At 66.0% G+C, this 57123-nt stretch carries 50 protein-coding genes and 3 tRNA genes (2 of these 53 running past the window's edge); 34 read left to right on the top strand and 19 right to left on the bottom strand.

Annotated features, from left to right (window positions below; translation table 11 throughout):
- The 5 genes in view from mraY to WC585_RS01840 are tightly spaced (at most 56 nt apart) and all read left to right on the top strand, a layout consistent with a single transcriptional unit that may run on beyond the window.
- On the top strand, positions 1-165 hold the final stretch of the coding sequence (mraY, locus tag WC585_RS01860) for a phospho-N-acetylmuramoyl-pentapeptide-transferase (protein WP_373255817.1). The gene continues 945 nt to the left of window position 1, outside the view; the window shows 165 of its 1110 coding nt (coding positions 946-1110); its start codon lies off the left edge, out of view; its stop codon occupies positions 163-165.
- Between the two features lie 14 nt (positions 166-179).
- Positions 180-1688: a Mur ligase family protein gene (murD, locus tag WC585_RS01855; protein ID WP_373255816.1), complete on the top strand. Its 1509-nt coding sequence runs from the start codon at positions 180-182 to the stop codon at positions 1686-1688.
- Entirely contained in the window at positions 1685-2860 is a 1176-nt protein-coding gene (locus WC585_RS01850; protein WP_373255815.1) for an FtsW/RodA/SpoVE family cell cycle protein, read from the top strand. Before murD ends, WC585_RS01850 begins: the two co-directional genes overlap by 4 nt.
- Before the next feature lie 9 nt (positions 2861-2869).
- Positions 2870-3958, top strand: coding sequence for an undecaprenyldiphospho-muramoylpentapeptide beta-N-acetylglucosaminyltransferase (gene murG / locus WC585_RS01845; protein WP_373255814.1), 1089 nt, complete (start codon positions 2870-2872; stop codon positions 3956-3958).
- 56 nt (positions 3959-4014) lie between these two features.
- Positions 4015-5130 carry a mechanosensitive ion channel family protein gene (locus WC585_RS01840; protein WP_373255813.1) on the top strand — a complete coding sequence of 372 codons (1116 nt, stop codon included), beginning with the start codon at positions 4015-4017 and terminating at the stop codon, positions 5128-5130.
- On the opposite strand, the gene WC585_RS01835 is transcribed toward WC585_RS01840, so the two are convergent.
- Entirely contained in the window at positions 5127-5621 is a 495-nt protein-coding gene (locus tag WC585_RS01835; protein ID WP_373255812.1) for a hypothetical protein, read from the bottom strand. The two genes, WC585_RS01840 and WC585_RS01835, sit on opposite strands and share 4 nt — an antisense overlap.
- Between WC585_RS01835 and WC585_RS01830 the strand changes: the two genes are divergently transcribed.
- Complete coding sequence (locus WC585_RS01830) at positions 5620-6366, top strand: WecB/TagA/CpsF family glycosyltransferase (RefSeq protein ID WP_373255811.1); 747 nt, start codon at positions 5620-5622, stop codon at positions 6364-6366. The genes WC585_RS01835 and WC585_RS01830 overlap by 2 nt on opposite strands.
- Here the strand turns inward: WC585_RS01830 and WC585_RS01825 are convergent, their stop codons facing one another.
- The 5 genes from WC585_RS01825 to WC585_RS01805 all read right to left on the bottom strand — a co-directional run bounded on the left by WC585_RS01825 (position 6367) and on the right by WC585_RS01805 (position 12019).
- The gene (locus WC585_RS01825; RefSeq protein WP_373255810.1) at positions 6367-6636 is read right to left on the bottom strand and encodes a hypothetical protein; all 270 of its coding nucleotides are present in this window, start codon (positions 6634-6636) and stop codon (positions 6367-6369) included.
- Entirely contained in the window at positions 6633-10070 is a 3438-nt protein-coding gene (gene smc, locus WC585_RS01820) for a chromosome segregation protein SMC (RefSeq protein ID WP_373255809.1), read from the bottom strand. The genes WC585_RS01825 and smc overlap by 4 nt, the downstream gene beginning before the upstream one ends.
- Positions 10071-10081: 11 nt before the next feature.
- Complete coding sequence (locus WC585_RS01815; RefSeq protein WP_373255808.1) at positions 10082-10678, bottom strand: thioredoxin domain-containing protein; 597 nt, start codon at positions 10676-10678, stop codon at positions 10082-10084.
- Between the two features lie 27 nt (positions 10679-10705).
- Entirely contained in the window at positions 10706-11368 is a 663-nt protein-coding gene (locus tag WC585_RS01810) for a thioredoxin domain-containing protein (RefSeq protein WP_373255807.1), read from the bottom strand.
- Between the two features lie 96 nt (positions 11369-11464).
- Positions 11465-12019, bottom strand: a complete 555-nt coding sequence (locus tag WC585_RS01805; protein ID WP_373255806.1) for a DUF721 domain-containing protein — start codon at positions 12017-12019, stop codon at positions 11465-11467.
- A 21-nt stretch (positions 12020-12040) separates the two neighbouring features.
- Here WC585_RS01805 and WC585_RS01800 point away from each other — a divergent pair, with 21 nt between their 5' ends.
- Both WC585_RS01800 and WC585_RS01795 read left to right on the top strand, forming a co-directional pair.
- Entirely contained in the window at positions 12041-13141 is a 1101-nt protein-coding gene (locus WC585_RS01800) for an A/G-specific adenine glycosylase (RefSeq protein WP_373255805.1), read from the top strand.
- A gap of 19 nt (positions 13142-13160) precedes the next feature.
- The gene (locus WC585_RS01795) at positions 13161-14744 is read left to right on the top strand and encodes a phytoene desaturase family protein (protein WP_373255804.1); all 1584 of its coding nucleotides are present in this window, start codon (positions 13161-13163) and stop codon (positions 14742-14744) included.
- A gap of 1 nt (position 14745) precedes the next feature.
- Here WC585_RS01795 and WC585_RS01790 read toward each other — a convergent pair whose 3' ends face one another.
- Positions 14746-15123, bottom strand: coding sequence for a response regulator (locus WC585_RS01790; RefSeq protein ID WP_373255803.1), 378 nt, complete (start codon positions 15121-15123; stop codon positions 14746-14748).
- The gene (locus WC585_RS01785) at positions 15120-16643 is read right to left on the bottom strand and encodes a sensor histidine kinase (RefSeq protein ID WP_373255802.1); all 1524 of its coding nucleotides are present in this window, start codon (positions 16641-16643) and stop codon (positions 15120-15122) included. Before WC585_RS01785 ends, WC585_RS01790 begins: the two co-directional genes overlap by 4 nt.
- 118 nt (positions 16644-16761) lie before the next feature.
- Between WC585_RS01785 and WC585_RS01780 the strand changes: the two genes are divergently transcribed.
- The 8 genes from WC585_RS01780 to WC585_RS01745 all read left to right on the top strand — a co-directional run bounded on the left by WC585_RS01780 (position 16762) and on the right by WC585_RS01745 (position 30540).
- A complete protein-coding gene (locus WC585_RS01780; protein ID WP_373255801.1) occupies positions 16762-18294 on the top strand; it encodes a carboxylesterase/lipase family protein in 1533 nt (510 codons plus the stop codon).
- 220 nt (positions 18295-18514) lie between these two features.
- Complete coding sequence (locus WC585_RS01775; protein ID WP_373255800.1) at positions 18515-19594, top strand: LacI family DNA-binding transcriptional regulator; 1080 nt, start codon at positions 18515-18517, stop codon at positions 19592-19594.
- On the top strand, positions 19591-22641 hold the full coding sequence (locus WC585_RS01770) for a carboxypeptidase regulatory-like domain-containing protein (RefSeq protein ID WP_373255799.1): 3051 nt from the start codon (positions 19591-19593) through the stop codon (positions 22639-22641). The genes WC585_RS01775 and WC585_RS01770 overlap by 4 nt, the downstream gene beginning before the upstream one ends.
- 85 nt (positions 22642-22726) lie before the next feature.
- Entirely contained in the window at positions 22727-24172 is a 1446-nt protein-coding gene (locus tag WC585_RS01765; protein WP_373255798.1) for a glucoamylase family protein, read from the top strand.
- A complete protein-coding gene (locus tag WC585_RS01760; RefSeq protein WP_373255797.1) occupies positions 24169-25443 on the top strand; it encodes an extracellular solute-binding protein in 1275 nt (424 codons plus the stop codon). Before WC585_RS01765 ends, WC585_RS01760 begins: the two co-directional genes overlap by 4 nt.
- The gene (locus WC585_RS01755) at positions 25440-26381 is read left to right on the top strand and encodes a carbohydrate ABC transporter permease (RefSeq protein ID WP_373255796.1); all 942 of its coding nucleotides are present in this window, start codon (positions 25440-25442) and stop codon (positions 26379-26381) included. Before WC585_RS01760 ends, WC585_RS01755 begins: the two co-directional genes overlap by 4 nt.
- Positions 26378-27202: a carbohydrate ABC transporter permease gene (locus WC585_RS01750; RefSeq protein ID WP_373255795.1), complete on the top strand. Its 825-nt coding sequence runs from the start codon at positions 26378-26380 to the stop codon at positions 27200-27202. The genes WC585_RS01755 and WC585_RS01750 overlap by 4 nt, the downstream gene beginning before the upstream one ends.
- Positions 27203-27339: 137 nt before the next feature.
- Positions 27340-30540 (top strand): discoidin domain-containing protein, encoded by a 3201-nt coding sequence (locus tag WC585_RS01745; protein ID WP_373255794.1) that lies wholly within the window; start codon positions 27340-27342, stop codon positions 30538-30540.
- On the opposite strand, the gene WC585_RS01740 is transcribed toward WC585_RS01745, so the two are convergent.
- The 4 genes from WC585_RS01740 to WC585_RS01725 form a co-directional block, all read right to left on the bottom strand.
- Positions 30541-30912: a hypothetical protein gene (locus WC585_RS01740; protein WP_373255793.1), complete on the bottom strand. Its 372-nt coding sequence runs from the start codon at positions 30910-30912 to the stop codon at positions 30541-30543.
- Between the two features lie 7 nt (positions 30913-30919).
- Positions 30920-32047: a hypothetical protein gene (locus WC585_RS01735; protein ID WP_373255792.1), complete on the bottom strand. Its 1128-nt coding sequence runs from the start codon at positions 32045-32047 to the stop codon at positions 30920-30922.
- Positions 32048-32138: 91 nt separating this feature from the next.
- The gene (locus tag WC585_RS01730; protein WP_373255791.1) at positions 32139-33629 is read right to left on the bottom strand and encodes a replicative DNA helicase; all 1491 of its coding nucleotides are present in this window, start codon (positions 33627-33629) and stop codon (positions 32139-32141) included.
- A 522-nt stretch (positions 33630-34151) separates the two neighbouring features.
- Positions 34152-34724, bottom strand: coding sequence for an OmpA family protein (locus WC585_RS01725; protein WP_373255790.1), 573 nt, complete (start codon positions 34722-34724; stop codon positions 34152-34154).
- Positions 34725-35051: 327 nt separating this feature from the next.
- Here WC585_RS01725 and WC585_RS01720 point away from each other — a divergent pair, with 327 nt between their 5' ends.
- Positions 35052-35810, top strand: coding sequence for a hypothetical protein (locus WC585_RS01720; RefSeq protein ID WP_373255789.1), 759 nt, complete (start codon positions 35052-35054; stop codon positions 35808-35810).
- A gap of 3 nt (positions 35811-35813) precedes the next feature.
- Here the strand turns inward: WC585_RS01720 and WC585_RS01715 are convergent, their stop codons facing one another.
- Positions 35814-37808: a biotin carboxylase N-terminal domain-containing protein gene (locus WC585_RS01715; protein ID WP_373255788.1), complete on the bottom strand. Its 1995-nt coding sequence runs from the start codon at positions 37806-37808 to the stop codon at positions 35814-35816.
- A gap of 186 nt (positions 37809-37994) precedes the next feature.
- Here WC585_RS01715 and WC585_RS01710 point away from each other — a divergent pair, with 186 nt between their 5' ends.
- From WC585_RS01710 to WC585_RS01695, 4 genes are all read left to right on the top strand, one after another.
- Positions 37995-39491, top strand: a complete 1497-nt coding sequence (locus WC585_RS01710) for a hypothetical protein (RefSeq protein WP_373255787.1) — start codon at positions 37995-37997, stop codon at positions 39489-39491.
- A 105-nt stretch (positions 39492-39596) separates the two neighbouring features.
- A complete protein-coding gene (msrB, locus tag WC585_RS01705; protein WP_373255786.1) occupies positions 39597-40088 on the top strand; it encodes a peptide-methionine (R)-S-oxide reductase MsrB in 492 nt (163 codons plus the stop codon).
- 49 nt (positions 40089-40137) lie between these two features.
- The gene (locus tag WC585_RS01700; RefSeq protein WP_373255785.1) at positions 40138-40743 is read left to right on the top strand and encodes a hypothetical protein; all 606 of its coding nucleotides are present in this window, start codon (positions 40138-40140) and stop codon (positions 40741-40743) included.
- Between the two features lie 137 nt (positions 40744-40880).
- Complete coding sequence (locus WC585_RS01695) at positions 40881-41372, top strand: ferritin-like domain-containing protein (protein ID WP_373255784.1); 492 nt, start codon at positions 40881-40883, stop codon at positions 41370-41372.
- 69 nt (positions 41373-41441) lie between these two features.
- Here the strand turns inward: WC585_RS01695 and WC585_RS01690 are convergent.
- Positions 41442-41516, bottom strand: a tRNA-Thr gene (locus tag WC585_RS01690).
- 402 nt (positions 41517-41918) lie between these two features.
- On the opposite strand from WC585_RS01690, the gene murA reads away from it, so the two are divergent.
- The 12 genes from murA to WC585_RS01630 all read left to right on the top strand — a co-directional run bounded on the left by murA (position 41919) and on the right by WC585_RS01630 (position 49162).
- Positions 41919-43208 (top strand): UDP-N-acetylglucosamine 1-carboxyvinyltransferase, encoded by a 1290-nt coding sequence (gene murA, locus WC585_RS01685; protein ID WP_373255783.1) that lies wholly within the window; start codon positions 41919-41921, stop codon positions 43206-43208.
- On the top strand, positions 43198-43725 hold the full coding sequence (locus WC585_RS01680; protein ID WP_373256771.1) for a DUF2948 family protein: 528 nt from the start codon (positions 43198-43200) through the stop codon (positions 43723-43725). Before murA ends, WC585_RS01680 begins: the two co-directional genes overlap by 11 nt.
- The gene (locus WC585_RS01675; protein ID WP_373255782.1) at positions 43722-44186 is read left to right on the top strand and encodes a UPF0262 family protein; all 465 of its coding nucleotides are present in this window, start codon (positions 43722-43724) and stop codon (positions 44184-44186) included. Before WC585_RS01680 ends, WC585_RS01675 begins: the two co-directional genes overlap by 4 nt.
- A 203-nt stretch (positions 44187-44389) precedes the next feature.
- Entirely contained in the window at positions 44390-44611 is a 222-nt protein-coding gene (gene infA, locus WC585_RS01670) for a translation initiation factor IF-1 (protein WP_013269122.1), read from the top strand.
- A gap of 13 nt (positions 44612-44624) precedes the next feature.
- Positions 44625-45203 carry a nucleoside triphosphate pyrophosphatase gene (locus WC585_RS01665; RefSeq protein ID WP_373255781.1) on the top strand — a complete coding sequence of 193 codons (579 nt, stop codon included), beginning with the start codon at positions 44625-44627 and terminating at the stop codon, positions 45201-45203.
- Entirely contained in the window at positions 45200-46228 is a 1029-nt protein-coding gene (locus WC585_RS01660; RefSeq protein WP_373255780.1) for an RNA-binding protein, read from the top strand. Before WC585_RS01665 ends, WC585_RS01660 begins: the two co-directional genes overlap by 4 nt.
- Positions 46225-46395, top strand: coding sequence for a DNA gyrase inhibitor YacG (locus tag WC585_RS01655; protein WP_292175465.1), 171 nt, complete (start codon positions 46225-46227; stop codon positions 46393-46395). The genes WC585_RS01660 and WC585_RS01655 overlap by 4 nt, the downstream gene beginning before the upstream one ends.
- 63 nt (positions 46396-46458) lie before the next feature.
- Positions 46459-46534: transfer RNA gene (locus tag WC585_RS01650), tRNA-Phe, on the top strand.
- 365 nt (positions 46535-46899) lie between these two features.
- Positions 46900-47790 (top strand): MotA/TolQ/ExbB proton channel family protein, encoded by an 891-nt coding sequence (locus WC585_RS01645; protein ID WP_373255779.1) that lies wholly within the window; start codon positions 46900-46902, stop codon positions 47788-47790.
- Between the two features lie 5 nt (positions 47791-47795).
- Entirely contained in the window at positions 47796-48230 is a 435-nt protein-coding gene (locus WC585_RS01640; RefSeq protein WP_373255778.1) for an ExbD/TolR family protein, read from the top strand.
- Positions 48231-48232: 2 nt separating this feature from the next.
- Positions 48233-48958 (top strand): energy transducer TonB, encoded by a 726-nt coding sequence (locus WC585_RS01635; RefSeq protein ID WP_373255777.1) that lies wholly within the window; start codon positions 48233-48235, stop codon positions 48956-48958.
- 127 nt (positions 48959-49085) lie between these two features.
- Positions 49086-49162: transfer RNA gene (locus tag WC585_RS01630), tRNA-His, on the top strand.
- Between the two features lie 63 nt (positions 49163-49225).
- On the opposite strand, the gene WC585_RS01625 is transcribed toward WC585_RS01630, so the two are convergent.
- From WC585_RS01625 to WC585_RS01605, 5 genes are all read right to left on the bottom strand, one after another.
- On the bottom strand, positions 49226-50965 hold the full coding sequence (locus tag WC585_RS01625; protein WP_373255776.1) for a patatin-like phospholipase family protein: 1740 nt from the start codon (positions 50963-50965) through the stop codon (positions 49226-49228).
- 117 nt (positions 50966-51082) lie between these two features.
- Positions 51083-51469, bottom strand: coding sequence for a DUF1489 family protein (locus WC585_RS01620; RefSeq protein WP_373256770.1), 387 nt, complete (start codon positions 51467-51469; stop codon positions 51083-51085).
- 17 nt (positions 51470-51486) lie between these two features.
- Positions 51487-53475, bottom strand: coding sequence for a biotin carboxylase N-terminal domain-containing protein (locus tag WC585_RS01615; protein WP_373255775.1), 1989 nt, complete (start codon positions 53473-53475; stop codon positions 51487-51489).
- 53 nt (positions 53476-53528) lie between these two features.
- Positions 53529-54434 carry an enoyl-CoA hydratase-related protein gene (locus WC585_RS01610; RefSeq protein ID WP_373255774.1) on the bottom strand — a complete coding sequence of 302 codons (906 nt, stop codon included), beginning with the start codon at positions 54432-54434 and terminating at the stop codon, positions 53529-53531.
- Between the two features lie 62 nt (positions 54435-54496).
- Positions 54497-56104 (bottom strand): carboxyl transferase domain-containing protein, encoded by a 1608-nt coding sequence (locus WC585_RS01605; RefSeq protein WP_373255773.1) that lies wholly within the window; start codon positions 56102-56104, stop codon positions 54497-54499.
- 266 nt (positions 56105-56370) lie between these two features.
- On the opposite strand from WC585_RS01605, the gene WC585_RS01600 reads away from it, so the two are divergent.
- Positions 56371-57123 carry the 5' portion of an MATE family efflux transporter gene (locus tag WC585_RS01600; RefSeq protein ID WP_373255772.1) on the top strand. It continues 594 nt past the right edge of the window, so 753 of the gene's 1347 nt are visible here — the first part of the coding sequence; its start codon is at positions 56371-56373; its stop codon lies off the right edge, out of view.

Below are 57123 nucleotides of genomic sequence, written 5' to 3'. Positions count from 1 at the left end.
CAGGTGGCCTATTTCAAGATGACCGGCCGCCGCATCTTCCTGATGGCCCCGATCCACCACCATTTCGAAAAGATGGGCTGGCCGGAATCGACGGTCGTCATCCGTTTCTGGATCGTCGCCGCCATGCTGGCCCTGGCCGGTCTGGCGACGTTGAAGCTGCGCTAGATGATCGTCCTCTCATGATTTTGGCCCCAGGCTTCGAGGGGCGGCGTATCGCGGTCTTCGGCCTGGGACGGTCGGGGCTGACGGCGGCGCGGGCGCTGAAGGCGGGCGGGGCCTTGCCGGTGCTGTGGGACGACAGTGTCTCCAGTCGCATGCAGGCCGAGGCTGAAGGGTTCGTGGTCGAGGACCTGACGGTCGCCGACTGGTCGGGTTTCGCGGCCCTGGTCCTGTCGCCTGGTGCCCCCCTGACGCATCCCAAGCCGCATTGGACGGTGGATAAGGCGCATGAGGCCGGGATCGAGATCATAGGCGACATCGAACTGTTCGCGCGGGCCTTGGCGGCCTTGCCGGAGGGACAGCGCCCCCGCGTCGTCGCCATCACCGGCACCAACGGCAAGTCCACGACCACGGCCCTGATCGGCTGGGTGCTGAAACAGGCCGGGCTGACGGTCCATGTCGGCGGCAATATCGGCATTGGCGTGCTGGCCCTGCCCGAGCCGACGCCCGAGGCCGTCTATGTGATCGAGGTGTCGAGCTATCAGCTGGACCTGACGACCACCTTTGCGCCGGACGTGGCGATCCTGACGAACATCAGCCCGGATCATCTGGATCGGCATGGCGGGATGGAGGGGTATGTCGCGGCAAAGGCGCGGCTGTTTGCGACGCAACGTGCGGATGGCGTGGCGCTGGTCGGGGTGGATGAGACCAGGGGGTGTGGTGTTGCTGGACATCTCGCGAGCCTGGGTCGTCTCGGCACCGTGATCTCCACCTCCGCTCATCCCGGCGAAAGCCGGGACCCAGCGCTGTCCAGCTTGACGCCGGCGCGCCAGGACAAGCGATCCGAGCCGAATTCATCGACCGATCACCCAAAGAACTGGGTCCCGGCTTTCGCCGGGATGAGCGGAAGAATTGAAGCACACGGGGGCTGGCTCAGCGTCGATGGTGAGCGTTTGGCCGACCTGAGCCCCGCCCGCTCGCTCCCCGGCCGCCACAACGCCCAGAACGCTGCCTTTGCCTACGCCTGCGCCCGCGCCCTTGGCGTCAGCCATGACACCACCGTCGAGGGCCTCCTGTCCTTCCCCGGCCTGGCCCACCGCATGGAAACCGTCGGCACGCTCGGCCGCGTCCGCTTCGTCAACGACTCAAAGGCCACCAACGCCGACGCCGCCCGTCAGGCCCTGACCAGCTATGACCGCAGTTTCTGGATCGCGGGCGGGCGGGCCAAACAGGGCGGTATCGACGATCTGGAGGAGCTGTTCCCGCGCGTGGTCGAGGCGTTTCTGATCGGCGAGGCGGCGGGGCCGTTCGCGGCCCGGCTGGGCGACACCCCGCACCGGATCAGCGGCGACATGGCCACGGCGGTGCAGCAGGCCTATGCCGCCGCCGCCGCCACAGGACGCGACGAGGTCGTGCTGCTCAGCCCCGCGGCGGCCAGTTTCGACCAGTATCCCGACTTCGAGGTGCGGGGCGAGGCGTTTCGCGCCGCCGTCCTGGCCCTCGGTGCAACCCCCATGGCCCCGTCATGACCGAAGCCTACAGCCCCGCGTTTTCGCGCAATGACAAGGGACCGGTGGCCAACTGGTTCTGGACCGTGGATCGGGGCCTGCTGGCCGCGGCCCTGACGCTGATGGGGATGGGCGTGGCGCTGAGTTTCGCCTCCAGCCCCGCCGCTATCCTGGCCGACCAGTCGATCACGGACCCCTTCCACTACAGCTGGCGGATGATGGTGTTCAGCTGTGCCGGTCTGGTCATGCTGCTGGGTACTTCGTTCTTCTCTCCCAAGGGTGTGCGCCGCATCGCCCTGGCGGCGCTGCTGTGCGCCATCATCACCATGATGCTGCTGCCCTTCATCGGCGACGAGGTGAAGGGCGCGGCCCGCTGGATCAACCTGGGCCCGTTCAGCCTGCAACCCTCGGAGTTTGCCAAGCCCGGCCTGATCGTCTTTTCCGCCTGGATGTTCGCCGAGGGCCAGAAGGGCGAGGGCGTGCCCGGCGTCAGCATCGCGTTCGGTGTCTGGGGCCTGACGGTCGCGCTTCTGCTGATCCAGCCCGACATCGGCCAGACCCTGCTGATCACCACCACCTTCATGGCCGTCTTCTTCATGGCCGGCGTGCCGCTGAAGTGGGTGGCGGCCCTGGCGGCGGCGGGAGCGGCGGGTGTCGTCGGCCTGTATTTCAGCTTCAGCCACATGCGCGATCGCCTCAGCCGTTTCGGCTCGGACGACGCCGGCGCGACCTATCAGATCGACCGCGCGTCCGAGGCCATCCGGGCCGGGGGCCTGGTCGGACGCGGGGTGGGCGAGGGGGTGATGAAGCGCTCGGTGCCCGACCTGCATACCGACTTCATCTATTCCGTCGGGGCCGAGGAGTTCGGCCTGGTGCTGAGCCTGATCATGATCGGCCTGTTCGGCTTCATCGTCCTGCGCGGCATGCAGAAGGCGATGCGACTGCGCGACCCGTTCGAGCAGACGGCGGCGGCGGGGCTGTTCATCCTGATCGGGCTGCAGGCCAGTATCAACATTGCTGTCAATCTGAGCCTGGTCCCGACCAAGGGGATGACACTGCCGTTCATCAGCTATGGCGGCTCGTCCATGGTGGCCATGGGGCTGACCATGGGGCTGGCCCTGGCCCTGACCCGCAAGCGACCGGGGGCCTATGAGCCGGGGGCCAGTCTGCCGCGTCGGCGGATGTTGGGCTAGAAGGCATCCATGACCTCCAGACTCTGCGTCGTCGCCGCCGGTGGGACCGGTGGGCATATGTTCCCGGCCGAGGCCCTGTCGCGCGAGTTGGCCGGGCGCGGCTGGCGGATCGTGCTGGCCACGGACCGGCGGGGCGAGGCCTATGCCCAGAACTTCCCGGCCGAGGAGCGGATCGCGCTGGACGCCGCCACCGGGCGCGGGCCGATCGGCATGGCCAAGGCGGGCGTGGCCATCACGCGAGGTGTGCTGCAAGCGCGGTCGGCGCTGAAGCGGCTGGATGCGGCGGTGGTCGTGGGCTTCGGCGGCTACCCTTCCGCCCCGGCCCTTCTGGCCGCGCTCAGCCAGGGTCGGCCGACCCTGTTGCACGAACAGAACGCCGTGCTGGGCCGCACCAATCGCTGGCTCAGTCCCTATGTCGGGGCCGTGGCTTCATCCTTTCCGAACCTGCAGAAGGTGCCGCACGGCGTCGGGGCGCGCGTCACCCTGATCGGCAATCCAGTGAGGGCCGACATCCGGGCGCTGGGCGAACGGGCCTTTGTGGCTCCGACCGGCGACGGCGCGATCCAGTTGCTCGTCACCGGCGGCAGCCAGGGCTCGCGCATCCTGTCCGAGACCGTGCCACAGGCACTGGCGGCCCTGCCCGAGGCGTTGCGTACACGCCTGCGGGTGCAGCAGCAGTCGCGACCCGAGACGCTGGAGGCGGCGCTCGCCGTCTATGCCCGGGCAGGCATGGAGGCCGAGATCGCGCCCTTCTTTTCCGATATGGCCCGGCGTCTGTCGCAGGCGCATCTGGTCATCGGCCGGGCCGGGGCCTCGACCTGTTCGGAGCTGGCGGTGGCGGGCCTGCCGTCCCTGCTGATCCCGCTCAAGATCGCCATGGACGACCATCAGCGGTTCAATGCCCTCAGCCTGGTCCGGGCGGGTGGAGCCGAAATGGTGCTGGAGGACGAGGTGACGGTCGACCGACTGGCGGCGTCGCTAGCGGCGATGCTGTCGGACCCCGCGCGCCTGTCAGCCATGAGCGAAGGCGCACGCTCAGCGGCCCTGCCAGACGCGACCTCGGCCTTGGCCGACATGGTCGAGGCGGCGGCGATCTGAGCGTCGCAGCCGCAGGCGGCCTTCGCCTCGCCACCGTGACGCGCTAAACGTCAGCCATGCCGATCTTCATTCAGGACATGACCCGCGAGGTCTTCCGCCTCTGGCGCGAATTCTACTGGCTGCCCGAATGGGTGGTCATCTCCGTCATCGTCGGCGTCTTCGTCTTCGTCGGCTGGGCCGCCAATCAGGTGGTGTTCAGCCTGCTGAAATGGGTGGTGCGCAATAAGGACGTCTTCTGGCGCGGAGTCGTCGGTCGCGCGCGGCTGAAGGTGCGGATCGCGGTGATGATCGTCGCGGTGGCCCTGGGCGTCACCATCTCGCCCATGGACCCGGAGCCGTCGCTGCTGATCCGGCAGGCCCTGCTGTTCGGCTTCATCCTGGTGTGCGGTTGGATGCTGGCCGGGGCCGTGGACATGGGGGCCGTCGTCCATCTGCGGAAGTTCAACATGGACGCCGAGGACAACCTCAGTGCCCGCAAACACGTGACCCAGACACGCATCCTGCAAAGGGTCTCGGCCCTGCTGATCGCCCTGATTACCCTGGGACTGGCGCTGCTGACCATCCCGGGCGTGCGGCAATGGGGGCTGTCGCTGCTGGCCTCGGCAGGGGTCGTCGGCATTGTGGCCGGTCTGGCGCTGCAGCCCTTCCTGACCAATCTGATCGCGGGCATCCAGATCGCCACGGCCCAGCCGATCCGTCTGGACGACGCCGTCATCGTCGAGGGCGAATGGGGCCGGGTGGAGGAGATCACCTCGACCTATGTGGTGGTCAAGCTGTGGGACTGGCGGCGGATGATCCTGCCGCTGACCTATTTCATCCAGAAGCCGTTCCAGAACTGGACCCGCGACAATGCCAGCCTGATCGGCACGGCCTTCCTCTACGTCGACTACGAAGCCCCCATCGACCGGCTGCGCATGAAGCTGGAAGAGATCGCCCATGCCTCGCCGCTGTGGGACGGCGATGTGGTCTCGTTGCAGGTCACCGAGGTGACCGAGCGCACGGTCCAGGTCCGCTGCCTGACCAGCGCCCGCAACGCCTCCATCGCCTTCGACCTGCGCTGCGAGGTTCGCGAGAAGATGCTCGCCTACATGCGCGACGAACTGCCCGAGGCGCTGCCGAGGGATCGGCTGGGGTGGGATCGCAATGCGGCCCCCGTCTCGCCGCAGGGTTAGTCGACGGCTTCCAGATTGGCCCGGCCCTGTCTCACGGCCTCCTCCAGAGTGGTGGCATCGGTGTCGTAGTCCTCCGGATTGCAGGCCGCGACGACCATTTCGAAAGCATCGCCCCCCTGAACCGCTTCGTAGGACGGGGCGTCGTCAGGCGTGGATGGCCCCTCTTCACCGCCTTCGCGCACGCTGGCGAAATCCAGCCGGTCGACATGGCCCCGGGGCCCGCAGTCAAACCGCCACCAGGACCAGCCGCCCCAGTAGGTCGTGCCGCCGGCGCGGAAATCCGGCTCCACCACCTGAAACACGCGGATGCGCCCACCGTCGCCTTCGGGCTGAAGGCTGGCCAGGTCGGCATACTGAGCAAACCGCCCGGCGCCCAGAAAGACAAACCGATGCGGCCCCTCAGGCTCGGCGAAGGTCAGCAGCGACAGCAGGGTCAGGATCATGCGCGATCGTAACCGCCCATTGACCCGCGCGCGATAGGGTCGGTCCATGACGCGCTTCATGACGCTGGATTTTGCCGACGGCGACCGTTCCGTCCTGCTGGGGCGGGTCACCGAGATGGCGCGTGGGCCCTATGTCTATGTCGTCACGCCCAATGTGGATCACGTCATCAAGCTGATGGACGGCCGGGTCGGGGCCGACGTCTATCAGGGCGCGGACCTGAAGATCTGCGACAGTCGCATCCTCAGCCATCTGGCCCGGCTGAAGGGCAGACGGCTGTCGGTCTATCCGGGCTCGGACATGACGGCGGACCTGCTTGGGTCAGCGGCCGCCCGTGAGCTGACCATCGCGGTCTTCGGCCCGGATCGGGTGGCGTTCGACGATCTGGTCGCGCGATATCCGCAGGCCCGACTGGTGTTTCTGGATGCCCCCATGCTGGTGCCCGACACGCCCGCATGGGACGCCGCCGTGCGCGCCGCCGCCGAGGCCGAATGGGACGTGCTCCTGGCCTGCGTCTCCTTCCCCAAACAGGAACGGTTCGCCCATGCCCTGCGTCTGGCGGGGCGAGTGCAGGGCGTCACCCTGTGCGTCGGGGCATCTGTCGACTTCCTGACCGGTCGTCAGCAGCGGGCCCCGCAGGTATTCCAGCGTCTGTCGCTGGAATGGCTGCACCGGTTGGTGAGCCAGCCCCGTCGCATGTTCCGCCGCTACGTCATCGAGGGTCCGGCGATTTTGGTGTGGTTCGTGAGGACGGAGCTGATGGGACAATATTCGTCCGCCGGAGCGTCGCGATAACTAAGCTGAGAAGAGCCTGAGTAATCCATTCACGACGCCGAGGATCGCAAGAGTCGCCAAAGGCGTAAGGACTACGAGGCTGAGTACCTTCTGCGTGATGATCCACCAGAAACGGCCGTGTTCGGAGCGACGGTCAGCGGCGCGTCCAACCCACATTTGAACGTGGCCAGTCACAAAGCCTCTGAACAAGCCTCGTATCGTCTGAGCAATCAACAGGCTGATGACGACAGCCATCATCGCCGCACATATCCAGATGATTGTATCGGTCACGCCACCATCCCCTCGGCCTGCTTCAAATCCACACTGACCAACTGGCTGACCCCCCGCTCCGGCATGGTGACGCCGTACAGTCGATCCATCCGGCTCATGGTCACCGGATTGTGGGTGATGACGATGAAACGGGTGTCGGTGCGGTTGCGCATTTCGTTCAGCATGCGGCAGAAGCGGTCCACATTGGCGTCGTCCAGGGGCGCATCGACCTCGTCCAGCACACAGACGGGGGCCGGGTTCGCCAGGAAGACGGCGAAGATGAGCGCTGCCGCCGTCAGGGCCTGTTCGCCGCCGCTCATCAGGCTCATGACCGACAGACGCTTGCCGGGCGGGCAGGCGTAGATTTCCAGACCGGCCTCCAGCGGATCGTCGCTCTCGACCAGCTTCAGCTCGGCCTGACCCCCGTCGAAGAGGGCCTCGAACAGGGCCTTGAAGTTGTCGTTGATGACGTCGAAGGCGGCGACCAGCCGTTCGCGTCCCTCGGCGTTCAGCTCGTCAATGCCGTCGCGCAGCCTGGCGATGGCGCTGGTCAGGTCGGAGCGTTCGACCTTCATGGTCTGAAGTCGGTCGCCGTATTCCGTCGCTTCGTCCTCGGCGCGCAGATTGACGGCCCCCAGCGCCTCGCGCTCGCGCTCCAACCCATAGAGCAGGCTTTCGGCCCCGGCGGCATCGGGCGGGCGGGCGATGGCGTCGTCGGTCAGCTTCTGGCCCAGCTCTTCAGGCGACATCTGGGCGGTTTCGCGCAGGTTCGCTTCAGCCTCGGCCAGCTTTTCCGCAGCGGCCTCGGCGCGGGCGGAGAGGCCGGCGCGCGCCTCCCGGGCGGCGGAGGCGGCGGCATCGGCGGCGCGACTGGCGCGGTCGGCCTCGCCGGCTTCGGCCTCCCCCACAGCCAGGGCGTCGGCGGCGGCGCGGCGGCGGGTCTCGGCCGTGGTCAGGGCGTCCAGCAGGGCTGACCGCTGGGCGGCCAAATGTTCGGGGGCATCGGCCGCGGCCTTCAGTCGGGCCGCGACCTTTTCCGCGTCCTTTTCCAGCGCGATGACGCGGGCCCTGGAGTCCGAGGCGCGGCTGGTCCAGCCCTCGCACTCGCGGGTCAGGCCGTCGCGGCGGGTGGTGCGCCCGGCGATCTCTCTGGCTTCGCTGTCGCGTTCGACACGCGCATTGGCGGCGGTGGTGCGGGCGGCGTCGGCGGCGCTGCGGGCCATCGCCAGTTCGGCCCGCAGACCCTCCAGCGTCTCGGAGGGCGCATCTCCGCCTTGCGCTTCGGCCAGGGCGGCGACGGCAGCCTCGTGTTCGGTGTTCAAGCGCGCGAGGGTGTCGTCCAGAGCCTGGGCTCGCGCCTCCTTGCGGGCCTGCTCCCGGCCGAGGGCCTCGAAGCGGTCGCGGGCGGCGGTGACGGCCTTGTCCAGGGCGAAGGGCGCGGCGCGGGCGGCCTTCACCGCCTCCTCGGCGGCGCGGAAGGCTTCGGTCGCGGCCTTCATGGCAGTTTGCGCAGCGTCCAGCGCAGGCTTGCCGGTATCGATCTCGGCTTCCAGTTCGGCCAGGCGCGTGCGCTGGGCCAGGCGGACGGCGGCGGGGCGCGGGGCCTCGGCCCGCTGGACGAAGCCGTCCCAGCGATAGAGGTCCCCCTCGCGCGTCACCAGCCGGGCACCGGGGGGCAGGTCGCGGGCCAGGGCGGGGGCAGCGGCGCGCTCCGCGACGCCGCAGAAGGCCAGCCGGGCGGCCAGGGCGGGCGGCGCGTTCACATGATCGGCCAGAGGCACCACGCCCGACGGCCATGTCACAGGCGAGACCTCAGCCCCGGCCCAGTGGGTCGCCGCGCGGGCATCCAGTGCGGCATCCAGATCGTCGCCCAGAGCTGCGGCCAGCGCCGCCTCATAGCCCTTGTCGGCGCGGACCTGATCCAGGGCGGGCGGGTGGTCGCGGCGCCCTTGCGTCAGCAGTTGGGCCAGTCCCCGGGCCTCGGTCTGCAGCCGTCCCAACCGGTCCTCGGCGGCGCGCACGGCGGTGCGCGCCTCGGCTTCGGCGCGCGCGCGGTCGCCACGCTCGGCTTCTGCGGCTTCGACGGCGGCCCGGGCGGATGCCAAATCGGCCTGGGCCTTGGCCAGTTCGGCCGAGGCAGCTTCGATCTCCGGCGTCTTAAGCGGGCCCAAGGCCTCGCGGTCGGCCCTGGCCGAGGTCAGCTGGGCCTCGGCGCGCGCGACGCGGGCCTCGGCATCGCGCTTGCGGGCGTTTTCGGCGTTCAGGCGGGCCTCGACGGAGGCGACTGCTCCGGCGACACGCTCGACCTCGGCATCGGCGGCGCGGCGGGCGTCCTCGGTGGCGGCCAGGGTGACCTCCAGTTCGGGGCCACGTGCCGGGGCGGCGGCGATCTCGGCCTCGACGGCCGCGAGGGCTTCGGCAATGCGGCTCAGTTCGGCGGCGGCGTCGTCGGCCATGTTGCCTTCGCGTTCGATATCGGCGGCGATGCGCATGTTCTCGGCCTGAAGGCGTTCGACCTCGGCCCGCGCCGCCTGTTCGGCCATGTCCAGCCGGTCGCGTTCCAGGCTGGCGCGGTGCAGCAGGGCGGCGGCCACGGCGTCCTCCTCCCGCGCTGGCTTCAGCGCTTCCTGGGCTTTCAGGGCGGCGCTCTGGCTGGCGGCGGCGGCGCTGGTGGCCGAGGCGACGGCGCGGTCCGCCTCGGCCAGTTCGGCGGCGGCTCCCTCGGCAGCGACCCGGGCGTCGTTCCAGCGCACAAACAGGAGGGCGGCCTGCAGGGCACGGATCTCTGCGCTGATCTTCTTGTAGCGTTCGGCCTGCCGCGCCTCGCGCTTCAGCCGGTTCAGGGCGGTTTCCAGCTCGCGCCCGATATCGTCCAGCCGCTCCAGATTGGCCTCGGCCGCCTTGAGCCGCAGCTCGGCCTCATGGCGGCGGGTGTGCAGGCCGGCGACGCCGCCGGCTTCTTCCAGGATGCGCCTGCGGTTCTGCGGCTTGGCGGCGATCAGTTCGCTGATCTGGCCCTGACGCACCAGGGCCGGGCTGTTGGCGCCGGTCGAGGCATCGGCGAACAGCAACTGCACATCGCGGGCGCGAACTTCCTTGCCGTTGATGCGGTAGGTCGAGCCCTGGCCGCGGTCGATGCGGCGCGAGACCTCCAGCATGGGGGCATCGGTAAAGGGCTGGGGGGCCCGACGCTGGGCGTTGTCGATGGTCAGTTGGACTTCGGCATGGTTGCGCGGCGGGCGGTCGGCGGCCCCGGCGAAGATGACATCGTCCATCCCCTGGCCGCGCATGGCCTTGGCCGAGTTGGCACCCATGACCCAGCGCATGGACTCAAGGACGTTGGACTTGCCACAGCCATTGGGCCCGACGATGCCGGTCAGGCCGGGTTCGATATGCACTTCCGCCGGGTCCACGAAGGACTTGAAGCCCACCAGGCGGAGACGCTGGAACTGCATCGGCTAGGGCGTCAGCCCCCCGCCCGGGCGGCGCGGATGGCGGCCTCGAGGCCCGTCAGGCTGCGGTCGGTCACGGGCTTGCCGTTGACGAAGAAGCTAGGGGTCGAATTCACGCCTGCCGCGACAGCGCTTTCGATGTCGGCGTTGATGGCGGCTTGGGTTTCAGTGCTGCCCACACAGGCTTCTATCTGGGCCTGTGTCCGCCCACTGGCTGCTATTGCCGGGCGATACCAGTCCTGCAGTGGACCTCCATCAAGCGCGGCCTCCTGATTGCGCATCAGCAGGCTGGCGACGTCAAAGAACTTCTCCGTCACTGCACAGCGGGCCAGGGCGGCACCGGACAGGGACATCTGCTGCGGCTGGGTGGGTAGGTTGCGAAAGACGTATCGAACCTGGCCGGTATCTACGAAGCGGGACTTGAAGGCCGGATAGACGTCGTTGTGCCAAGCCGCACAGTGGTTGCAGGAGAAGGAGGCGTATTCGATCACCGTCACCGGCGCATCCGCCCGGCCAAGGACGCGATCCTGGGCCGTGACGGCGGCCACCTGGGCCCGGGCCGGGGTCGCAGCCACTGCTGACAATGCCAGCGTAGCGGCGAAGGCGGCCATCAATGTGCGCCGAATAAGGCTCATAACCTATTTGGCCAATTCGGCTTCGATGGCTTTCGACAGGTCGGCCATGGTAGCGCCGCTCTGAGACCCGGGCGTGATTACAGTATTGCCGTTGACGAGGAAGGTCGGCGTGCCGTTCACGCCTGCCCGAACAGCGGCCTGGGCGCGCTCATCCACCGCCGTTTGTGCCTCCGGGTCCTTGATGCAGGTATCGATCTCGGCGTTGCTGAGGCCAGCGCCATTGCCGATACGGAACAGGACAGCACGTGCACCGCTCAGGTCGCCAGACGCGAACATCTCTTCCTGGCTGTTCAGTATCTCGTGCACGACGTCAAAATACTTGTCGGGGCCGGCGCAGCGCGCGATCATGAATCCTGCCGCAGCAACGTTGGTTGGGGCCGTGGGCATTTCGCGGAACACAAACCGCACCTTGTTGGTATCGACATAGGTGGACTTGAACTCCGGCCAGGTTTCCTTGTGCCATGCGGCGCAGTGGCTGCACGTGACCGAGGCGTACTCGACGACCGTGACCTTGGCCCCTTCGGGCGCACCCATGGCCATGTCGCCCTCGGCCGCGCCGGTCGCACCGCCGCCGCCACAACCGGCCAGGGCGGCCATACCGGCCAGGGCCGCAGCGGTCATAGCCGCGCGGCGGCTCATCTGGGCATACTTCGATTTGAAGATCATGGCGTCGTCCTCACAGGTAGGGATCGGTCTGCATCGCGCGATTCTGTTCGGCCACGCGCGTTGTGCACCTTCGAGAACAGAAGCGGCGAAGTTTTGTCAACCGCTGGCACCGTCACGGTCGCTCAGTACCGCACGGCCCAGGCGTTCAAGCGAGCCCTTCAGACCGTCGGGAGCGGTGGCAAGAGAGGCCTTAAGCTCGGCCTCCTGATGCGCGGGCAGAGGCGGCGGGGCGGTCCGGCGCTTCGGCTGGCTCGGGGTGTCGTCCAATGGCTTTACCGGCCCTTGGGCGATGCGCAGCTTGTCCACCGACCCCGCCCCCAGGAACAGGTTTACCCGTTGCAGGATGTCCTCGGACTGGTGCTGGACCAGAAGGGCGGCGGCCCCGACGACGCGTAGTTCCAGCGTGCCCGCCGCGCCGCCGCGCCCCTTGGTCAGTTTCTGTGGACGACTGACGCGGGCCAGACGCTCGCCGACGATCTCGCGCCAGCGGGCCTCCAGGGCACCGGGGCCGCGCCCGAATTTGTCGTCCAGGTCCCTGATCAGCTTTTGCAGGGCACGCCCGGCCCGGGGCGCAGGCCGGGGCAGGGGCCGCGTGCGACGGCGCGACAGGATTTCGCGGACCTCTTCATCGGTGGGCAGCGTGCGGCGCATTTCCGGTCTATAGCGCAGGGAATGGTCGCCGTCCCTATCGCAGACATCTCCCAGCAGACGGTGGCTCGCATCCGCTCCGCCCTGCTGGACTGGTATGGGCAGAATGCCAGGACACTGGTCTGGCGAACGCCGCCCGGGTCGAAGGCACGGCCCGATCCCTATCGTGTGTGGCTGTCCGAAGTGATGCTGCAACAGACGACCACGCCCCACGCCACGCCCTATTTCCAAGCCTTCACGACACGATGGCCGACCGTGAACGACCTGGCGGCGGCGCCGGACAGTGACGTCATGGCGGCCTGGGCGGGGCTGGGTTACTACGCCCGCGCCCGCAACCTGCTGGCCTGCGCCCGGGCGGTAGCCCGCGACCATGGCGGTGCCTTTCCGGGCACCGAGGCCGACCTGCTGAAACTGCCCGGCGTGGGGGCCTATACCGCCGCCGCCGTCGCCGCCATTGCCTTTGGCCGCCCCGCCAATGTCGTGGACGGCAATGTCGAGCGGGTCATGGCGCGTCTGTTTGCTGTCGAGACGCCGCTGCCCGCCGCCCGGCCACGGCTGAAGGCGCTGGCCACCCGCTTTGTCATCGGCGATCAGCCGGGGGCCGAGCATGCCGACTGGCCACAGGCCCTGATGGACCTCGGCGCGACGGTCTGCCGCCCTAAATCGCCGCTCTGTGATCGCTGCCCCGTTGCCTTCGGCTGTGCCGCCCTGACCACCGGTGATTCGGGCCGCTATCCATTGAAGGTGAAAAAGGGCGAACGTCCGCACCGTCACGGCATCGCCTGGGTGCTGCGCGACGGTGAAGGGCGGGTCGGCCTTGTACGTCGCCCTGACAAGGGCTTGCTGGGGGGAATGCTCGGGTTGCCAACCTCGGACTGGAACGCGGTGCCCGACGTTACGCCTCCGGTCAGCCTTGACTGGCATGACGCCGGAACGGTGGAGCACGTGTTCACCCATTTCAGCCTGACGCTAGTCGTGCATGTGGCGACGGGCGAGGGTGACTTTCTCTGGACGCCGGAGGCGGATGCAATGGCCGGTCTGCCAACCGTCTTCAGGAAGGCGCTGGAGCGCGGCCTGGGCGGCTGGATCAGTCCTTCTCGAACAACGGCAGCCGAGGCAATGTGAGCCAAGTTAGCGGGGCCATATGACCACAACCACTACCGACGTCGTCATCCTGGGCGCGGGCCACAACGGTCTCGTCTGCGCTTTCTATCTGGCGAAGGCCGGGCTGAAGGTGATGGTTCTCGAGCGGCGGCATGTCGTCGGCGGGGCGGCGGTAACGGAGGAATTCCATCCGGGGTTCCGCAACTCGACTGCCAGCTACACGGTCAGCCTGCTCAATCCGAAGGTTATTGTCGACATGGATCTGGCCCGCCACGGTTTGCGGGTGGTGGAGCGTAAGGTGTCGAACTTCCTGCCGTTCGACGACGGGCGCTATTTCCTCGCGGGCGAAGGCCGGACACAGGGCGAGCTGGCCAAATTCTCGCCGAGGGACGCTGAACGCCTGCCGGAGTACGAGCGGCGGCTGGAAGTCGTGGCAGGGGTGCTGCGCGACTGGGTCCTGAGGGCACCGCCCAATGTTGTCGCAGGCGGCTGGATGGCGATGCTCCCGGAACTGCTGAAAGGGGCGTCACTGGGCCGGCAGGCGATGGGACTGGATATCCAGGGGCGGCGCGACCTGCTGGACCTTTTCGCCAAGTCGGCGGGAGACTGGCTGAATGGCTGGTTCGAGAGCGATCCGATCAAGGCGTTGTTCGGGTTCGACAGTGTGGTGGGTAACTACGCCAGCCCATACACTCCTGGCTCGGCCTATGTGTTGCTGCACCATGTATTCGGCGAGGTGAATGGCAAGAAGGGCGTCTGGGGCCACGCCATCGGAGGCATGGGCGCGATCACCCAGGCCATGGCGGCGGCCTGCGCCGAGGCCGGGGTCGAGGTGAGGCTGGAGGCACCGGTCGCTGAAGTTCTGACCGAGAAGGGCCGTGCAGGCGGGGCAGTGACCGAAGCCGGGGACGTGGTGCGGGCGCGTGCCGTGGTGTCGAACCTGCATCCGCGACTGCTGTTCGAGCGGTTGGTGGACGACGCGGTCGTGCCTGATGACTTCCGCGAGCGGATCGGCAACTACAGTTCAGGCTCTGGCACGTTCCGGATGAATGTGGCGCTGTCGGAACTGCCGAATTTCACCGCCCTGCCGGGGCAGGGGGATCACCTGACGGCGGGGATCATCATTGCGCCGTCGCTCGACTACATGGACCGGGCGCATGCGAGCGCGCGGCTGAACGGCTGGTCGTCGAAGCCGATTGTCGAGATGCTGATCCCGTCGACGCTGGACGACGGCCTCGCTCCACCCGGCCAGCATGTGGCCAGCCTGTTCTGTCAGCACGTCTCGCCCGATCTGGCGGATGAGCACCGGGAAACGGTGGCCGACCTGATGATCGAGACGGTCGATCAGCATGCACCAGGTTTCAAGGCGTCGGTGCTGGGGAGGCTGGCGCTGGGTCCGCGCGATCTGGAGCGGCGGTTCGGCTTGGTCGGCGGCGACATCTTCCATGGACGGCTGACGCTGGACCAGCTGTTCAGCGCGCGTCCCGTGCTGGGCCACGCTGATCACCGGATGCCGGTGCCCGGGCTTTATCTATGTGGGTCGGGCGCGCACCCCGGCGGTGGCGTCACCGGAGCACCAGGGCACAATGCGGCGCGGACAGTGATGAAAGACTTGAAGCGGTAGATCAGACGCTTGCGACGCCGAGCGCCGTCATAAGAGCGTCCTGCACGGCGGCCTCGCTGAACGGTTTCTGGAGCGTGGGGCGACCCTTCCATTCGTCTGGCAGACCGCCTTCGCCATATCCGGTGGAAAAGACGAAGGGGATGTCGCGCGCAGCCAGCGCTTCGGCGATCGGGAAGATCTTCACCCCGGCGACGTTGACGTCCAGCAGAGCACCATCAAGGGTCATGCCGCTTTCGATCAGGGCAAGACCTTCATCCACGCTGGAGGCTGGGCCAACCGGAGTGCAGCCCATGTCTTCCAGAATGGTCTCCAGCAGCATGGCGACCAGGGATTCATCCTCGACGATCAGGATGTTTCGTCCGGACAGGGGCTGGTTCATGCAGTGTCTTCCCGGTCAAGCGGAATGGTGAAGGCGGCGATAAGGCCACCGGGCGCATAGTTCAGTGTGACCGTGCCGCCAAGGTCGTGTCGCACATTGCGTTCGATCAGTCTGCTGCCGAAACCCCGATGGGTAGGTTGGACGGCCCCGCAGCCCCCTTCCTCGCGCCATGTCAGGTGCAGGGTGCGAGCGGTCTGGTTGCTAACAGACCAGTCGACCAGCACGCGGCCTTCGCCGGAAGTCAGGGCTCCATATTTGGCGGCATTGGTCGCCAGTTCGTGGAACACCATGCCCAGTGACAGGGCGGACGCAGAATCCAGGGCCAGTGACGGCCCATTCAGCAGGATGCGGTGCTGGTCGTGTGCCTGGGTTTCGTGTTCCAGTATGGAGCGCAGGTCGGCACCCTCCCAGTGACTGCGCGTCAGCAGGTCATGGGTGTGGGACAGGGCAAGAAGTCGCGCCTGGAAATTTTCGGCAAACCGTTTGGGGTCGGAGTTGGAACGCGCCGTCTGCATGGCAATGGACTGGACCGTGGCCAAGGTGTTTTTCACCCGATGGTTCAGTTCGTCGATCATAAGCTTCTGGCGCTCGGCGGCGACGACGGCGTCGGTCACATCGTGACCCTGTACCAGAACGCCGACGATACGACCGTCGGCCTCGCGGATGGGGTGGTAGCTGAAATCGACATAGGTATCGACGGGCGGTGCCCCGGACCGGCGCGGGAAGCTGAACAGGCTCGCATTGCCGTGGACGGGTTCGCCGGTCTGAAAGACGCTGTCCAGCATGTCGACGTAACCCTGAGCGATCACTTCGGGCATGGCCTGGGCGATGGGCAGTCCCTGGATGTCGCGCTCTCCGATCAGGCGGCGGTAGGCCTCGTTATGGAACTGAAAGACGTGTTCCGGGCCTGAGAGGACGGCGACAAAGCCGGGGGCCTGCATGAACATGTCGACGAGACGATTGCGCTCGACTGAAAGTCGCCGGTTGTCCTCCTGCACCTGTTTCGCGCGTTCCAGGATATTGCCGCCGACGATGGCATCCAGCGCCTTGAGTGGAGCCATGCCTGCTGCGGCCTGGGTTTGTTGGCGAAGCAATTCCAGTTCTGTGATGTCCGTGGTGTGCTGAAGGATCATCACCACCTCGCCCGCTTCGTTCAGAAGGGGGGTGTGGGTAGCGCTCCAGTAGCGGTCCTCGAAGACGTCGCCCTCGTCTGTCGGGCGGGCCATGGAGTAGCGGACGACGGCCAGGTGATCACGCTGGCGCGTGTCACGGGCCTTCTCGAGTGAAGCCCTGACCTGGCGCACATTTTCTGGCGCTTCGTCGCCCGGTCCCGAGTTGAAGGCGGCGAAAAGCGACCGGCCCACGATGGCGTCGCGCACGCTGTTTGTGACGTCCAGATAGGCCTGGTTGGCCCCCATGATCACGAACTCTGGTGTCATCAGAACATATGGGTTGGGCGAGGCGTCAAAGGCCTGGCCCAGGTCGACGTTCGGATCTCCTGATCTGGAAAGTATTTTCAAGCCGGTCCCCGCTGCTGGCCCCGTCAACGTCCTCCGGGATGGTTGGTTTCATCCCGAAACCGCTGTTGTTGCAAATCTCGATTTGAGGCCAGTGCGTCATCCCGTTTAAGGAAGAGTGATGAGCCTTGTGTCCTTTCTGTCTGCGGTGGCCCTGATGCTGTCTCCGGTTTCATCGAGCGATCCCGTGGTGGAGGTGTTGACGACTGACGGCGCGCTGGTCGGGCGGGCGAATGATCAGGTCGAAGCCTTCAAGGGAATCCCGTATGCGGCCCCCCCGGTGGGGGCATTCCGCTGGCGGCCGCCTCAGCCGGTAGAGGCATGGGATGGGCCACGCGACGCCGGAAACGTCGGGGCCTTGTGTCCGCAACCCCCGGCCAATGGCGACCCGGGCGTCGGGCCGATGCCGATGAGCGAAGACTGCCTGACTCTGAACGTCTGGTCGCCAAAGGATCGGGCAGGTCCCGCGCCGGTGATGGTGTGGATCCATGGCGGCGGATTCAACAACGGTTCAGGCACGGCGGCGTTGTATGACGGTACGGCCCTGGCGCGGCGGGGCGTGGTGGTCGTCACGATCAACTATCGGCTGGGCCGACTGGGCTTCTTCGATCACCCGGCGCTGGCGGCCGAGCGCGAGCATGACGAGCCCGGCGGCAACTATGCCCTGATGGACATGATTGCGGCCCTGAAATGGGTGCAGGCCAATGCCGAGGCTTTCGGCGGCGATCCCGGTCGGGTGACGATCTTCGGCGAATCCGCCGGGGGGGCTGCTGTCACCCGCCTCATGATTTCGCCGGAGGCGCGTCCGCTGTTCCACCGCGCTGTCATCCAGTCCGGGCTGGGGCGTGACACCGGCACACCTCTGGACAGGGTTTCCGCGCTAGGCAAGCCGTCGTTGCAGGCGCGCGGGCAGGCCTACGCCCAGCGGCTCGGGCTTGCGGCGGCAACCTCTGCGGATCTGCGCGCCATTCCCGCCGAGGCGCTCCTGACCCCCGCCCCGAACTTCTATGGCGGCGACAATCTGGTGATCGACGGATCGGTGGTTCAGGAGGATGTCGAGGCGGCGTTCGCGGCCGGCAAACAGGCCCCGGTGCCCCTGATCATCGGCACCAACAGCGCCGAGTTCTGGTGGATGAAGCCGTCAGACCTCAGCCCCTATGGCGAAATCGACGACGCCATGACGCCGGAAGAGCGCGCCACGATCGTGGCGGCCTATGGTGGTGAAGATGGCTACAACGCCCATGTGGTCAGCGATCTGGCCTTCAATGAACCGGCGCGGCACCTGGCGCGGCTGCATGCGCGGGCGGGCAACCCGACCTTTCTCTATCGCTTCGACGTCGTGCCGGACCCCAATCCAGAGCCACACGAAGGCGCGACCCATGCGTCGGAGCGGCCCTATGTCTTCGACAATCTGGCCACGACCAACTGGCCGATGGGCGAGCGGGACTATCGGGCGGCTGCAGCCATGGCGGATTACTGGAGCCGATTCGCCGCGACGGGTGATCCCAACGAAACAGGCCGTCCTGCCTGGCCGCAGTTCGGGGTGGAGCCGGATCGATTGCTTGAGTTCACCAACGACGGGCCGGCGGCCAAGCCGATACCGTTCAAGGACAGGCTGGACCTGATCGAAGCCTACTACACCCGTCCACGCTGAGCCTTCTCATCTGCCCGGCCCTGATGCCCACGCCACAGGCCGCGGGTGCCTTGCGTATGGCCGAAATGCGGCCTTGCGTGACGCAATCTTCATGTGCCATGTAATCGGTTACACGGATTGATGGACGGACCCGCGAAAAGCGGGCCGGTGCCGCGCCGGTCAGGGAAGGACGTCTGTTGGTCGCAAGGATCATCCAGCAAAGCTGCGCGGTGGTGACGGCATGAAGCCGGCCAATATCCGTGACGTGGCGCGCCGGGCGGAGGTCTCCGTGGCTTCCGTTTCGCGTGTGCTGAACGGGGCTGGCCCTGTGACGGCGGCCACCCGTGAAAAGGTGCTTCAGGCGGTCGAGGCCTTGCAGTACGTACCCCATTCCGGCGCACGCAGCCTTTCGACCAGCAAGACCCAGACGATCGGCGTCGTCCTTCCCGACCTGTACGGCGAGTTCTTTTCCGAGTTGATCCGCGGCATGGACGTGGCGGCGCGGGCGCTGGGCTATCACCTGATCGTCTCCAGCTCGCATGACGATGCAGAAGAGGCCTCGGCGGCCATCCGCTCGATGCGTGGGCGGGTCGACGGGCTGATCGTGCTGTCGCCGCACCTGGATGCCGCGAATCTGGCGTCCAGCCTTGCCGGTCGCTTGCCTGTCCTGCTGATGAACGGTGGGGCGACCGATGCCGGACGACCCTCGATCGTCGTCGACAACCACGGCGGCGCGGTCCGGGCGGTCGAACATCTGCTGGGAACCGGTTGTCGGCGGATCGTTCATATCTCGGGTCCTGCGGGAAACCTGGAGTCCGAAGCGCGTCTGGCGGGCTATCTGCAAGCCATGGCCAGGGCGGGCCTTCCCACCATGGTGCTCGATGGTGCGTTTACCCAGGCCTCGGGCCAGGCGGCGGGCGTCCGGATCAGCGAGTTGGCTCTGAAGCCCGACGCCATCTTTGCGGCCAATGACATCATGGCCGTCGGCGCGATGCTGGCGCTTCAGGACGCAGGTCTGCGGGTGCCCGAGGATGTGGCTCTTGTCGGCTTCGACGACGTGCCGATCGCCGACATGGTCCGCCCCGGACTGACCACCCTGGGCATCAATATTGCCGAGACGGGCCGGCGCGCTCTGGAGCGTCTGGTCCGGATCATCAACACCGCAGACGACGGCCTGACCGACACGTCCTGCGAAACCGTGCGACCCGAACTGGTCGTGCGGGCGTCCACCGGGCCTGCCTTGCAGCCCCGCCCCAATCACCAACCCGGCGCGCGCGCCATCCATCCTGTTTCAGCCCTGGAGGGGGAGAGCCCACAATGACACGCAACAAGGCTTATCTGGGTGCCGCATCGGCACTGGCGCTGGCGATCTCTCTGGCGGGTGCCGGCGTGGCATCGGCGCAGGTCACGACCTCGACCGTCCGTGGCGCGGTGACCGATGACGGTGTCGCCGAAGCCGGCGCGACCGTCGTCGCTCGGAACACGGCCAGCGGCTTCACCAGCCGCACCACGACAAGTGCCAACGGCACCTATGTCCTATCGGGACTGCGTCCGGGCAACTACGAGATCACGGTTACCAGCGCCGATGGAGAGACCGGCTCGGATGTGGTCTCGATAGGCGTTGGTCAGGTCGGTGATCTGGACCTGTCGGTATCTGGTGCCGCTGTAACCGGTTCCGTCGATCCGAACGCCACAGAGTTGGGCGAAGTTGTCGTTACCGGTCGCCGGCTGGCCGAGGTGCGCACCCCCGAGAACGCGACCAACGTCACGACGCAGCAGATCAACACCCTGCCGCAAATCAACCGCAACTTCCTGAACTTCGCAGCGCTTGCCCCCGGTGTTCGTCTGTCATTGGACGAGAACGAGCAGACCATCACTGCTGGTGGGCAGCGCGCTGAGTCCGTCAACGCCTTCATCGACGGTGCCAGCCTGAAGTCCAACATCATCGCCGGTGGCATCATTGGTCAGGATGACAGCCGCGGTAACCCCTTCCCACAGGCCGGTATTCAGGAATTCCGCGTCGTAAGCCAAAACTTCAAGGCAGAGTACGAACAAGCGTCGTCAGCGATCATCACGGCCGTCACACGCTCCGGCACCAATGAGTTCCGGGGCGAAATCTTCGGCACCTATCGCGATCAGAGCTTCATCTCCAAGGACTTCTTCGCTGAGCGTGACAACATCGAAGTGCCAGATCTGGAAGTGCGCCAATACGGGTTTGCTCTGGGTGGGCCGATCATCAGGGACCAGCTGCACTTCTTCGGCACATATGAGCGCAAGGAGGAGGGCCGGGCCCGCGTCGTCGATCTGGGTGATCGCGCAACGCTGGCCGACGAGGCGCAGTTTGCCGAATACCTCGGCACCTTCGCTGCTCCGTTCGAGGAAGACCTGTATTTCGGCAAGCTGAGCTGGCAGCCAGCGGAAGGTCACCTGATCGACTGGAGCGTCACCTATCGCGACGAGTCGGACCTGCGGGATTTCGGCGGCGCTGATGCCTTCGAGCGGGCCAACAACCTGCAACAAACCACCCTGACCAGCAACGTCCGTTATCAGTGGCAGACGGACTCGTTCCTGAACGAGTTCGCCATCGACTACCGCGATTATAACTACAACCCGGGTGCCGCCAATTTCTCAGATGCTGGTCAGAGCTTCCGCAGAGCAGTGGATTCGCCTTTCGGTGGGTCTACAATCCTGAACATCGGTGGCCGCGACAGCACTCAGGATATTCATGATAACGCCGTGACCGTCCGCAACGACCTGACGTTCAACGACTGGGAGATGAATGGCTTCCACACCATCAAGGTTGGCGGCAAGGTGTCGTTCCAGAACTATCAGGTCGAAAAGCAATTCGGTCGCAACCCTTTCTTCTACTACGATCTTGAAGCGCGACCGGAGTTGAGCGGCAGCAGCACTGTGCCCTACCGTGTCGAACTGGGTCGGTCGTTCCCGGAAGTCGATCTCGATAACACTGTCATTGGCCTCTACATTCAGGACGACTGGCGCATTACCGAGCAGCTTGAGCTGAACCTGGGCATTCGCTGGGACTATGAAACCAATGCCAACAACAAGGAATATGTGACCCCGGCCAACGTCGTCACGGGTCTGAACCAGTATTTTGCCTCGACGGCCGGTGGGCGTCCGGCAGGCTATGTGCCCAGCTTCTTCAACCAGTCGGACTACATTTCGACGGGCAACAACCGCGAGGCCTATGCCAAGGCGTTCCAGCCACGCCTCGGCTTCTCCTACGATGTCTTCGGCGATCGTTCGACGGTGATTTTCGGCGGTGCGGGTCGCTATTATGACCGCGTCAACTTCAACTTCTCTTATGACGAACTGGTCAAGCCGTTCGACATTCGCCAGAACGCCTTCTTCAGTACGACGGGCCGTCCCGCTGGCGAAGATCGCGATCCTGGCCCGGGCGTCGACCTGCCGGGCGACGCGGGCGACCCCATCCTGTGGCAGTCGTCTTATGGCACGGCCGCTGGTCTTGACCCGGTCTTTGCGACCATCCCGGGCAAGGGCGAAGTCTTCCTGCTGAAGAACGACTTCGAGCCGCCGCGCACCGATCAGTTCAACCTGGGTCTTCGTCAGCGTTTCGGCGACTGGCAGAGCGAGTTCACGCTCGCCTACGGCAAGACCGAGAACGAGTTCACCTGGCTGTATCTGGGTCGCTGCCGCGAGCCCAACCGGCCGTCACAGGGTGGTGGTTTTGGCGATAATGGAGGCTTCTGCGGCCCCGATGGCGCTAACGAGTTCCGCAACTATTTCGCTTCTGACCACAACAAGAGCCGCGAGTTCCGGGCCCTCTATGTCAAGCTCGACAAGAACTACACGCGTGATTCTGGCTGGGGTCTGAACATCGCCTACACCTGGTCCGAGGCGGAGCAGAATGGCGGTCGTGACGCCTTCTGCTTCGACTGCTTCGACATCGAAAACTCGCCGGTCCGTCCGACCGACAACGACGAGCGTCACCGCATCGTGGCCAACGGCATCGTCGATCTGCCCTTCGACTTCCAGCTGTCGGGCATTCTGACACTCGGTTCGGGCGTGCCGTTCGATGTCTTCGACGGCACGGGTGCAAACTTCGTCTATCGTCCGAATGGTGGCCGTCCGCAGCAGTTCAACTTCATCATTCCGAACTCCTTCGCCTACCGAAATCTGGACCTGCGCCTGACCAAGAATTTCCAGGTCTGGGGCGGTCAGGAACTGTCGCTCTATGTTGACGCGATCAACGTGTTCAACTTCGACAACTTCGCTGGGTTCGATGGCGGGACGGGATCGGCAACGGCTCCCAACCCGAACTTCGAGCGGCCTTCTCGCGTGCTGTTCCCGACCCGGCAGTTCCAGATCGGAATGCGATACAGCTTCTAATCTCCTGACCCTGACGGCCGCCCCTCGCATTCCGAGGGGCGGCCGATTTTTGACTGTTTCCTGTTTGCGTAAGAAGGTGTGGCCCATGGATCGTCGCGGATTTCTGATGGGCACGGCCGTGGCGTCAGCCGCGATGCTGGGGCTGGGCGTCAACCAAGCCAAGGCGCAGGTGCAAAGGTCACCGTTGGTGAGCAATCCCGTCGATCCGGCAATGGACGAGCTTCAGCGGCGCACCTTCGACTGGTTCACCCATGTCACCAATCGCGCGAACGGTCTGACGCCGGATCGCTGGCCGACACCGTCCTTTTCATCCGTCGCGGCGGTCGGCTTCGCCCTGACCTGCTGGCCTATCGGGGTCGAGCGCGGCTGGATGAGCCGGGAGGAGGCGCGCGAGCGGACCCTGACCACCATCCGCTTCTTCCACGACCTGCCGCAGGGGCCGGAGGCGACGGGCGTTGGCGGCTACAAGGGCTTCTTCTACCACTTCCTGGACATGAACACCGGCCACCGTTTCGGGCGGACCGAGCTGTCGACGGTGGACACGACGTTGCTGATCGCCGGCATGCTGTTCGCCGCGCGCTGGTTCGACGGCTCGCACCGAGACGAGCGCGAGATCCGGCGGCTGGCGCAGCGCGTCTATGAGCGGGTGGAGTGGGACTGGGTCGTGGTCCGGCCTGATAGGATCAGCATGGGCTGGCACCCCGAGAGCGGCTTCATCGAGGCCGACTGGAATGTCTATAACGAGGGCATGCTGGTCCTGCTGCTGGCGATCGGCAGCCCGACGCACCCGGTTCCGGCCAGCGTCTGGGACGAATGGTGCAGCGTCTATGACCGCAGCTGGTCGGACCGCTGGGGCCGCCCGCACCTGCATTTCCCGCCGCTGTTCGGGCACCAGTTCAGCCATCTGTTCGTCGATTTCCGCGGCATCCAGGACGCCTGGCTGCGCGACAAGGCGGCGGAAATCCCCGGCTTCGACTATTTCGAGAACAGCCGCCGCGCGGTCGAGGCCCAACGCGCCTATGCGGTCGAGAACAGCCTGCGCTGGAAGGGCTATTCTGCGGACGTCTGGGGCCTGACGGCCTGCGACGGTCCGGGCGATTTCAGACAGGTCGTCTTTGACGGCACGGAGCGGGAGTTCTTCAGCTACTCCGCACGCGGCCCCGGCGACCGTGACGACGGCACGATTGCCCCCACGGCCGCCATGTCGTCCCTGCCGTTCGCGCCCGCCGAAGTCACGGCCTGCCTGAAGGCGATGAAGGCGCAGTATCCAGATGTCTATACGCAGTACGGCTTCCTCGATGCCTTTAACCCGACCCTGACGGAGCGGGCCGGGCCGTTGCTCCACGGAAACATCGTGCCGAACGTCGGCTGGATCGCTGACGACCATTTGGGCATCGACCAAGGCCCGATCGTCATCCAGATCGAGAACCATCGCAGCGACATCGTCTGGAGCCGTATGCGCGGCGAGCCGAACCTGACGCGGGGGCTGAAGCGTGCCGGCTTCACCGGGGCCTGGCTGGGTCGCGGATGAGCCTGTTCCGCCCGGATCGCAGGACGGCGCTGGGCCTTCTGGCCGGTGCGGGCGCGGCCGGGCTGACGGGGTGCGGGCCGCGCGATGACGGCACCACCCGCCTGCGCTTCTGGGCCATGGGGTCGGAGGCGACCAATGTCGGTCAGTTGCTGCCGGAGTTCGAGCGGCTGAACCCAGGCATCACGGTGGAGGTGCAGGCCCTGCCGTGGACGGCGGCGCACTCCAAGCTGCTGACCTCCTATGCCGGTTCGTCGCTGCCGGACCTCAGCCAGGTCGGCAACACCTGGGTGTCGGAGATGACGGCCATCGGCGCGATCAGCCCCCTGCCGAGCTTTGCCGACGACCTGCTGACCGATCAGTTCCCGGCGGTGCTGGAGACCAACGAGATCAACGACCGCGCCATGGCCACGCCTTGGTATGTCGACACCCGGCTGATCTTCTATCGCAGCGATCTGCTGGAGCGGGCCGGCTATGACGCCGTGCCCCAGACCTGGGGGGGCTGGAAACAGGCCATGCATGCGGTCAAGCGCGTGGCGGGGCCCGGGAACTATGCGGTGCTGCTGCCGGTCAATGAGTTCGAACAACTGCTGACGTTCGGGCTGCAGGGCACCGAGCCGCTGCTGCGCGACCGCGACACGCGCGGCAACTTTTCCAGTCCATCGTTCGTGGCGGCCTTGGCCTTCTACAAGAGCGTGTTCGACGAGGGGCTGGCCCCGTTGGCGTCGTCGACCCAGATTTCCAATACCTGGACCGAGTTCGAGCGCGGGTTTTTCAGCTTCTACTTCTCCGGCCCGTGGAGCATTGGCGATTTCCGGACGCGTCTGGCGCCGACCACGCGTTGGATGACCTCCGGCGTGCCAGGACCGACCGGGCCGGGGGCTTCTGCTCCGGGTGGGTCGTCGCTGGTGGTCTATCGGTCGTCGCGGCATCAGGAGGCGGCCTGGAAGCTGGTGCGCTATCTGTCCGATCCGGCGGTGCAGGCGCGGTTCAACGGCATCACCGGCAATCTGCCCGCGCGCGAGAGCGCCTGGGCCACCCCGACGGTGGCGGGCGACCCTTATATCGCGGCCTTCAAGGGCCAGTTGTCGCGCGCCAAAGCCGTGCCCAAGGTGCCGGAGTGGGAGCGGATCGTCACCGAAATGCAGATCGTCGCCGAGCGCATGGTGCGCGGCGAATACACGCCCGCTACCGCCGGGGCCGAGATCGACCGCCGGGCCGATCGTCTGCTGGAAAAGCGTCGCTGGATGATCGAACAGGGGAGGGCGAAGTGACGGCACAGCCCATCCCGCCGCTGAACGCCAAGGCGGCCCGCAGGCCGGGCACGCCGCGCTCGCGCGAACGCGCCGCATGGGGCTTCGTGGCTCCGGCCCTGATCGCCATTGCCGTCTTCTTCGCCGTCCCGGTCTTCGCGGCCCTGCTGCTCAGCCTGACCGACTTCGACATCTATGCCCTGGCCGACATCGGCAACATGCGGTTCGTGGGCCTTCAGAACTATGAGCGGCTGTTTACCAATCCGCTGTTCTGGACGGCGATGAAGAACACCGGCGTCTTCACGGTCATCGGTGTGCCCTTGTCGATCATCACGTCGCTGGCGGCGGCGGTGATCCTGAACGCCCGCGTGATCAAGTGGCGGCCGATCTGGCGGGTGGCCTTCTTCGCGCCCTTCGTGACCACTCTGGTGGCCACGGCGGTCCTGTGGAACTACCTTCTTCACACCAAATACGGCGTCATCAACTGGGCCATCGGAGCGGTCGGCATTCCGCCCGTCGACTGGCTGGGCCAGCCTTCGACTTCGATCCCGGCCATCCTGATGTTCGTGGTGTGGAAGATCTTCGGCTACAACATGCTGATCTTCCTGGCCGTGCTGCAGACCGTGCCGGACGACCTGTACGAGGCCGCGCGCATCGACGGGGCCGGGCTGTGGAAACAGTTCCGCCACGTGACGCTCCCGGCCATCGCGCCGACCCTGCTGCTGGTGTCGATCATCTCGGTCGCGGGCTTCTTCCAGCTGTTCGCCGAGCCCTATGTGATGACGCAAGGGGGCCCCGCGCAATCGACCGTGACGGTGCTGTACTTCATGTACGAAGAGGGCTTCAAATGGTGGAATCTGGGCTCGGCCAGCGCCGTCGCCTTCGTGCTGTTCCTCTGCATCCTGGCCGTCACCCTCGTCCAGTTGGCCGTGGCAAAGCGTCTGGGGGCCTACGAATGAGCGCCCGTCGCCTGAGGGCCGTCATCCTGAATATCGGCGTGGCGCTGATCGCGTTGCTGGTGCTGTTCCCGCTGGTCTGGATGCTGTCGGTCAGCTTCATGTCGACGGGAGAGGCCGCGACCTTCCCGCCGCCGCTGCTGCCCAAGGTCTGGACGTTGGAGCACTACCGCGACCTGTTCGTGACCCAGGGCATGGGGCGGTATCTGTGGAACAGCTTTGCCTTGGCGTCGCTGGCCACGGCCCTGGCTTTGGCCTTCACGGTGCCCGCCGGTTACGCCTTCGCCAAGCTGGCCTTCAAGGGACGAGACCGGGTGTTCCAGATCCTGGTCGGAGCCCTGGTCGTGCCGGCCCAGATCGGTACCCTGCCGCTGTTCCTGATGCTGAAGTCGGTCGGGCTGGTGAACACCTATGCCGGGGCACTGGTGCCGTGGCTGGCGTCGATCTTCGGCCTGTTCCTGGTGCGGCAGTATGCGCTCAGCATCCCCGACGAGATGCTGGAGGCGGCCCGCATCGACGGCGCGTCCGAGGGGCAGATCTTCCGCCGCGTGGTCCTGCCGACCCTTCAGCCCATCATCGTGACCCTGGCCCTGTTCGTCTTCCTGGGCAGCTGGAACGACTTCCTGTGGCCACTGATCATTCTGACGGACCAGTCCAACTATACGCTGCCTGTGGCGCTGGCCGCCCTGTCGCGCGAGCATGTGCAGGATATCGAGCTGATGATGGCGGGAGCCGTGATTACGGTCGCGCCGGTTCTGATCCTCTTCCTGGCGCTGCAACGCTACTACATCCGCGGCATGCTGGCGGGGAGTGTGAAGGGGTGATCGGTTTTGTTGCATTCCTCCCCCATCGGGGGAGGGGGACCATGCGCAGCATGGTGGAGGCGGTTCGCTGCATGCGCCTGAGTTTGAAGTTTGCCCCCTCCACCGCTTCGCGGTCCCCCTCCCCCAAGGGGGGAGGAATGCTGGGGGTGCTTCTGGCGCTGGCCATAGCTCTGCCCGCCCACGCCCAGTCCGCCCGCACCCTCGACGCCTTCGAGACCCTGACGCCGTGGAGCGCCGACGCCTCGACCGACGTGTTCTCGCGGATCAGTGCCGTGCCCGGTCATGACGGTCAGGCCATGCGGCTGGACTATGATTTCAATGGCCGGTCCGGCTATGCCTTCGCAGCCCGGTCCATCGATCTGGCCGTGCCTGAGAACTACGAGATCAGCTTCTGGCTGCGCGGCGAGATGCGGCCCAATACGCTGGAGATCAAGTTCACCGATGCCTCGGGCGAGAACGTCCACTGGCGTCAGGTGCGGGCGTTCCAGGCGACCGGCGACTGGACCCGCTATGTCATCAAGAAGCGCCAGGTCATCTGGGCCTGGGGCCCGAACCCGGACCGGACCTTCCGGGGTGCCGAGCGGATCGAGTTCGTCATCACCGCAGGTGAGGGTGGCCAGGGCTGGATCGAGGTCGATCAGCTGGAGCTGCGCGAACTGCCGCCCGAGCCCTCGGTGCCGCCACGCCCCCTGGCCGAGGCGTCGAGCGAAGCGGGGCGCAGCCTAGCCGGTCTGGCCGTCGACGGCGACCCGACCACCGTCTGGCGGACCGAGGCGGCGGGCGCGCAGAGCCTGACGCTGGACCTGGGGTATGAGCGCGAGTTCGGCGGCCTGACCCTGCGCTGGGCCGAACGCGGCGCGGCGTCGGACTATACCGTCATGGCCTCGTCCGATGGGCGTGACTGGCGTCCGCTGGCGCAAGTGACCGGCGGCGACGCCGGCACCGACTGGCTGCGGACGCCGGAAGCCTCGGCCCGCTGGTTGCGGCTGAACCTCAAGGCTCCGCAATCGACCTCCAGCGTGGTGGGGCAGGCCGGTGCGGGCCAGCGGCTCGGCGTCAGCGAAATCGCCGTCTACGGCCTGTCAGAGATCGAGATCGAACCCCTGTCTTTCGGCGAGACGGCGACCACCTTCATCACCGCCGTGGCCGGCGAGAGCCGCCGTGGCCTCTACCCGCGCGGCTTTCATGGCGAACAACCCTACTGGACCCTGGTCGGGGTCGACGGTGGTGGCGAGAGCGGGCTGATCGGCGAGGACGGGGCCATCGAACTGCGTCGCGGCGGTCCGTCCATCGAGCCGTTCGTGCTGGACAACGGGCGGCTGGTCACCTGGGCGGATGTGAACGTCACCCAGAGCCTTCGCGATGACGACCTGCCGATCCCGTCCGTCACCTGGACCTCGGACGGATGGACCCTCACAACCACGGCCTTCGCCGACGGCACCCCGGAAGCGGCACAGCTTTATGGCCGCTACGCCCTGACCAATTCGTCCAGCCGGACACAGACCCTGACGCTGGCGCTGATGGCACGGCCCTATCAGGTCAATGGGCCGCGCCAGTTCCTGACGACGCCGGGCGGTGTTGGGCCGATCAACAAGATTGAAATGACCGGGTCCCGAATGACCCTCAACGATCACATCCCCGTCCAATCGCTTGTCGCCCCTGACCTCTTTCTCGCATCCAGATTCGATGCTGGCTCCGACGCGCAGAGCCTGCTGGCCGATGCGACCCATCATGAGTTTATGGGTGAAGGCGGGGCGGAATACGACGATGGCCTGATGGCCGGAGCCCAACTCTACAAGGTCACTCTCCAGCCCGGCGAGACCCGCACCTTCGGCTGGATGTCGGCGCTGTCAGGCGACCTTCCGGCGCTGCCGGTGATAGGTTCGGTCGAGGCCACGTTCGCCACCGTCGAGGACCGTGTCGCCCGCTCTTGGCGCGAGAAGATGGACCGCTTTGACCTCACCCTCCCGCCCGAGGCCCAGCGCATAGAGGACGTCATGCGCTCTTCCCTGGCCCAGATGCTGATGTCGCGGCAGGGGCCGATACTGCAGCCGGGTACACGCAGCTATAACCGTAGCTGGATCCGCGACGGTGCCATGATGGCCGAGGGTCTGAACCGGCTGGGGCATGCGGAGCTGTCGGCGGATTATCTGCGCTGGTACGCCCCCTATGTCTTCGACAACGGCAAGGTGCCGTGCTGCGTCGACGCCCGCGGGGCCGATCCGGTGCCCGAGAACGACAGCCATGGCGAGTTCGTCTTCCTGGCCGCCGAAACCTATCGCCACACCCGCGACGAAGCCCTGCTGCGTCAGGTCTGGCCCCAGGTTCAGGCCGCCATCGGCTATATGGACACCCTGCGGGCCTCGACCCGCACCGCCGAGTTCCAGGCGGCGGACAAGCGGCACCTGTTCGGCCTGCTGCCCCCGACCATCAGTCACGAAGGCTATTCGGACCGTCCGGCCTATTCCTACTGGGACGACTTCTGGGGCCTGCTGGGCTACCGTGACGCCGTCTTCATCGCCGAAACCCTGGGCGACGCCGAGGCGGCGACGCGCATCCGGGCCTCGGAGGCCCAGTTCAAAGCCGACATCATGGCCTCGATCCGCGCAACGGCCCAGGTCCACGGCATCGACTGGATTGCGGGCGCGGCGGACAGGGGCGACTTCGACGCCACCTCCACCACCATCGGCCTGTCGCCTGGAGGGCTGATCGACGACCTGCCGCCCGAACTTCTGGCCGGGACCTTCGACAAGTGGTGGGATAACTTCACGGCCCGCCAGGAGAACCGTCAGGCGTGGAAGGATTACACCCCCTATGAGCTGCGCAATGTCGGGGCCATGGTCCGGCTGGGGCGGCGCGAGGAGGCGCTCAGGGCGCTGGATTTCTACTTCGCCGACATGCGCCCCGCCGCCTGGAACGGCTGGGCCGAGGTGGTTGGGCGCGATGAACGTGAGCCGCGCTTCATCGGCGACATGCCTCATGCCTGGATCAGCTCGGACTACATCCGCTCGACCCTGGACCTGCTGGTCTATGAGCGGGACCGCGACCACGCCCTTGTCCTCGCGGCGGGCATCCCGACCGCTTGGCTGGCGGGAGAGGGGGTGGGCGTCGCGGGCGTCCGCACCGCCTATGGCCCACTGACCTATCGCCTGAAGCAGGAGGGGGCGGGCTATGTGCTGACCCTGGGCCCTGCGGTCATCCCTGCGGGCGGCTTCGTCATCCAGTGGCCGCCGGGCGAGACGCCGCCTGCCCGTGTGCGGATAGACGGTCGAGCAGCGGCGTGGAATGGATCGGAACTGTCGATTCCCCCTGGAGCGCGTCGGGTAGAGATGCGCTGATCAGGCCGCCGGTTCGGCCGCGCGCTCCGCAACGGCTGGTGCCTCGCAATAGACGTAGCCTTCGACAATGTAGTGGCCCGGCCTGCCTCCGTACCGGTCGTAGTATGTCGTCGGCTGCAAGGCCGTGTGCATGGATTTGCGGGCCACTTTGCCGTCGCACAGTTCCGACGCCCGGCGGTTCCAGTACTCCATAGCCAGACCACCATCCATCAGCTCGACGCGGACGGTGTGGCCCCCATCCGCGTTCGGCCGGTCACTATAGCCGAAGTATGACTTGTCGCTGATCGGCACATAGTCGACTCCGCTGACGCAGCCGCCCAAGGCCAGCAGGGTGAGGGCGGCGCAGGCGCGAGCAGGCTCGCGGAACGTCATGACCGGTTCAGCGCGCGCGAGCTGCGGCTCGGGCGGCGGCGCGGATCTGTTCGATCCGCTCGGAGTGGACCTTGGCGATGCTCATGGTGTTGCCGAAGGTGGTGAAGCTGGTCACGCCCGCAGGAGACGAGATGTAGGATCCGGCGGGAACGCCTGCGCCGACGCGGCGGATGGTCCGGCCATCGGCCATGGTCTCCACCAGTTCATCCTGGCCTTCCAGGCTGGGAACGGTGGTGCGGTTCATGTCGATCAGGGCGTAGCGGGCCAGCAGGGCATGGGCGTTGTCGACTTCGGCCCGCAGCAGGGCACCGTTGTCCTTGATCCACTCGCGGGCGAGGAAGATCGAGATTTCGCCCTTGGTCAGGTTGTCGTCGGTGGCCTGCTCCATCTCCTTGGTCATGGCCTTGTAGGCGTCGGTGCCCTCGACGGGCAGGGCGCCGTTCTCGTCGCGGGAGTTCTCCTGCACCGAAGCGATCAGGCGTTCGCGCAGTTCGGGCGTCAGTTCCGGCACAGGCAACTGACGAGAGAAGTAGGTGAAGGTGTTGCGGTAGGTCGGACCCGTCAGCTCGCTGCTGGGGGGCGATTTTTCGAAGCTGTAGGGCGTGACGTAGGGGACCTCGGTATTGGCGTAGGTCAGGGTGAAGACGATCTGCAGCGTCGAGGCGTCTTCGGACAGTGTGTAGGCCGAGGTGACCTCGACCGCGTCATTGGCCGGTGTCGGCACTTCCAGCCGCTGAACCGTCGTCACGTCAGAGACGACGACGGCATTCGCCGGTGGCGTGGGGTCGATCTGGCGACGAAGGTGACCGGCCAGCGATGCGTTCAGCGAATCGACCGGCATGACTTCGGCGATTTCATTGGCGGTCTTGGTCGCACGGCGCGCCGGGAAGGAGTTGATGATGGCGTCCATCGTCGCCGACACCAGCGCCCCGATCAGGCCGAACTGGGCTCCGGCAGCGGAACTGTCCTGCGCGAACCAGGTCTTGGCGACACCGTTGTTGTCCTCGACGACGGTGAAGGTGGTGGGACCGATCGCGGCGATCTGACCGTCATTCAGCGGCCGTGCATTCGGCACGGGAGCCGTGGCGCAGGCGGCCAGAGACAGCGCGGCGAGCGCGCAGACGACGATACGCATGGAAACTTCCCCCTCAGGACCGCTCCCTCCCCGGAGCGGTTAATAGGTCAGCCTATTCCGAAACCACCGCAGGGTGTCAAGACCGTCGTTCTCAGTCGCCGTAGCTGTCGTACTGCTGGCCCTGGGCCAGATTGCCGAACTTGGTGGTGTCGGCGTCGAAGCTGAGTTTAACGATGCCGATGGGGCCGTGGCGTTGCTTGCCGATGACGACCTCGGCCTGGTGTTCCAGCCGGTCCATGTCTTCCTGCCACTGCAGGTGTTCGGGCGAGCCTTCGCGCGGTTCGGCGCGGCCCAGGTAGTAGCTTTCGCGGTACACGAACATGACGCAGTCGGCGTCCTGCTCGATCGAGCCGGATTCGCGCAGGTCGGACAGTTGCGGCCGCTTGTCCTCGCGCTGTTCGACCTGACGCGACAGCTGCGACAGGGCGATGATGGGGACGGACAACTCCTTGGCCAGGGCTTTGAGGCCGCCGGTGATTTCGGAGACTTCCTGCACGCGGTTCTTCTGGTTGTTGCCTTCGCCGACGGTGACCAGTTGCAGGTAGTCAACGATGATCAGGTCCAGGCCGTGTTCCTGACGCTTCAGGCGGCGCGCGCGGGCGGCGAGCTTGGACATCGACAGGCCGCCGGTGGCGTCGATGTAGAGCGGGCTTTCGCCGATCTCGACGGCGGCGTCCCTGATCTTGCCGAAGTCCGAGGCGTTGATCTCGCCCTTGCGCAGCTTGTCGGACGACACACCCGAGGCATCGGCCAGGATCCGCATGGCCAGTTGTTCGGCGCTCATTTCCAGCGAATAGAAGGCGACGACGCCGCCCGAGACCGTCTTGCGCCCCTCCGGCGTCGGCTCCCAGCGGTAGTTGCGCGCCACGTTGAAGGCGATATTGGTGGCCAAGGCCGTCTTGCCCATCGACGGACGGCCCGCGAGGATCAGCAGGTCGGAGGGGTGCAGGCCGCCCAGCTTGGCATCCAGGTCGTCCAGATTGGTGGCGAGGCCCGCCAGCTTGCCGTCGCGCTGATAGGCCTCGGCGGCCATCTGAACCGCGCCGGACAGGGCGTTGGAAAAGCTGACGAAGCCTGACGAGGGCTTGCCGGTTTCGGCCAGGGAATAGAGCTGTGCCTCGGCCCCCTCGATCTGGTCGATGGCGGCGGTTTCGGGCTGGGGCGCCTGATGGATGATCTCGCCGCCGATGCGGATCAGGTCGCGGCGCAGGGCCAGGTCATAGACGACGCGGGCATAGTCCGGGGCATTGGCCGCGGGCGGGGCCCGGTCGACGAGGTCGGCGAGGTAGCGCAGGCCGCCGAACTCCTGAAACGCCGGGTCCTGCTTGAACCGCTCCATCAGGATGGTCGGCTCGGCCAGCATGCCCTGGCGGATGTGATCCTCGATGGCGTCGTACAGTCGCTGGTGGAAGGGCTCGAAGAAGTGGGTGCCGCGCAGGCGGTCCGACAGTCGCTCGAACACGGCATTGTCGAACATCAGCGAGCCCAGCAGCGCCTGCTCGGCCTCCAGATTGTGGGGCATGGCCGTGACCGACGGATTGTCGAGCGGCGAGGGGAAGCTGACGGGAGCGAAGGCGTTCATCCGCAAACCCTTAGCGCCCCGATGCGTCAGACGGGGACGTATTCCGGCTCGTCGACGATATGACAGGGGATAGGCTGTGGATGGCGGGCGATGGGTCGAGTGTCTCCATCGCTTTCCAGAAAATGATGTGGAGACATTTTCCAGACAGAGTCCAACTCGGACAGGCTGAAATAAAGCCTGGTCTCGCTGCCGACTTGAGCGAGCCGATTTGTCGAGATGCAGTTTTCAAAGACCCAAGCCAGCGATGACACACCCTGCCACGCGGGTACGTCAGTTGCGGACGTAGGTCGGTCGAGCCGTACTTTCGGCGCTTGCCGAAGGAGCGAGTGTCTCCACCCAAGGGTCGAGAAGGACCACAGTATCAGGGTCGGGATTATACAGCGTGCGGGGTTAGCCGAGAGGAGAAGAAGGGGCGACAATACTGGGCCCAATACACGACGCGGACAAACGCGCCGCTCCTTCCATCACGGCCGTGGGCCGTGATCCTGGCCTCTGGTCGGTGCCGACCAGAGGAATGACGTCCTAGCTCAGCACGACGATGGCGACCCGGCGGTTCTGGGCGCGGCCTTCGCGGGTCGAGTTGTCGGCGACGGGCTGCTCCTCGCCATAGGAGATGGTCGCCATGCGGTTCAGGGCGACGCCGTTCTGGCTGAGGTAGCGGCGGACGGTCTCGGCGCGGGCAGTGCCGAGTTCACGGTTACGGCCGGCATCGCCGGTGGCGTCCGTATAGCCCTGGATTTCCAGGTAGACGTTGCGGTTTTCGGTGCGCAGACGCTGAACCAGTTCGGCCAGACGGGCCTCGCCTTCGGGCGACAGGGTGTCGGCGTTGACGGGGAACTTGACCGAGTCGTCGGAGAGAACGACTTCGTAGAGGAACTTGCCCTCGGCCAATTTCTGGGCGTCGGTGGCGCGGCGCAGGGCCTCGCCGGCTGTGCCGGCGACCTCGGTCACGCGGCCGTCGACGGCGGTGACGCGCTGGTCGACGACAGCAGTCTGGTCACGAACGAAGCGGTGGCTGGCGCAGCCGCTGGCGGCGACGCCAAAGGCAAGTACGACGCCGGTGATCGCTGCGGTCCTGAGAGTGGATCGGGTCAAGTTCGAACTCCTGAATAGGGGGCGCGGTATCCCTGGTCATCACGCGCTTGTTACGGTGAAGTGAAGCTCGGGGCGTGGTCATGACCGCTAAAGGGCCAGAACATGTCAGCTTGACCATAAGGTGAGCCGCGCCGTGCATGAATAATGCCGTTCGCCACGATCCTGACGCGAGGCGATGTTCTGTCGGAGATCACAAGGTCGGATCGCGCTGATTGCGCGTGATCTCGGCAGATCATCGATCTTCGATGTCGTGGAGTGCCATTGGCCCCGGTTTCCTCAAACACAACTCAAGGGCGAAGCAGGCGGCGGTCCTGGACGTCATGGGCGGTGGTCGCCAGTGTCGCGGCGCACGCCGTGCCGCTGGCGCTGATGTTGCTGCTGCCGCCCAAGGTGCCCGAGAGGATCGAGCCCCCGGTGGTGATGGTCACGCTTGAGCCGCCCCCTGTGCCCGTGCCGGTCCCGCCGCCACCACCCCCTCCGGACACGGCGACCAAGGAGGCGTCTTCGGCCGCCTCTGCCCCGGCCCCCGCGCCGCCCGCCCCGGTCACCCGCGTTCGCGCCACCGCCCCGCGCCGTCCGCCACCAATCCCGCCGCCGCCGGAGGTCAGGCCGCTTCCGGCTCCGCGAGAGCCTGCTCCCGCGGCGATGGTGACGCTGGGCGAGGCGGAATTGGCCGGAGCGACGCGGGCAGGCTCGGGCCTGTCAGGGGGGCAGGGCGGCAGTGGCTCGGGCACCGGGGAGGGCAATGGCAACGGCGGCTGCGACATGGTCCAGCGACTGCAGGACGCCCTGCGCACCGATCCGGAAGTGCGCCAGGCGGTGGCGCAGGCGCAGGGGATCGCGGGCGCAGGCCGCACGCCACTGGTCTGGAACGGTCGCTGGGTCCAGACGCAGGGCGAGGAAGGGGAAGGCCTGGCCGGCGTGCGTCAGGCCATCGCCCTGGAAGTCGCCTTTGCCCCCGCCGCCTGCAAGAGCCAACGCATGCGGGGCATGGTCCTGATCGCCTTCAGCGACGCACGCGGCGGCCCGCGCGTGGCGCTGGGGACCGGGTCGTGGCGGTGGTCGGACCTGCTGAACGCGCGGTAGGGGTTATTCGAACTCGACCAGCACATCGTCCGCCGCGACCGGGTCGCCGGCGGCGGCGCTGACAGCCTTCACCACGCCGTCGCGTTCGGCCTTGAGGATGTTCTGCATCTTCATGGCCTCGATGATGGCGACGGTTTCGCCGGTCTTGACCTCCTGACCCGGAGAGACGGCGATGGCAACGACCAGGCCGGGCATGGGGGACAGGACCAGTTTGGAGGTGTCGGCGGCGACCTTTTCCGGCAGGCGGGCGAACAGTTCGGCCAGGCGCGGGGTCAGGACGCGGACGCGGGCCTTGGTGGCGCGGCTGCGAATCTCGAAGCCGTCGGCGACGCGGCGAACCTCGGCTGTGAAGGGGGCATCATCAAGAACTGCACGGAACTGGGCCTGGCCGGGACGCCAGTCGATCTGGGACAGGCTCAAGGCGCGGTCTTCGTCAGCCAATTCCAGCATCAGGGCCTCGTCGTCGTCATAGGACAGGCTGACGCCGATGGGGTCGCGGTCGATCATGACGACCCAGTCGGTGCGGTCGGACGGATCGCCCGCCTGTTCGGACAGGATTTCGTGCATGGCGACGGCGCTGGCGACCATGATGTCACGCTGAAGCGGACCGGCAGGCAGGCCGTGGAAGCCGTCGGGGAATTCGTCGACAATATAGCTGGTCGACAGATTGCCGGAGCGGAACCGCTCCTGATCCATCACCGCCGCCAGGAAGGGCACGTTGTGGCCGACGCCGTTCAGGTGGGTGTCCTCCAGCGCGCGGGCCATGCCCTCGACCGCCGCGGCGCGGGTGGGGGCCCAGGCGCACAGTTTGGAGATCATGGGGTCGTAGAACATGCTGATCTCGTCGCCCTCGCGCACGCCGGAATCGTTACGCACGACATAGGGGCCGGTCGGGCCTTCGTGTTCGCCTTCCTCGGCCTGTTCGTAGCGGACCAGGCGGCCGATCGAGGGCAGAAAGCCGCGATACGGGTCTTCGGCATAGATGCGGCTCTCGATGGCCCAGCCGTTGATCGACAGGTCTTCCTGTTTGAAGCCCATCGTCTCGCCCGCGGCCGAGCGGATCATCTGCTCGACTAGATCGACACCGGTGATCAGTTCGGTAACCGGGTGTTCGACCTGGAGCCGGGTGTTCATCTCCAGGAAGAAGAAGCTGCGGTCCTGGCCGGCGACGAACTCGACGGTGCCGGCGCTGTCATAGTTGACGGCACGCGCGAGGGCGACGGCCTGGTCGCCCATGGCCTTGCGCGTCGCGTCGTCCAGCAGGGGGGAGGGGGCCTCCTCGATGACCTTCTGATTGCGGCGCTGGATGCTGCATTCGCGGTCGAACAGGCTGACGATATTGCCGTGCTTGTCACCCAGGACCTGGATCTCGATGTGGCGCGGATTGACGATGAACTTTTCCAGGAAGACGCGGTCGTCGCCGAAGGCGGTCAGCGCCTCGGCCTTCACGGCGGCGAAGCCCTCGGCCATGTCGGCGTCGGAATGGGCCACGCGGATGCCCTTGCCGCCGCCGCCCGCCGAGGCCTTGATCATGACGGGATAGCCGATCTGGCGCGCGATCTCGACGGCATGGTCGGTCGTCTCGATCAGGCCCATGTGGCCGGGAACGGTGGAGACGCCGGCTTCGGCGGCGAACTTCTTGGAGGTGATCTTGTCGCCCATGGCCTCGATGGCATGGGGATTGGGGCCGATGAAGGTGATTCCCTCGGCCTCGAGACGCCGGGCGAAGACGGGGTTTTCACTGAGGAAGCCGAAGCCGGGGTGGACGGCCTCTGCGCCCGAACGCCGCACGGCATCCACGATCCTGTCCTGGATCAGATAGGACTGTGCGGCGGGCGACGGGCCGATGTGGATGGTCTCGTCCGCCATCTCATACGCCAGCGATCCGGTGTCCGCGTCGGAATGCACCAGGGCGGTCTGTATGCCCATCTTGCGGGCGGTCTTGATGATGCGGACGGCGATCTCGCCACGGTTGGCGATCAGGATTTTCGAGAACATCAAGCTTTCCGGGTTCAGGCCGCCATGCGGCTGGCCGAGGGGGAACCTGCCCCGATTAGGACGCGTTTGGCGCGGAGTAAACCAAGGGGGTCACGGTCGGCGTTCAGGAATCCAGGGTTGGCAAGCCCGGCCCCGATACGCTTTAACCCAGCCAACCCCCGTCCATCGGCCCGGAGACCAGACCTGATGACCCGCATGCTCACCCTTACCGCCACAGCCGCCCTGACCCTTGCCGCCGGGGTCGCGCCCGCGGTGGCCCAGGACTTCAGAGCGCTGGCTCGCCAGGATCTGCAGGCTGCGCATGACGAGCTGGCCGCCAACCACCCCGCCGCCGCCCTGCCGGGCGCGCAGAGCGAGACCTTCCGCGCCTGGATCGATGCCGGCCTCTCCGACGCCCTGGGTCAGGCAGACCGGGTCAACAGCGGCGACAGCCACGCCTATCTGCTGCGCTACTATGGGGCCGGTTTCCGCGACTCCAACATTTCGATCCGCCCGACCTATGAAGGTCTGGGGCCGTATTTCGGGACCAGCTGGCCCGGCTTCACGACTGGCTGGCGGGGCGGAAAATATGTCGTGACCTATATCCAGGAGGGCGTGCGCGGTACTCCGCCGCTGGGTGCTACGCTTGTCGACTGCAATGGCACATCGGCCGAGGAACTGGCCCGCGCCAAGCTGGATCGCTGGGAAGGCAATCTGGAAACAGAGGCCGGTCGCGTGACCTCGGCCCCGTATCTGCTCTGGAACCGCAACAACCCCTTCACATCGGGCGTGCCCAGCCAGTGCAATTTCCAGATCGGCAACAGCCGCCGGTCCCGCGAGTTCCAGCTGCGACCCACGCCTGTGACCCCCGCAGCCCTCGAAGCGGCTTACCGCGCCACAGTCTACATGCCGCCCGCAACCCCCCTGTCGATCGAGACGGTCAACGGTCGCCCGTGGCTGAACGTTCACTCGTTTGATGACGGTGCCGGCTGGGAAGCGTTCAACGCTGCCGTCGAGGCCCAGGTCGAAACCCTGCGCGGGCCACAAGGTCTGGTCATCGACCTGCGCGCCGCCGCAGGCAACTCGATCACCAACTCCACGCGCCGTGGCTACGGCCTGGCGAACCGGATCTGGACACCGGAGTTCACCATCAGCCGCCAGCCAGCCGCCGGTGCCATCACCTATCGGGCTACCCAGGGCAACCGGGACTGGTATGCCGCCGCTGTCGGGCGGATGCAGGCCGATCCCAGTTTTGTGGCCGAGGCACCCCAGGTGATCGCCCAGACCCAGGAGATCGTTGCTGCATTCGATGCCGCCATCGCAGCGGGTCAGACCACCTTCACCCTGACCGGGCCTGAGTTGGCCGCCGACACCGGAGCGGCAAACCCGGTGCAGGGGCCAGTCATCGTTCTGGTGGATGCAGGTTGCTCGGGCGGCTGCCTGGATACGCTGGACCTGCTCAGCAAGCTGCCGAACGTGCGGATCGCCGGTTCGACGACGGCAACGGATTCGATCTTCATCGACCCGACGGTGGAGCGTCTGCCTTCGAACTATGCGCAGCTGAGCTATGGCCACAAGGCCTGGACCGGTCGTACGCGGGCCAACAACCAGCCGTACACCCCGGCCGAGGGGCTGGCCTATACGGGCAACCCGGCGGACGAGAATGCCGTGCGGGCATGGGTCGGGACGCTGTTCGGCGCCTGATGTAGGTCGGGTCGCCAAAGCCGACGACGCGGTCGTCGGCGGCTTGAGCGCAGGTCAGGCCGGGCAGGGGTGGAACCTCGGCCCGGCCTTTCCTATTTGAGTGTCATGACCAACCTCGCTCCCGACGCATCCAGCCTGTCCCCGTCAGGGTTTGACCTGACCCCGCCCGACGATGCCGAGCGCACCCGGCTGGAAGCGGACCTGAACGAGGAGGAGCGCCGCGTGCTGCTGGCGCACGGGACGGAAGCACCGTTCTGTGGGACCCTGCTGGGCGAAAAGCGGGTCGGCGTCTTTTGCTGCCGCGAATGCGGACTGCCGCTGTTCAGACAGGGCACAAAGTTTGAAAGTGGCACGGGCTGGCCCAGCTTCAGCGAGCCGGTCGACGAGGCCCACGTTAAGGCGATCACTGATCGGTCCTACGGCATGACGCGTACCGAAACTCGCTGTGCCCGCTGCGACAGCCATCAGGGCCACGTGTTTCCTGACGGGCCGCCCCCCAGCGGCCTGCGCTACTGCATCAACTCGGTCGCCCTGACGTTTGTCGCCGAGGGAGACGCCTTGCCGGATCCCTTGGGGCGCGGCGACGGGAGGGCCTGACCTTGGCCGCATTTGAGGCTAAGGTAGTGTTTGTACAGGAGTTGGCCGGATGTTGATTACCACCCTGATGATGGCGGCGACCCTGGTGGTCAGCCCTGCCGCTGGCGACGAGCCGGACGGCGTGATCTCCACGGCACCGGAAACCTCTGTTTCGCTCGATGCTGCGGCGACAGCGCCGACAGCCCCCAGCGCCCAGGGCGCGGCCCAGCAGGCATCGGAGGCGCACGGCCTGACCACGGACGAACAGATCGACCAGTGGATCGCGGCCCGCTCGCCGGACGAAAAGCCCTATTCCAGCGATTCCATGCGCCTGATGGACGACCGCAAGATGCACAGCGAGGTCGATGTCGGCATCGGCACCGGCGGATATCGCAGCTATGGGGCCGCAGTCTCACTGCCGATCGGTGAGAACGGACGGCTGAACCTGAGCTATCGCCAGGTCGAGAACGGCTATGGCTACGGGTATCCTTACGGGAGCTATGGCCGCGGCTACGGCGACTACGGCCTTGGCGGCTATTACAATGATTCAGGCTATGCATTCCCCGGACGTCAAAGTGCCGAGGATGCGATCCGGTTCGAAAATCGGGTGGCGCGTCCGGGTGGCCCTCCGGGCCTGCGTCCGCTGATCCAGCCCCAGTTGGCAAGTCCCGAATGATAGGAGGCCCGATCTCTGGATCGGGCCTTTTTTATTGATCCGAATACGGTCATGGCGACCGCCAATGTCCATGTTTGGACATAGGAACGGACTGGGCTTGAGCAGGTTCTGAGTGTCCCCCCACACGGAGAGATACCATGGCCGACAAGACCCTGAACGACCTGTTCCACGACACGCTCAAGGACATCTATTATGCCGAGCGCAAGATCCTGAAGTCCTTGCCCAAGATGGCCCGCGCGGCTCAATCGCCCGAATTGAAGGCGGCTTTCGAGAAGCACAAGGATCAGACTGAAGGCCAGATCGAACGCCTGCAAAAGGTGTTCGAGATCATCGACAAGGCCCCGCGCGGCAAGACCTGCGATGCCATCGAGGGCATTCTGGCCGAGGGCGACGAGATCATGGAAGAGTACAAGGGCTCGCCCGCGCTGGACGCCGGCCTGCTGGCGGCGGCCCAGGCCGTCGAGCACTATGAGATCACCCGCTATGGCACTCTGAAGCGCTGGGCCAACGAGCTGGGCCTGAAGGATGCGGCCAAGCTGCTGAACGAAACCCTGCAAGAGGAATCGCAGACCGACCTGGACCTGACGACGATTGCGGACGCGTCCGTGAATGACAACGCCAAGGCCTGAACCCAGATATAGGCCGGAACGTCAGCGGGGCCCGGCTTTCACAAGCCGGGCCCCGTCAATGTCTGCAGATGGTGCCGCCGGGGGGAATCGAACCCACGACCTCAGCCTTACCAAGGATGCGCTCTACCACTGAGCTACGGCGGCGAAATCTGAAGAAGCGGCCCTATAGCCAACGGGGGAGGCGGGGGGAAGCCCCGAATTCAGTCGCTTGCGAAAAAGGTGCGGTGCGGGTCTGATCGACACATGGCCGATCGTGATTCCCCAGCGTCCGCAGCCGCCGCCTCTTCGGTCCCGCCCGAGCGCGCGGACGGACGACCCAAGGGTAGCAAGGCGACAGCCACACCGCGGGCCCAGCGATTGGCCACGGCGCTGCGGGACAATCTGAAGCGGCGAAAGGCAGCCGTCACCGCGCGTCCGGAAAAGCCGCGCAACTGAATGTCATCGAAGCCGGACCGACGCCGGACTTTCGCAACCCGTGGCGAACGCGCTAGATAGCCGGTCCGCCTTGGCTGTTGCCCTGGCTTTCAGGGCAGACACAGAGATTTCATGGACAGTATTGTCATTCAGGGCGGCAACCGCCTGAACGGAACGATTCCCGTCAGCGGGGCCAAGAATTCGGCGCTGAAGCTGATGGCGGCCTCGATCCTGACCGATCAGCCTCTGCTGCTGACCAATATGCCGCGTCTGGCGGATACGAAGTTTCTGGGCCGGTTGCTGAAGGCACTGGGCGTGGAGGTCACGGAGCGTGACGGCGCAGACGGGCAGGAGACACTGTTTCACGGCGCAACCATCAGCTCGACCTTCGCCCCCTATGATCTGGTGCGGCAGATGCGGGCCAGCTTCAATGTGCTGGGGCCGCTGCTGGCGCGGACGGGCGAGGCCAAGGTGTCGCTGCCGGGCGGCTGCACCATCGGGGCGCGGCCGGTCGATCTGCATTTGCAGGCGCTGACGGCGCTGGGGGCCGAGATCGAGCTGGAAGAGGGCTATGTGACCGCGCGGGCACCCAAGGGGCTGCAGGGCGCGGAGATCGCGTTTCCGATCGTTTCGGTCGGGGCGACGGAGCATGCGCTGCTGGCGGCGGTCATGGCGAACGGCACGACGGTGTTGAGAAACGCCGCGCGCGAGCCGGAGATCGGCGACCTGGCCCGCTGCCTGACGGCGATGGGGGCCAAGGTCGAGGGCATCGACAGCGACGTCCTGACCATCACCGGTGTGACGTCCCTGGGTGGAGCGACCTGGTCGGTGATCCCGGACCGGATCGAGATGGGCTCCTATGCCGTGGCGGCCGCCATGGCGGGGGGAGAGGTGCGGCTGACCAGGGCACGCGCCGATCTGATGCAGGCGCTGACCACCAAGATGGTCGCGGCGGGTGTCGAGATCACGCCGACCGAGGACGGGGTGATCGTCAAGCGCGACCCGTCTCAGCGGCTGAAGGCCGTCGATCTGACGACCGAAGTCTATCCGGGTTTCGCCACCGACCTGCAGGCGCAGTTCATGGCCCTGATGACCACGGCGGACGGGCAGAGCACGATCCAGGAAAACATCTTCGAGAACCGCTTCATGCATGCGCCGGAACTGGCGCGGCTGGGGGCGGACATTTCGGTGCATGCGGGCAGCGCGGTGGTGACGGGTGTGCCGAGCTTGCGCGGAGCCCCGGTCATGGCGACGGACCTGAGAGCTTCGGTCAGTCTTGTGATCGCCGGGCTTGTCGCCGAAGGTGAGACGACGGTGGGCCGGGTCTATCACCTGGATCGCGGGTTCGAGAAACTGGAAGACAAGCTGACCGCGTGTGGGGCCGACATCCGCAGGGTCAAGGGCGATGAGCATGACCATTGAGGCGCAGGTTCTCGAGGGCGAGAACGCGACCGTAGAGGCGGAACCGGTGGCCAAGGCTCCGATCGAGCCCCTGCGCCTGCTGGCCGAGGATGCTGACGACCTTCAGATCATCTCCGCCGCCTTGCAGGACGCGATCATGCGGCCCGTGGACATCGTCTGGGAGACGGGTGCGCGGACGTTGACCCTGGCGCTCAGCCGGTTCTGTTGGGAGTGTGGCGGCACGCGGGTGATGGCGGCCATGCAGTTCGGAGATGTGGTCGCGGTCAAGAGCCGTCGTCTGCACCGGTCACCGGATGCGGCGCTGGAACTTCTGGCCATGGACTTCATCCCGGACGAAGATCCCGAGGCCGCCCCAGGCGGGCGGGTCATCCTGATGTTTGCGGGCGGCGGCGATCTCAGGGTCGATGTGGAGTGCCTGGACGCGGTGCTGACTGATTTGTCGGAGCGGTGGCCCGCCAGACTGGCCCCGACCCATGCGGCGGATGAACCCGACACCCAAGAGAGGCTGGCAGAATGAGCGACCACCGGCTGATCTCGGTCGATCTGGACGCGGTCACGCTGCCGGCGGCCACGGCCGAGATTGAGCACGAGCGGCGGGTGGCGATCTTCGACCTCGTTGAAAAGAACAATTTCGAGCCTGTGGGGGCGGAAGGCGGACCCTATCGCCTCAAGCTGTCTCTTCTGGATACCAAGCTGGTGTTCGACATCGAGGGGCCGGAGTTTGCACGAGCGCACGGCCTGTCGCTGACGCCGCTGAAGGGCGTGATCCGCGACTATATCCTGATCTGCGACAGCTATTACGAGGCCCTGCGCGGGACGTCGCCCGCCCAGATCGAAGCGGTGGATATGGGCCGACGGGGCCTGCACAACGAAGGGGCAGAGCTGCTGAAGGCCCGGCTGGACGGCAAGATCACCATCGATCATGAGACCGCGCGTCGGCTGTTCACGCTGGTGACGGCGCTGTATCGGCGGGGGTGAGATAGGGGTCAGGGATTAGGTTCTAGGTTCTAGGGAACGCTATTTCAGAGTGGCGCGGTCAACCCTAATCCCTAACCCCTAGACCCTAGCCCCTTCCTTCGGCTCGACTACCGCCGGATTTTCAGGCATTAGGCCCGCTCCTTACGATCCGCGCTTTCGTCCGGCGCGGGTTTTGATTCGTATTCAAGGGCGCGAGAGGCCGCATGGCTAAGGAAGAACTGCTCGAGTTTCCCGGCGTCGTCAGCGAACTGCTGCCGAATGCTACGTTCCGTGTGCTGCTCGAAGGCAATGATCACGAGATCATCGCCCACACCGCCGGCAAGATGCGCAAGAACCGCATTCGCGTGCTGGCCGGAGACAAGGTGCTGGTCGAAATGACCCCCTATGACCTGACCAAGGGTCGCATCACCTATCGCTTCAAGTAAGGGCGGGCTCGGAATGAGCCGTCCCGAACTGGTGCTGGCCTCGTCCAGCCCGCGGCGCGTGGAACTGCTGGCCCTGATCGGCTTCACGCCGGACATGATCGACCCTGCCGATATCGATGAAATGCCGCTGAAGGACGAGACGCCGCCACGTCTGGCCCTGCGCCTGGCGACGACCAAGGCCCAGGTGGTGGCGCAGCGGCATCCCGACGCGGTGGTCCTCGCCGCCGATACGGTTGTGGCCGTTGGGCGCCGGTTTCTGGAGAAGGCGGCGGACGAGGCGGAGGCGACGCGGTTCCTGAAGCTGCTGTCCGGCCGCAATCACCGGGTCTTTACCGGCGTGGCGGTGGCGCGAAACGGCAAGCTGACGCATCGGGTCAACGAGACGCGCGTGACCTTCAAGATTTTATCGGACGCCGAGATCGCGGCTTATGTTGCCAGCGGTGACTGGCGGGGCAAGGCCGGAGCCTATGGCATCCAGGGCGCGGCCAGTGCCTTCGTGCGCAAGATCGTGGGCAGCCATCACGGGGTGATGGGTTTGCCGCTTTATGAGACCGTCAACCTGCTGGCCGGGGTCGGCCTGCGGACGCCGTGAGCGGCACCGAGGTCTTTCTGGACGACACGCCCGGCGAGACGCGGGGCATTGTGATGCGCAACGGACGGTTTGAGCATCTGATCATCCAGGGCGAGCGCGAGGTGGCCCAGCACAGACTGGGTGCGCGCTGTGTCGGCCGAATCGTCGATGTGCAGCCTGGTCTGAAGGGGGCGTTCGTCGATCTGGGAGCCACGCCCCCGCTGGGGTTTCTGCCGTTTGGACCGGGTGCCCCGCTTGCCGTGGGGCAGAAGGTCGAGGTCGAGGTGTCGGCCGAACCTCGGGAGAGCAAGGGACCGAGCCTGCGACTTACGGGAACTGGGGAGGGGGAGCCCCGGCTTCTGGCTGACGGGCCGTCGGTGGAGCAGATGCTGGCGGCGCTGGTGCCAGGGCAGGAACCGGTAAAAGGCTTGGCGGCGCTTCAGGCCGGGTCGGACGCCGAGGAAGAGGCGCTGCGCGATGGGGGACTGTTTGGTGATGTCGGGCTGGACCTGTGTGTGCAGCGGACGCGGGCGCTGATCGCCGTGGACCTGGATCTTGCCCCCGGTGCCGGTCGTGGCAAGGGGGGGCGGGCGAGGGATATCGCCAACAGGCTGGGCCTGACCGAGGCGGCGCGGTTGATTCGCCTGAAGAGTTGGGGCGGGCTGGTAGCGGTCGATCTGATCGGCGTGGGCCACGATGGTGCAGAGATCCTGGCCGATGCGCGGTCAGCGTTCGGTGCGGACAGGGACATCGTGTTCGGGCCGGTGAACCGCTTCGGTGTGCTGCAACTGGCTCTGCCGTGGCGAAGGACGCCGGTGGAAGAGCGGCTGGCGAGGGATGGGGCTGTCTGGCGCGCGGCGCTCGATATGACGCGCGCGCTGCGTCAGGCCGTGTTGTCCGACACGATGTCGGCCCGTATTGTCGCAACCTGCGATGCGGAGACGGCGCGGGTGGCCGAACCGCTGGTGGCCGCACTGGGTCCGAGAGCCGCATTGGTTGTCGATCCCTCATCCGCTCGCGGACAGTTCAGGATCGACCCCACATGACGACCGCCGCCCTCTGTCCGATTTGCCGCAAGAAGCCTGTGACGCCGGAATACCGGCCCTTCTGTTCCAAGCGGTGCGCGGATGTGGACCTGCAACGCTGGTTCACCGGCGGCTATGCGATTCCGGCCGAGCCCGATGACGGTGTGCGTGACGATGACGAAGACTGATCTGACGGCTGGACAGCCATATCGGCCTCGCCTATAGACCGCCCTCCCGCGAGCGGACGTCTCGCCTGGATAGCTCAGCTGGTAGAGCAGCGGATTGAAAATCCGCGTGTCGGTGGTTCGAATCCGCCTCCAGGCACCACCGCCCTTTTCAGGGCGATCGCCCCATTCCAGAATGATGACTTTCAGGACATGTTTGTGTCCAAGCCTGTGGACAATTGTCGTTCGCAAACCGCCATTGCGCCCTTGACGCTATGGCAGGCCTTGTTCAAAGAAACTGGCCGCTTTCGTTAAGATCGCGGTGATGGGCCAGAGATTGTCATAATCTTGAACCCATCGACGTCGTAACGGTCGCCGAGCGGCAACCGTTAACGTCGGGAGGCGTTCCGGGCTCTGGTGCTGCAAAGCTCCAAGAGGCGGATAGAGAATTTCATTGGGGGGCGGTCGTTTCGGCGGACGTATCCTGGTTCATCAGTCAGACCAAAAAACAGCAGGAACTGGCGCACTATGCTCGACATCAAGAAATCCAACATTCTTCTGGCCATGGCCGGCGCTGCCGTCCTGATGGCCAGCTCGCCTGTTCTCGCGCAGGATACCGCCACTCCGGCTCCGGCTACGACGGAAGCCACTGCCCCCGCAGCGACCACCCCTGCCGCTCCGGTCGCTGAAGCGCCTGCCGCTGATGCCGCCGAAGAAGCCGGTGGACATTCGGGCGACATCACCCCGATCTCCATGTTCATGGAAGCAACCATCGTCGTGCAGGTCGTGATGATCGGTCTGCTGCTGGCCTCGATCTTCTCGTGGACCCTGCTGATCATCAAACTGATCGAGTTCTCCAAGCTGAACCGCAAGACGGACCAGTTCCTGGAAGAGTTCCGCACCACTCGCACCATCGCCGACATGCGCCGCGTGTCGTCTTCGGAAGAGTTTGATGGCAACCCGCTGGCCGACATGGCCGCTGCCGCTACCGAAGAAGTCGAACTGTCGCGTCAGGCCGGTCTGTCGGTTAACGGCGACCACCGCGACTCGGCTATCGGCCGTGCCCAGAACGCCGTTGCCGCCGTTCAGTCCGGCGTTGCCGGTCGTCTGTCGGGCGGTCAGCAGTTCCTGGCTTCGACCGGTTCGACCGGCCCGTTCGTGGGTCTGTTCGGCACCGTGTACGGCATCATGAACTCCTTCATCGGTATCGTGCAGTCGAACACCACCAACCTGGCCGCCGTTGCCCCCGGCATCGCCGAGGCCCTGCTGGCTACCGGTATCGGCCTGTTCGCCGCTATCCCGGCCGTGGTGTTCTACAACTACTTCAACACCCGCATCGCCGCGTATGGCACCCGTTCGGACGGCTTCAACGCTGAACTGATGAACGCCATCTCGCGTCAACTCGACAAGGGAGCGTAAGGCGCATGGGTGCCAAACTCGGAGGAACGGGCGGCGGCACGAATATCGTCGAGGCGAATGCCGAGATCAACGTCACGCCTTTCGTTGATATCATGCTGGTGCTTCTGATCATCTTCATGGTGGCGTCTGCGGTCGCCACCCCTGGGGTTGAAGTGAAGTTGCCGATCGCCGTCGCCGCTCAAACCGAAAGCCCACCCAAGCCCGTCTACATCTCGATTCAGGATGATGGCCGGGTCTATATTGGGGATGGTGAGAGCAGCTATGAATCACTGGGCGCAGACCTGACGGCCGCAGTTGGTCGTCGGGATCCCACCCGCGAACGTATCTACATCCGCGGCGACGAAGCGACCCGTTACGGCGACTTCATGCAGGCCATGAACGCCCTGCAGGACAGTGGCTTCTACAGCGTCGCCCTCGTCGGCGAAGACAAGGCGAGGTAACGATGACAGATACACCCGTCGAATATCATCGCAGTCGCTATGATGCCCCTCGCAAGAAGGGCTTCATGGGGGTGTCGCCACTCGTCTGGCTGATCACCCTGGGCACGGTTCTGGCCATGTTCGTGGCGCTGATCATCTTCCTTCAGCGTACGAAGTTCGAGATGAAGGTGGTGGACTATTCGGATGACGCCGTGGACGTGGAGCTGATCCCGCCCCCTCCGCCTCCGCCGCCACCGCCGCCGCCTCCGCCGCCTCCGCCTGACACGCCGCCGCCGCCGAAGCTGCAGATCCGTCCGCCGGTCATCGTCCCCAATGCGCCACCGCCGCCTCCGGCAGTGAACATTGAGACGGTCAAGAAGGCCGATCGTATCGAGGTTGCCGGTCCTCCGGTCATCACCCGGACACCGCCGGAGCCGGCTCCAGTGCCCGCTCCTCCGCGTCCGTCCGTGATCACCAACCCGACCTGGGCACGTCAGGTTCCGCCTGATTTCCCGGAACGGGCGCAAAGCCGTGGTGTTGAGAGCGGTAGCGTAACGGTAAGCTGCACTGTTCAGCCGAATGGTTCGCTCGCCGGCTGTCAGGTCGTTTCTGAAACGCCTAGCGGCGCAGGCTTCGGCCAGGCCGCACTGGCAGCAGCACGGCGTTCGCGGGTTTCGCCCCGTACCGTCGACGGTGCCGCTCAGGGTGCGACTGTTCGCTACACCGTCCGGTTCCAGCTGGGCGACTAGCCAACAAACGCCGACAACAGGAAAACCCCGGGCCACGGCCCGGGGTTTTTCAATTGGAACGGGTTTTTTGTCGGGGTCGCTTGATCGGAAGGTTCGGCGCCGCTAGACACCCATCCTCGCTTAATGCGCCGCCTTAGCTCAGTTGGTTAGAGCGCCGGTTTGTGGAACCGGAGGTCCTCAGTTCAAGCCTGAGAGGCGGTACCATTCCTCGTTAGAGCACATGCTCCGAGGCTGTCCCTAAAACCTGGCCCACGCTGGCGCTGACCCTTAGCCCCGTCTGGTCTTTCTCTGTCGCATGGCGGTGATGGGGCCATCGACTTTGGACAGAGCCGCCAGTGTCGCCTGGTATCCGACCATCACAGTCGGCTCGTAGCTCTTCCAGTCCCGGATTTCGGTACCCTCGGGCCTGGGCTGGACCAGGATGTCGGTGGCCCCGCGTGAGACCTCCAGTTCGGCATCCGTGGTCAGGGTCGCCGAACGCATCAGGATGGACACAATTGGGGGGCCGCGACGCCAGGCCCCGGTGGCCAGAAAGCGCCAGACGGATGGCGGGTGCAGTATGACCTGAGGATCCACGCCGCGCGCCTGGGACATGTCCACACCGATGACGGGACCGCTGTTCATCTGGCGCATGACCGCCGTAGGCAGGTTGTTCAGCACCGCGCCGTCGACCAGCACCTGTCCGTCGATGACGATGGGGGGCAGCAGGCCGGGGATGGCGATGGACGCCCGCATCGCCTTGCGCATCATGCCGCGTCGGTGGACCTCGATCTTGCCGCTGGTAAGGTTGGTCGAGACCGCAAAGAAGGGCCGCACCGTATCGGCCAGGTCCATGTCGCCATAGGCGTCGATCAGCAACTGATCCACCTTCGCGGCCCGTGTCATGGCCAGCATGGGAAAGGTGATGTCCGACAGCGGGTTCTTGACCACGAATGCGCGGTGGATGCGGGCCTCCAGCTCCTCCTGCGTCCAGCCCAGGGCCGGGCCAGCGGCGATCACCGCCCCCATGGAGGAGCCGCCGACGAAGTCTATTGGCACGTTCGCCTCGTGCAGCGCGCGCAGCGCTCCGATGTGCGCATAGGCGCGGGCTCCGCCCCCGGAGAAGACCACGCCCACGGCGCTGCCGGTCAGGACGCGGGCCATGCGCTCCGCATCGTCCGTGGCCCCCTCCACCGCCTGAAACCAACGTCCGGGCTGGATGGCGTCGATCCAGGCGGCGGTATTGGCGGGCCGCTTCATACGCGGATCGCGCATCAGGATCAGGTCGGTCCGGCGCTGGGCATCCAGCACGCCGGTATGCGGCATTGGCCGGTTGGGTGGAGCCAGAAGACCGTTGCCGACGACGAAGACGCGGTCCACCTGGCGTGCGCAGAGTGCAGCCCAGGCGGGCTCGTCCAGCTCCGCGACATAGAGCACATAGTCGTGCGTATCCTCGACCCGGCTGAACCAGTCGGCGGCGGAGGTCAGGGCGGAGTGGTCGATGACCTGACAGGTAAAGCCATTCGCCTGAATCGCTGCGGCGATCCTCTCGACAAAGGCGCGGATGGGGCGCTGGCGGGCCGAGACAAAGCCGAAGACGCTGGGCTCGCCCCCACCGGACCGCCGGTCGCGTGCCCTCTGGATCATCAGGCGAGACAACTCGACCATCAGGTCGGGTTCCTTGCGCGCAGCTTCGAAAAAGGCGTCGCGGGGCAGGGCCAGGACTTCGCAGTCGCGCAGGGCGACGACATCGGCGGTGTGCTCGGTGCCCGCCATCATGGCCATTTCGCCTGCGGGTTCCCCGGGGCGGATGACGCCGACGAACTCGGGCGGGCGGTCCTGATGAGCATCGCGCCGGAAGACGCCCAGACGGCCGCTGCGCAGCAGGTACAGGGTGTCGGCGGGTGTCCCCTCAGCAAACAGGATTTCGCCGCCGGTCAGGGCAAACCAGCTGGCGCGGGTATTCTTCCCTCCCTCGAAGATGCGGTGCAGGGCGTCTTCAAGCCGGTCGGAGCGGGGAAGGGGCATCTGGGAGGGCTAGGTTTTAGGGGTTAGGTTCTAGGGAAAGTCGGGATGAGACCGCATGATGGCGCGAGTCTTCAATCCTTCCCTAGCCCCTAAAACCTAATCCCTAGAACCTGATCCCTACCACGCCCCCATTTCTCTCAGCTTCTTGGCCAGATCGTCGGGCAGGTCACCGGCGTCCATGGTCGACAGGTCCAAGGGGGCGTCTTTTGGCTCCAGATAGCGCCAGCCCTGGAAGGGGCGGCGGGCCTGGGGCGCGGTGCGGATGACTTCCGGGTGCAGGCGGATGTGGCACATGCTGGTCTTGCCCTCGCCCTTGGTGGTGATGTCGGCGATGGGCATGCGGCAGGTGACCGAGCCCTTCATGACCCAATAAAGGCAGCCGCCGTCCTCCAGCTCCTGTGCGCGCTTGGGGGTCATGCGGGTGTGAACCGTCAGCCAGTCGCCCTTGGCGACACGGCGCTCCAGCGTCTCGACCTTGGCCACGCCGACGCAGAGCTTGATCATGTGCAGGGTGGGTTGGCTCACCCGGCCGACGCCTCGACCGTAGCCAGCACGGCATCTGCTCCTACCTGATCACCCACGTTGGCGTTGACGGCCCCGATGACGCCGTCGAACGGCGCGACCAGAGCGTGTTCCATCTTCATGGCCTCCACCACGATAACGGGCTGACCCTTGGTCACGGTGTCCCCGGCCTTGGCGGGGGTCGCGACGATCTTGCCGGGCATGGGCGCGCGGAGCGAGCCGTCGGAGGCGGTGCCGGTTCCGCCACTGCCTATTGCAGATGCTTGCGGGCGCTCAATCTCCCAGACTTCGCCACGGTCAAAGATCAGATGAAGACCGGAATTCTGTTCACGATAAGCCAGACCACGATCTCCCACCGTGACCAGATCATAGTGTTCCGTGACGTCAAAAGCATGCTCGTCGATGATCACCCGCGCGGTGGCACCGCCTGCATCATACCGGACGTCTCCGGTAACGACCTTTCCATTGCGTGATGCGCGATAAAAAGCGCGGTTAGCCGCGTTGAGCCGCACGCCATGAGCCTGATCCCACGGGCCAAACACGTCCCTGCTCCCAGTCCGCAGGTCCCACCGGGTGTCGCCAGCCACTAGAGCAAGCGCCACAGCATCCAGTTCCCGGTCGGTAGGTTCTCCGAGAAGGCTGGTTTCTTCGGACGCTATAAAGGCCGTATCGACGTCTCCCGAACCGAACCGTGGATGACGCAGGCAACGGGCGAGGAAGGCTGCGTTAGTCCGAACAGGCCAGACTTCGACGTCTTCACATGCGTCAGCCAACTGGGTCGCCGCAGCGTCTCGCGTTTCAGCATGCACAATAAGCTTGGCGATCATCGGGTCATAAAACTGGCTGACTTCTCCAAGCCGCTGCACACCCGTGTCTACCCGAATGTGGTCCGGCATCTCAAAGTGCCAAAGCCGCCCGATGCTCGGCAGGAAGCCGTTGGCGGGGTCTTCCGCATAGAGCCGTGCCTCCATGGCCCAGCCGTTCAGGGGGATGTCGGCCTGTTTCAGGGGGATGGGCTCGCCCGCCGCGACGCGAAACTGCCATTCGACCAGGTCGACACCGGTGATGGCCTCGGTGACCGGGTGTTCGACCTGAAGCCGGGTGTTCATCTCCATGAACCAGATGCGGTCGGCCTTCAGCCCGTCAGAGGCGTCGGCGATGAATTCGATGGTGCCGGCCCCCTCATAGTTCACGGCCTGGGCGGCGCGGACGGCGGCGGCGGTGACAGCGTCGCGGGTCGCCTGGTCCATACCGGGGGCCGGGGCCTCCTCGATCACCTTCTGGTGGCGCCGTTGCAGGGAGCAGTCGCGCTCATGCAGGTGGACGACCGTGCCGTGGCTGTCGCCGAAGATCTGCACCTCGATGTGGCGCGGGCGGGTGATGTAGCTCTCGATCAGGACGCGCGGATCGCCGAAGGAGGACTGGCCCTCGCGCTGGGCGCTGGCCAGGGCGTCGGCGAAGTCTTCGGCCCGGTCGACCTTGCGCATGCCCTTGCCGCCGCCACCGGCGACCGCCTTGATCAGCACGGGGAAACCGATGCGCGCGGCCTCGGCGGCAAGGAAGTCGGCGTCCTGATTTTCGCCCTGATAGCCCGGGGTGACGGGCACGCCCGCCCCGATCATCAGCTTTTTCGCCGCATCCTTCAGGCCCATGGCGCGGATGGCGGCGGGCGGTGGCCCGATCCAGACCAGCCCGGCGGCCATCACGGCCTCGGCAAAGTCGGCGTTCTCGGACAGGAAGCCATAGCCGGGGTGGATGGCCTCGGCCCCTGTAGCCCTGGCTGCGGCCAGAACCTTGGCGGCGTCCAGATAGCTCTCGCGCGCCGGGGCCGGGCCGATCAGGATCGCCTCGTCCGCCTCCCGCACATGAAGGGCGCGGGCATCGGCCTCGGAATAGACGGCGATGGTGCGGATACCCATGCGGCGGGCGGTCCGGAACACGCGACAGGCGATCTCGCCACGGTTGGCGACAAGGACGGATTTGAACATGAACCCGTTCTAGCGAGCCGATTCACCCCGCGCCACTGGCCTTGAGCGAACGCCTACTGTGACCAGTTCGGCTTGCGCTTTTCCAGGAAGGCTCCGACGCCTTCCTGGCCCTCGGGCGAGACGCGGGCGCGGGCGATGCGTTTGGCGGTCTCTTCCATCAGGCCGTGGTCGATCTTCTGGCCGGCCACGTCGTTGACCAGGCGTTTGGCGTCGCCCATCGCGCCGGGTGCGTTTCCGGTCAGGCTGTCGGTCAGCATGGAGATGAACTCGTCGATCGACCCCTCGGGCAGGACCATGTCGATCAGCCCCGCATGCGCGGCATAGTCGGCGTCGAAGATGTTGGCGGTCAGGAACAGCTGGCGCGCGCGGCGGGCACCGACCGCTTCGACGACATAGGGGGCGATGGTCGCGGGGATGAGGCCCAGCTTGACCTCGGAGAAGGCAAAGCGCGTGCCCTCGACGGCCACGGCCATGTCGCAGGCGGCGACGATGCCAGCCCCGCCGCCCATGGCCGCGCCCTCGACCAGGGCCACGGTTAGGGCCGGGATATCGTGCAGGGCCTTGAGCATTTTCGCCAGGCCCATGGCGTCGTCGCGATTGTCGCCCTCGCTCCAGCGTGCGGCATCGGCCATCCAGCCCAGATCAGCCCCGGCGGAGAAGGTGCCGCCTGCGCCGCGAATGAAGACTACGCGCACATTGTCCGCCCCGTGCAGGGTCTCGAACGCTTCATACAGGGCCGCGATGGTGGCAGCGTCGAAGGCGTTCTTCTTGTGCGGGCGGTTGATGGTGACGAAGACGGTCCCGTCCACGGTCGAATCGATCTGGATCAGGTCGTCGTTGGCATCCGGGGCCGGGTCGGCGACCAGGGGATGGGAGATGGCGTTGATCTCGGCCGCCTCGGCATCGGTGATGTCCAGGGCGTTGATGTCGGAGTCGGTAGGGGTAGGTTTGTCGGTCATAGGAGGCCTAACGCTTCAATCGTGATCCTTCTCCCATGATTGGAAGAAGAGTTTCTTCCAGCTTACATCCTGAACACGCCGAACGTGGTGTCCGGAATAGGGGCGTTCAGGGAGGCGCTGATGGCCAGGCCCAGCACATCCCGCGTCTGGACAGGGTCGATGATGCCGTCGTCCCACAGGCGGGCGGTGGCGTAGTAGGGGTTGCCCTCATCCTCGTATTTCTGGCGGATCGGGGCCTTGAAGGCCTCGGCCTGATCCTTGGTCCAGGTATCGGCATCGCGGTGGACGGTGGCGAGGACGGATGCCGCCTGTTCGCCGCCCATGACGCTGATCCGGGCATTGGGCCAGGTGAACAGGAAGCGCGGATTGAAGGCACGGCCGCACATGCCGTAGTTGCCGGCCCCGAAGCTGCCGCCGATCAGGACCGTGAATTTGGGCACCTCGGCACTGGCGACAGCCGTGACCAGCTTGGCCCCGTGTTTGGCGATACCCTCCGCCTCGTACTTGCCGCCGACCATGAAGCCACTGATGTTCTGCAGGAAGACCAGCGGGATCTTGCGCTTGCACGCCAGTTCGATGAAGTGCGCGCCCTTTACGGCGGCCTCGGAGAACAGCACGCCGTTGTTGGCCAGGATGGCGACCGGATAGCCCCAGATGCGGGCGAAACCGCAGACCAGGGTGGTGCCGTACAGCGCCTTGAATTCCTCGAACTCAGAGCCGTCGACGGTGCGGGCGATGACTTCGCGCACATCATAGGGCGCGCGGACGTCGTCGGGGATGATGCCGTACAGCTCATCCGGATCAAGCGCGGGCGCGCGCGGTTCGCGCACGTCCAGCGGCATGGGTTTGACGCTGTTCAGATGGCCGACGATGTCGCGCACGATCTCCAGCGCATGCTCGTCGTTCTCGGCCACATAGTCGACGACGCCGGAGCGGCGACCGTGGGTCTCGGCCCCTCCCAGTTCCTCGGCACTGATGACTTCGCCCGTCGCCGCCTTCACCAGCGGCGGGCCGGCCAGGAAGATGGTGCCCTGGTTGCGGACGATGACCGTCTCGTCCGACATGGCCGGAACATAGGCGCCGCCTGCGGTGCAACTGCCCATGACGCAGGCGATCTGGGGGATGTTCCGTGCGCTCATCCGCGCCTGGTTGAAGAAGATGCGGCCGAAGTGGTCGCGGTCGGGAAAGACCTCGGCCTGGTGCGGCAGGTTCGCCCCGCCCGAATCGACCAGATAGACGCAGGGCAGGTTGTTCTGTTCGGCGATCTCCTGGGCCCGCAGGTGTTTCTTGACCGTCAGGGGGAAGTAGGCCCCGCCCTTCACCGTCGGGTCGTTGGCCACGATCATGACCTCGCGGCCCGAGACGCGGCCGATGCCGCAGATCATGCCTGCACCGGGTGCACCGTCGGGGTCCTTGGCATCGCCATACATGCCGTTGGCGACCAGCTGCCCGATCTCCAGAAAAGGCGAGCCGGGATCCAGCAGACGCTCCACCCGGTCACGCGGCAGCAGCTTGCCGCGCGAGACGTGGCGGTCGCGAGACGCCTGCGATCCGCCCAGGGCGGCCTTGGCGACCTTGTCGCGCAGCTCGGCATTCAGGGCGGTGTTGTGGGCGTGCAGGGCCTTGAAGGCGGCGCTGTTGGGATCGATCAGGGACGTCAGCTTGGGCATGCGATGGGTTTAGGGCGGTTGAGGCGGCGGGGGAAGTGAGGAGGTGTTCTCCCTCCCCCTCGGGGGGGAGGGGCGTCGAGGCGAAGCCGAGACGGGGTGGGGGCGGTTCGGCAAAACAAACCCGGTGCTTGGGTCGTCGAGCCCTCCCCACCCGGTCGCTTCGCGACCACCCTCCCCCGACGGGGGAGGGAGAAAAGCTGTGCTTATGCCTTCATCCGGTTTCCTTGGTTGACCCCGCTCAATCCCCGTGGCCTGTGCCGCGTCCCATGACCCTGCTCAGCTTACAGACCCGTTCGACCTTGCGTGACCTGCTCAACCTGGCCTGGCCGGTCGTGATGGCGCGGATCGGCATCATGACCATGGGGCTGACCGACGTGATCGTCGTCGGCAACTATTCGGGGATCGAGCTGGCCTACAGCTCCCTTGCCCTGGCCCCGACCGCCATCATCGTCACGACCGCCGTAGGCCTGATGATGGGGGTACAGGTCATGACGGCCCAGCTTATAGGCGAGGAGCGACGGGCCGAGGTCGGGGGCGTGCTGCGGCGCGGCGTCGTCTATTCACTGCAGATCGGCATCGTTTCGACGCTGGGACTGATCCTGATTGGGCCGTGGGCGCTGCAGAACATGGGTCTGGCCGACGGCCTGGGCGAAGGGGCGTCCCCGGTACTGATCGTTCTGGCACTGTCCATGCCAGGCTATCTGGTCAGTGTGGCGGCACAATTCTTTCTGGAAGCCATGAACCGGCCGCGTGCGGGGATGTGGGCGATGTGGGTGGCCAACGGCATCAATCTGGTGCTGAACCTGCTGCTGGTGCCGGACATTCTGGGGCTGGGTCTGGATGGAGCCGTTGCCGCAGCGTGGACCACCTTCTTTGCGCGGACCTCGCTGGCGGTGTTTCTGATCGTTTACATTTTGCGCATGCCGGAGGCGCGGGCGCTGGGCATCTTCGACAAGCCGAAACGTGACCGGAAAGCCGAGCACGAGCAGCGTAAGGTCGGTTATGGCGCGGGCTCCAGC

This window comes from Brevundimonas sp. (assembly GCF_041648055.1).
Taxonomy (GTDB): domain Bacteria; phylum Pseudomonadota; class Alphaproteobacteria; order Caulobacterales; family Caulobacteraceae; genus Brevundimonas.
Note: the sequence above shows the minus strand (reverse complement) of the source record. Positions and strands in the feature narration are given on the sequence as shown.

Excerpts from the sequence above, each read along its gene's own strand:
- murD (WP_373255816.1), top strand. The coding sequence starts at position 180 with ATGATTTTGGCCCCAGGCTTCGAGGGGCGGCGTATCGCGGTCTTCGGC.
- WC585_RS01850 (WP_373255815.1), top strand. The coding sequence starts at position 1,685 with ATGACCGAAGCCTACAGCCCCGCGTTTTCGCGCAATGACAAGGGACCG.
- murG (WP_373255814.1), top strand. The coding sequence starts at position 2,870 with ATGACCTCCAGACTCTGCGTCGTCGCCGCCGGTGGGACCGGTGGGCAT.
- WC585_RS01840 (WP_373255813.1), top strand. The coding sequence starts at position 4,015 with ATGCCGATCTTCATTCAGGACATGACCCGCGAGGTCTTCCGCCTCTGG.
- WC585_RS01830 (WP_373255811.1), top strand. The coding sequence starts at position 5,620 with ATGACGCGCTTCATGACGCTGGATTTTGCCGACGGCGACCGTTCCGTC.
- WC585_RS01835 (WP_373255812.1), bottom strand. The coding sequence starts at position 5,621 with ATGGACCGACCCTATCGCGCGCGGGTCAATGGGCGGTTACGATCGCGC.
- smc (WP_373255809.1), bottom strand. The coding sequence starts at position 10,070 with ATGCAGTTCCAGCGTCTCCGCCTGGTGGGCTTCAAGTCCTTCGTGGAC.
- WC585_RS01815 (WP_373255808.1), bottom strand. The coding sequence starts at position 10,678 with ATGGCCGCCTTCGCCGCTACGCTGGCATTGTCAGCAGTGGCTGCGACC.
- WC585_RS01810 (WP_373255807.1), bottom strand. The coding sequence starts at position 11,368 with ATGATCTTCAAATCGAAGTATGCCCAGATGAGCCGCCGCGCGGCTATG.
- WC585_RS01805 (WP_373255806.1), bottom strand. The coding sequence starts at position 12,019 with ATGCGCCGCACGCTGCCCACCGATGAAGAGGTCCGCGAAATCCTGTCG.
- WC585_RS01800 (WP_373255805.1), top strand. The coding sequence starts at position 12,041 with ATGGTCGCCGTCCCTATCGCAGACATCTCCCAGCAGACGGTGGCTCGC.
- WC585_RS01795 (WP_373255804.1), top strand. The coding sequence starts at position 13,161 with ATGACCACAACCACTACCGACGTCGTCATCCTGGGCGCGGGCCACAAC.
- WC585_RS01790 (WP_373255803.1), bottom strand. The coding sequence starts at position 15,123 with ATGAACCAGCCCCTGTCCGGACGAAACATCCTGATCGTCGAGGATGAA.
- WC585_RS01780 (WP_373255801.1), top strand. The coding sequence starts at position 16,762 with ATGAGCCTTGTGTCCTTTCTGTCTGCGGTGGCCCTGATGCTGTCTCCG.
- WC585_RS01775 (WP_373255800.1), top strand. The coding sequence starts at position 18,515 with ATGAAGCCGGCCAATATCCGTGACGTGGCGCGCCGGGCGGAGGTCTCC.
- WC585_RS01770 (WP_373255799.1), top strand. The coding sequence starts at position 19,591 with ATGACACGCAACAAGGCTTATCTGGGTGCCGCATCGGCACTGGCGCTG.
- WC585_RS01765 (WP_373255798.1), top strand. The coding sequence starts at position 22,727 with ATGGATCGTCGCGGATTTCTGATGGGCACGGCCGTGGCGTCAGCCGCG.
- WC585_RS01760 (WP_373255797.1), top strand. The coding sequence starts at position 24,169 with ATGAGCCTGTTCCGCCCGGATCGCAGGACGGCGCTGGGCCTTCTGGCC.
- WC585_RS01750 (WP_373255795.1), top strand. The coding sequence starts at position 26,378 with ATGAGCGCCCGTCGCCTGAGGGCCGTCATCCTGAATATCGGCGTGGCG.
- WC585_RS01745 (WP_373255794.1), top strand. The coding sequence starts at position 27,340 with ATGCTGGGGGTGCTTCTGGCGCTGGCCATAGCTCTGCCCGCCCACGCC.
- WC585_RS01740 (WP_373255793.1), bottom strand. The coding sequence starts at position 30,912 with ATGACGTTCCGCGAGCCTGCTCGCGCCTGCGCCGCCCTCACCCTGCTG.
- WC585_RS01735 (WP_373255792.1), bottom strand. The coding sequence starts at position 32,047 with ATGCGTATCGTCGTCTGCGCGCTCGCCGCGCTGTCTCTGGCCGCCTGC.
- WC585_RS01730 (WP_373255791.1), bottom strand. The coding sequence starts at position 33,629 with ATGAACGCCTTCGCTCCCGTCAGCTTCCCCTCGCCGCTCGACAATCCG.
- WC585_RS01715 (WP_373255788.1), bottom strand. The coding sequence starts at position 37,808 with ATGTTCTCGAAAATCCTGATCGCCAACCGTGGCGAGATCGCCGTCCGC.
- WC585_RS01710 (WP_373255787.1), top strand. The coding sequence starts at position 37,995 with ATGACCCGCATGCTCACCCTTACCGCCACAGCCGCCCTGACCCTTGCC.
- msrB (WP_373255786.1), top strand. The coding sequence starts at position 39,597 with ATGACCAACCTCGCTCCCGACGCATCCAGCCTGTCCCCGTCAGGGTTT.
- WC585_RS01700 (WP_373255785.1), top strand. The coding sequence starts at position 40,138 with ATGTTGATTACCACCCTGATGATGGCGGCGACCCTGGTGGTCAGCCCT.
- WC585_RS01695 (WP_373255784.1), top strand. The coding sequence starts at position 40,881 with ATGGCCGACAAGACCCTGAACGACCTGTTCCACGACACGCTCAAGGAC.
- murA (WP_373255783.1), top strand. The coding sequence starts at position 41,919 with ATGGACAGTATTGTCATTCAGGGCGGCAACCGCCTGAACGGAACGATT.
- WC585_RS01680 (WP_373256771.1), top strand. The coding sequence starts at position 43,198 with ATGACCATTGAGGCGCAGGTTCTCGAGGGCGAGAACGCGACCGTAGAG.
- WC585_RS01675 (WP_373255782.1), top strand. The coding sequence starts at position 43,722 with ATGAGCGACCACCGGCTGATCTCGGTCGATCTGGACGCGGTCACGCTG.
- infA (WP_013269122.1), top strand. The coding sequence starts at position 44,390 with ATGGCTAAGGAAGAACTGCTCGAGTTTCCCGGCGTCGTCAGCGAACTG.
- WC585_RS01665 (WP_373255781.1), top strand. The coding sequence starts at position 44,625 with ATGAGCCGTCCCGAACTGGTGCTGGCCTCGTCCAGCCCGCGGCGCGTG.
- WC585_RS01655 (WP_292175465.1), top strand. The coding sequence starts at position 46,225 with ATGACGACCGCCGCCCTCTGTCCGATTTGCCGCAAGAAGCCTGTGACG.
- WC585_RS01645 (WP_373255779.1), top strand. The coding sequence starts at position 46,900 with ATGCTCGACATCAAGAAATCCAACATTCTTCTGGCCATGGCCGGCGCT.
- WC585_RS01640 (WP_373255778.1), top strand. The coding sequence starts at position 47,796 with ATGGGTGCCAAACTCGGAGGAACGGGCGGCGGCACGAATATCGTCGAG.
- WC585_RS01635 (WP_373255777.1), top strand. The coding sequence starts at position 48,233 with ATGACAGATACACCCGTCGAATATCATCGCAGTCGCTATGATGCCCCT.
- WC585_RS01625 (WP_373255776.1), bottom strand. The coding sequence starts at position 50,965 with ATGCCCCTTCCCCGCTCCGACCGGCTTGAAGACGCCCTGCACCGCATC.
- WC585_RS01620 (WP_373256770.1), bottom strand. The coding sequence starts at position 51,469 with ATGATCAAGCTCTGCGTCGGCGTGGCCAAGGTCGAGACGCTGGAGCGC.
- WC585_RS01615 (WP_373255775.1), bottom strand. The coding sequence starts at position 53,475 with ATGTTCAAATCCGTCCTTGTCGCCAACCGTGGCGAGATCGCCTGTCGC.
- WC585_RS01610 (WP_373255774.1), bottom strand. The coding sequence starts at position 54,434 with ATGACCGACAAACCTACCCCTACCGACTCCGACATCAACGCCCTGGAC.
- WC585_RS01605 (WP_373255773.1), bottom strand. The coding sequence starts at position 56,104 with ATGCCCAAGCTGACGTCCCTGATCGATCCCAACAGCGCCGCCTTCAAG.